Origin of the sequence: Blastococcus colisei, assembly GCF_006717095.1 — a bacterium.
Classification (GTDB): domain Bacteria; phylum Actinomycetota; class Actinomycetes; order Mycobacteriales; family Geodermatophilaceae; genus Blastococcus_B; species Blastococcus_B colisei.
In genome coordinates, this window is record NZ_VFQE01000001.1 from 1,370,346 (window position 1) to 1,427,306 (window position 56,961).

General features: G+C 72.5%; 51 protein-coding genes (2 of these 51 running past the window's edge). 29 read left to right on the forward strand and 22 right to left on the reverse strand.

Going from position 1 to position 56,961, the window contains the following annotated elements; all coding sequences use genetic code 11:
• On the reverse strand, positions 1-637 hold the 5' portion of the coding sequence (locus tag FHU33_RS06550; protein ID WP_142024611.1) for an ATP-dependent helicase. It extends 3,956 nt beyond the left edge of the window; 637 of the gene's 4,593 nt are visible here — the first part of the coding sequence; the start codon lies at positions 635-637; its stop codon lies beyond the left edge, outside the window.
• Positions 638-737: 100 nt separating this feature from the next.
• Here FHU33_RS06550 and FHU33_RS06555 point away from each other — a divergent pair, with 100 nt between their 5' ends.
• The 4 genes from FHU33_RS06555 (at position 738) to FHU33_RS06570 (ending at position 4,237) form a co-directional block, all read left to right on the forward strand.
• Entirely contained in the window at positions 738-2,018 is a 1,281-nt protein-coding gene (locus tag FHU33_RS06555) for an MFS transporter (RefSeq protein WP_142024612.1), read from the forward strand.
• 152 nt (positions 2,019-2,170) lie between these two features.
• Positions 2,171-2,365, forward strand: coding sequence for a DUF3046 domain-containing protein (locus FHU33_RS06560; RefSeq protein ID WP_142024613.1), 195 nt, complete (start codon positions 2,171-2,173; stop codon positions 2,363-2,365).
• A 175-nt stretch (positions 2,366-2,540) separates the two neighbouring features.
• Entirely contained in the window at positions 2,541-3,575 is a 1,035-nt protein-coding gene (gene recA / locus FHU33_RS06565; RefSeq protein WP_211355022.1) for a recombinase RecA, read from the forward strand.
• 8 nt (positions 3,576-3,583) lie between these two features.
• Positions 3,584-4,237, forward strand: coding sequence for a regulatory protein RecX (locus tag FHU33_RS06570; protein WP_211355023.1), 654 nt, complete (start codon positions 3,584-3,586; stop codon positions 4,235-4,237).
• An 18-nt stretch (positions 4,238-4,255) separates the two neighbouring features.
• Here the strand turns inward: FHU33_RS06570 and ctaD are convergent, their stop codons facing one another.
• The 6 genes from ctaD to FHU33_RS06600 all read right to left on the reverse strand — a co-directional run bounded on the left by ctaD (position 4,256) and on the right by FHU33_RS06600 (position 10,352).
• Positions 4,256-6,016, reverse strand: a complete 1,761-nt coding sequence (gene ctaD / locus FHU33_RS06575) for an aa3-type cytochrome oxidase subunit I (protein WP_142024614.1) — start codon at positions 6,014-6,016, stop codon at positions 4,256-4,258.
• Between the two features lie 262 nt (positions 6,017-6,278).
• Positions 6,279-6,839: a hypothetical protein gene (locus tag FHU33_RS06580; RefSeq protein WP_142024615.1), complete on the reverse strand. Its 561-nt coding sequence runs from the start codon at positions 6,837-6,839 to the stop codon at positions 6,279-6,281.
• A 197-nt stretch (positions 6,840-7,036) separates the two neighbouring features.
• Complete coding sequence (locus FHU33_RS06585) at positions 7,037-7,936, reverse strand: amino acid ABC transporter permease (protein ID WP_142024616.1); 900 nt, start codon at positions 7,934-7,936, stop codon at positions 7,037-7,039.
• Positions 7,933-8,583, reverse strand: coding sequence for an amino acid ABC transporter permease (locus FHU33_RS06590; protein ID WP_142024617.1), 651 nt, complete (start codon positions 8,581-8,583; stop codon positions 7,933-7,935). The genes FHU33_RS06585 and FHU33_RS06590 overlap by 4 nt, the downstream gene beginning before the upstream one ends.
• Before the next feature lie 91 nt (positions 8,584-8,674).
• Positions 8,675-9,562: a glutamate ABC transporter substrate-binding protein gene (locus FHU33_RS06595; RefSeq protein WP_142024618.1), complete on the reverse strand. Its 888-nt coding sequence runs from the start codon at positions 9,560-9,562 to the stop codon at positions 8,675-8,677.
• Positions 9,563-9,596: 34 nt separating this feature from the next.
• On the reverse strand, positions 9,597-10,352 hold the full coding sequence (locus FHU33_RS06600; RefSeq protein ID WP_246063349.1) for an amino acid ABC transporter ATP-binding protein: 756 nt from the start codon (positions 10,350-10,352) through the stop codon (positions 9,597-9,599).
• A gap of 134 nt (positions 10,353-10,486) precedes the next feature.
• Between FHU33_RS06600 and miaB the strand changes: the two genes are divergently transcribed.
• A complete protein-coding gene (miaB, locus tag FHU33_RS06605; RefSeq protein ID WP_142024620.1) occupies positions 10,487-11,941 on the forward strand; it encodes a tRNA (N6-isopentenyl adenosine(37)-C2)-methylthiotransferase MiaB in 1,455 nt (484 codons plus the stop codon).
• 69 nt (positions 11,942-12,010) lie between these two features.
• On the opposite strand, the gene FHU33_RS06610 is transcribed toward miaB, so the two are convergent.
• Entirely contained in the window at positions 12,011-13,690 is a 1,680-nt protein-coding gene (locus tag FHU33_RS06610) for a DUF349 domain-containing protein (RefSeq protein ID WP_246063351.1), read from the reverse strand.
• 41 nt (positions 13,691-13,731) lie between these two features.
• Here FHU33_RS06610 and FHU33_RS06615 point away from each other — a divergent pair, with 41 nt between their 5' ends.
• The 3 genes from FHU33_RS06615 (at position 13,732) to dapF (ending at position 16,480) form a co-directional block, all read left to right on the forward strand.
• Complete coding sequence (locus FHU33_RS06615) at positions 13,732-14,457, forward strand: class III extradiol ring-cleavage dioxygenase family protein (RefSeq protein WP_142024621.1); 726 nt, start codon at positions 13,732-13,734, stop codon at positions 14,455-14,457.
• A 227-nt stretch (positions 14,458-14,684) separates the two neighbouring features.
• Positions 14,685-15,605 (forward strand): tRNA (adenosine(37)-N6)-dimethylallyltransferase MiaA, encoded by a 921-nt coding sequence (gene miaA, locus FHU33_RS06620; protein ID WP_142024622.1) that lies wholly within the window; start codon positions 14,685-14,687, stop codon positions 15,603-15,605.
• Positions 15,602-16,480: a diaminopimelate epimerase gene (gene dapF / locus FHU33_RS06625; RefSeq protein WP_246063354.1), complete on the forward strand. Its 879-nt coding sequence runs from the start codon at positions 15,602-15,604 to the stop codon at positions 16,478-16,480. The genes miaA and dapF overlap by 4 nt, the downstream gene beginning before the upstream one ends.
• 6 nt (positions 16,481-16,486) lie before the next feature.
• On the opposite strand, the gene FHU33_RS06630 is transcribed toward dapF, so the two are convergent.
• Entirely contained in the window at positions 16,487-16,693 is a 207-nt protein-coding gene (locus tag FHU33_RS06630; RefSeq protein WP_142024623.1) for a hypothetical protein, read from the reverse strand.
• A 137-nt stretch (positions 16,694-16,830) separates the two neighbouring features.
• On the opposite strand from FHU33_RS06630, the gene hflX reads away from it, so the two are divergent.
• The 3 genes from hflX (at position 16,831) to FHU33_RS06645 (ending at position 20,112) form a co-directional block, all read left to right on the forward strand.
• A complete protein-coding gene (gene hflX, locus FHU33_RS06635; protein WP_142024624.1) occupies positions 16,831-18,291 on the forward strand; it encodes a GTPase HflX in 1,461 nt (486 codons plus the stop codon).
• A gap of 77 nt (positions 18,292-18,368) precedes the next feature.
• Positions 18,369-19,088: a phosphatase PAP2 family protein gene (locus FHU33_RS06640; protein ID WP_246063356.1), complete on the forward strand. Its 720-nt coding sequence runs from the start codon at positions 18,369-18,371 to the stop codon at positions 19,086-19,088.
• A complete protein-coding gene (locus FHU33_RS06645; RefSeq protein WP_142024625.1) occupies positions 19,063-20,112 on the forward strand; it encodes a hypothetical protein in 1,050 nt (349 codons plus the stop codon). Before FHU33_RS06640 ends, FHU33_RS06645 begins: the two co-directional genes overlap by 26 nt.
• A gap of 69 nt (positions 20,113-20,181) precedes the next feature.
• Here the strand turns inward: FHU33_RS06645 and lexA are convergent, their stop codons facing one another.
• Entirely contained in the window at positions 20,182-20,940 is a 759-nt protein-coding gene (lexA, locus tag FHU33_RS06650; RefSeq protein WP_142024626.1) for a transcriptional repressor LexA, read from the reverse strand.
• A 514-nt stretch (positions 20,941-21,454) separates the two neighbouring features.
• On the opposite strand from lexA, the gene FHU33_RS24850 reads away from it, so the two are divergent.
• From FHU33_RS24850 to FHU33_RS06675, 5 genes are all read left to right on the forward strand, one after another.
• The gene (locus FHU33_RS24850; RefSeq protein ID WP_170182340.1) at positions 21,455-21,730 is read left to right on the forward strand and encodes a LysM peptidoglycan-binding domain-containing protein; all 276 of its coding nucleotides are present in this window, start codon (positions 21,455-21,457) and stop codon (positions 21,728-21,730) included.
• Between the two features lie 206 nt (positions 21,731-21,936).
• Positions 21,937-22,845: a hypothetical protein gene (locus FHU33_RS06660; RefSeq protein ID WP_142024628.1), complete on the forward strand. Its 909-nt coding sequence runs from the start codon at positions 21,937-21,939 to the stop codon at positions 22,843-22,845.
• A gap of 548 nt (positions 22,846-23,393) precedes the next feature.
• Positions 23,394-23,894 carry a transcriptional regulator NrdR gene (gene nrdR, locus FHU33_RS06665; RefSeq protein WP_142024629.1) on the forward strand — a complete coding sequence of 167 codons (501 nt, stop codon included), beginning with the start codon at positions 23,394-23,396 and terminating at the stop codon, positions 23,892-23,894.
• A gap of 152 nt (positions 23,895-24,046) precedes the next feature.
• Positions 24,047-26,929 (forward strand): vitamin B12-dependent ribonucleotide reductase, encoded by a 2,883-nt coding sequence (locus FHU33_RS06670; RefSeq protein ID WP_142024630.1) that lies wholly within the window; start codon positions 24,047-24,049, stop codon positions 26,927-26,929.
• A 378-nt stretch (positions 26,930-27,307) separates the two neighbouring features.
• A complete protein-coding gene (locus FHU33_RS06675; RefSeq protein WP_142024631.1) occupies positions 27,308-27,886 on the forward strand; it encodes an MBL fold metallo-hydrolase in 579 nt (192 codons plus the stop codon).
• Positions 27,887-28,112: 226 nt separating this feature from the next.
• On the opposite strand, the gene FHU33_RS06680 is transcribed toward FHU33_RS06675, so the two are convergent.
• Complete coding sequence (locus tag FHU33_RS06680) at positions 28,113-31,328, reverse strand: AfsR/SARP family transcriptional regulator (protein ID WP_142024632.1); 3,216 nt, start codon at positions 31,326-31,328, stop codon at positions 28,113-28,115.
• A gap of 157 nt (positions 31,329-31,485) precedes the next feature.
• Here FHU33_RS06680 and FHU33_RS06685 point away from each other — a divergent pair, with 157 nt between their 5' ends.
• The 3 genes from FHU33_RS06685 to FHU33_RS06695 are packed head-to-tail and all read left to right on the forward strand — an operon-like array spanning position 31,486 to position 36,027.
• On the forward strand, positions 31,486-33,456 hold the full coding sequence (locus tag FHU33_RS06685; protein WP_281281622.1) for a multicopper oxidase domain-containing protein: 1,971 nt from the start codon (positions 31,486-31,488) through the stop codon (positions 33,454-33,456).
• The gene (locus FHU33_RS06690) at positions 33,453-34,571 is read left to right on the forward strand and encodes a flavin-containing monooxygenase (protein ID WP_142024634.1); all 1,119 of its coding nucleotides are present in this window, start codon (positions 33,453-33,455) and stop codon (positions 34,569-34,571) included. Before FHU33_RS06685 ends, FHU33_RS06690 begins: the two co-directional genes overlap by 4 nt.
• 25 nt (positions 34,572-34,596) lie before the next feature.
• A complete protein-coding gene (locus tag FHU33_RS06695) occupies positions 34,597-36,027 on the forward strand; it encodes a DJ-1/PfpI family protein (protein ID WP_142024635.1) in 1,431 nt (476 codons plus the stop codon).
• 91 nt (positions 36,028-36,118) lie between these two features.
• Here FHU33_RS06695 and FHU33_RS06700 read toward each other — a convergent pair whose 3' ends face one another.
• On the reverse strand, positions 36,119-36,898 hold the full coding sequence (locus FHU33_RS06700; protein WP_142024636.1) for a DUF3159 domain-containing protein: 780 nt from the start codon (positions 36,896-36,898) through the stop codon (positions 36,119-36,121).
• 363 nt (positions 36,899-37,261) lie between these two features.
• On the opposite strand from FHU33_RS06700, the gene FHU33_RS06705 reads away from it, so the two are divergent.
• Positions 37,262-38,608 carry an MFS transporter gene (locus FHU33_RS06705; protein WP_170182341.1) on the forward strand — a complete coding sequence of 449 codons (1,347 nt, stop codon included), beginning with the start codon at positions 37,262-37,264 and terminating at the stop codon, positions 38,606-38,608.
• A 39-nt stretch (positions 38,609-38,647) separates the two neighbouring features.
• Here FHU33_RS06705 and FHU33_RS06710 read toward each other — a convergent pair whose 3' ends face one another.
• Both FHU33_RS06710 and FHU33_RS06715 read right to left on the reverse strand, forming a co-directional pair.
• Positions 38,648-39,148 carry a hypothetical protein gene (locus FHU33_RS06710; RefSeq protein ID WP_211355024.1) on the reverse strand — a complete coding sequence of 167 codons (501 nt, stop codon included), beginning with the start codon at positions 39,146-39,148 and terminating at the stop codon, positions 38,648-38,650.
• Between the two features lie 44 nt (positions 39,149-39,192).
• Complete coding sequence (locus FHU33_RS06715) at positions 39,193-39,423, reverse strand: hypothetical protein (protein WP_142024639.1); 231 nt, start codon at positions 39,421-39,423, stop codon at positions 39,193-39,195.
• A gap of 113 nt (positions 39,424-39,536) precedes the next feature.
• On the opposite strand from FHU33_RS06715, the gene FHU33_RS06720 reads away from it, so the two are divergent.
• Entirely contained in the window at positions 39,537-40,121 is a 585-nt protein-coding gene (locus FHU33_RS06720; protein WP_142024640.1) for a TetR/AcrR family transcriptional regulator, read from the forward strand.
• 227 nt (positions 40,122-40,348) lie between these two features.
• Positions 40,349-41,068 (forward strand): SemiSWEET transporter, encoded by a 720-nt coding sequence (locus FHU33_RS06725; protein ID WP_142024641.1) that lies wholly within the window; start codon positions 40,349-40,351, stop codon positions 41,066-41,068.
• 10 nt (positions 41,069-41,078) lie between these two features.
• Here the strand turns inward: FHU33_RS06725 and FHU33_RS06730 are convergent, their stop codons facing one another.
• The 4 genes from FHU33_RS06730 to FHU33_RS06745 form a co-directional block, all read right to left on the reverse strand.
• Positions 41,079-44,000, reverse strand: coding sequence for a wax ester/triacylglycerol synthase family O-acyltransferase (locus FHU33_RS06730; protein WP_142024642.1), 2,922 nt, complete (start codon positions 43,998-44,000; stop codon positions 41,079-41,081).
• The gene (locus tag FHU33_RS06735) at positions 43,997-46,255 is read right to left on the reverse strand and encodes a glycerol-3-phosphate 1-O-acyltransferase (RefSeq protein ID WP_211355025.1); all 2,259 of its coding nucleotides are present in this window, start codon (positions 46,253-46,255) and stop codon (positions 43,997-43,999) included. Before FHU33_RS06735 ends, FHU33_RS06730 begins: the two co-directional genes overlap by 4 nt.
• A gap of 217 nt (positions 46,256-46,472) precedes the next feature.
• Positions 46,473-48,575 (reverse strand): M14 family zinc carboxypeptidase, encoded by a 2,103-nt coding sequence (locus FHU33_RS06740; protein ID WP_142024644.1) that lies wholly within the window; start codon positions 48,573-48,575, stop codon positions 46,473-46,475.
• Between the two features lie 86 nt (positions 48,576-48,661).
• Positions 48,662-50,089 carry a serine hydrolase domain-containing protein gene (locus tag FHU33_RS06745; protein ID WP_246063358.1) on the reverse strand — a complete coding sequence of 476 codons (1,428 nt, stop codon included), beginning with the start codon at positions 50,087-50,089 and terminating at the stop codon, positions 48,662-48,664.
• Positions 50,090-50,152: 63 nt separating this feature from the next.
• On the opposite strand from FHU33_RS06745, the gene FHU33_RS06750 reads away from it, so the two are divergent.
• The 3 genes from FHU33_RS06750 to FHU33_RS06755 are packed head-to-tail and all read left to right on the forward strand — an operon-like array spanning position 50,153 to position 51,346.
• Complete coding sequence (locus tag FHU33_RS06750; protein WP_142024645.1) at positions 50,153-50,764, forward strand: hypothetical protein; 612 nt, start codon at positions 50,153-50,155, stop codon at positions 50,762-50,764.
• A 10-nt stretch (positions 50,765-50,774) separates the two neighbouring features.
• Positions 50,775-50,942: a hypothetical protein gene (locus tag FHU33_RS24855; RefSeq protein ID WP_170182342.1), complete on the forward strand. Its 168-nt coding sequence runs from the start codon at positions 50,775-50,777 to the stop codon at positions 50,940-50,942.
• Positions 50,943-50,959: 17 nt separating this feature from the next.
• Positions 50,960-51,346: a DUF1801 domain-containing protein gene (locus FHU33_RS06755; protein ID WP_142024646.1), complete on the forward strand. Its 387-nt coding sequence runs from the start codon at positions 50,960-50,962 to the stop codon at positions 51,344-51,346.
• Between the two features lie 339 nt (positions 51,347-51,685).
• Here FHU33_RS06755 and FHU33_RS24860 read toward each other — a convergent pair whose 3' ends face one another.
• The 3 genes from FHU33_RS24860 to FHU33_RS24870 all read right to left on the reverse strand — a co-directional run bounded on the left by FHU33_RS24860 (position 51,686) and on the right by FHU33_RS24870 (position 52,879).
• Positions 51,686-51,859, reverse strand: a complete 174-nt coding sequence (locus FHU33_RS24860; protein ID WP_170182343.1) for a hypothetical protein — start codon at positions 51,857-51,859, stop codon at positions 51,686-51,688.
• A 141-nt stretch (positions 51,860-52,000) separates the two neighbouring features.
• Positions 52,001-52,285 carry a hypothetical protein gene (locus FHU33_RS24865; RefSeq protein ID WP_170182344.1) on the reverse strand — a complete coding sequence of 95 codons (285 nt, stop codon included), beginning with the start codon at positions 52,283-52,285 and terminating at the stop codon, positions 52,001-52,003.
• An 87-nt stretch (positions 52,286-52,372) separates the two neighbouring features.
• Positions 52,373-52,879, reverse strand: a complete 507-nt coding sequence (locus FHU33_RS24870) for a hypothetical protein (RefSeq protein WP_170182345.1) — start codon at positions 52,877-52,879, stop codon at positions 52,373-52,375.
• A 21-nt stretch (positions 52,880-52,900) separates the two neighbouring features.
• On the opposite strand from FHU33_RS24870, the gene FHU33_RS06775 reads away from it, so the two are divergent.
• Both FHU33_RS06775 and mgrA read left to right on the forward strand, forming a co-directional pair.
• Positions 52,901-53,845 carry a hypothetical protein gene (locus FHU33_RS06775; RefSeq protein WP_142024649.1) on the forward strand — a complete coding sequence of 315 codons (945 nt, stop codon included), beginning with the start codon at positions 52,901-52,903 and terminating at the stop codon, positions 53,843-53,845.
• Positions 53,846-53,890: 45 nt separating this feature from the next.
• Entirely contained in the window at positions 53,891-54,922 is a 1,032-nt protein-coding gene (mgrA, locus tag FHU33_RS06780; protein WP_142024650.1) for an L-glyceraldehyde 3-phosphate reductase, read from the forward strand.
• A 10-nt stretch (positions 54,923-54,932) separates the two neighbouring features.
• Here mgrA and FHU33_RS06785 read toward each other — a convergent pair whose 3' ends face one another.
• Positions 54,933-55,112 carry a PspC domain-containing protein gene (locus tag FHU33_RS06785; protein ID WP_142024651.1) on the reverse strand — a complete coding sequence of 60 codons (180 nt, stop codon included), beginning with the start codon at positions 55,110-55,112 and terminating at the stop codon, positions 54,933-54,935.
• Positions 55,113-55,242: 130 nt separating this feature from the next.
• Here FHU33_RS06785 and FHU33_RS06790 point away from each other — a divergent pair, with 130 nt between their 5' ends.
• Together FHU33_RS06790 and FHU33_RS06795 are read left to right on the forward strand one after the other, a co-directional pair.
• On the forward strand, positions 55,243-56,496 hold the full coding sequence (locus FHU33_RS06790; RefSeq protein ID WP_211355026.1) for a lipase family alpha/beta hydrolase: 1,254 nt from the start codon (positions 55,243-55,245) through the stop codon (positions 56,494-56,496).
• A gap of 275 nt (positions 56,497-56,771) precedes the next feature.
• Positions 56,772-56,961 carry the 5' portion of a DUF4177 domain-containing protein gene (locus FHU33_RS06795; protein ID WP_142024652.1) on the forward strand. Its footprint extends 20 nt past the window's final position, so only the first 190 of its 210 coding nucleotides appear in the window; the start codon lies at positions 56,772-56,774; its stop codon lies beyond the right edge, outside the window.

The window sequence follows — 56,961 nt, forward strand, 5'->3', positions numbered from 1 at the left end:
TCGCGACCTCCTCGATCGGACGCACCGTGGCCGACAGCCCGATCCGCTGCGCGGGCCGCTCGAGCAGCTCGTCGAGCCGGTCGAGGGAGACGGCGAGGTGGGCGCCGCGCTTGGTGTCGGCCACGGCGTGCACCTCGTCGAGGATCACCGTCTCGATCCCCCGGAGCGCTTCGCGCGCGGAGCTGGTGAGCAGCAGGAAGAGCGATTCGGGGGTGGTGATGAGGATGTCGGTGGGCCGGCGGGTGAACGCCCGGCGCTCGTCGGCCGGGGTGTCACCGGAGCGGATGCCCACGCGGATCTCCGGGCGCTCCAGGCCCAGCCGGGCCGAGGCCTGGCCGATGCCGGCCAGGGGTGCGCGGAGGTTGCGTTCGACGTCGACGGCCAGCGCCTTGAGCGGCGACACGTAGAGGACCCGGCAGCGCAGCTGCTCCTCGGCCGGAGGGGGCACGGCGGCCAGCCGGTCGAGCGACCAGAGGAACGCCGCCAGCGTCTTGCCCGAACCGGTGGGAGCCACGACCAGGGCGTGGTCGCCGCTGCTGATCGCCTGCCACGCGCCCTCCTGGGCGGCGGTGGGCCGGACGAAGGCGCCGGTGAACCAGGCCCGGGTGGCCTCCGAGAACCGGTCGAGTGCGGACACGGTGCCAGTGTCCCCGGGAGGTACGACAATCCGCCGGTCCGGGACGGGCGGTCGGAGCCGGAACCCCCGTCCGTGGCAGCCGGTCGGGCAGACTGCGCCCGTGTCGCAGAGTCTCCCCGCCGCATCCAGGAACGCACTCCCCGACGTCGACCCGGTCGCCGTCCAGCGCCGGACCGTCGGCGTGCTCAGCGGCGGAGTGGCGCTCGCGGGCCTCGGCGTGACCGTGGGCATCACCGTCGGCGGTCTGCTCGCCCGGGACGTCGCGGGCACCGACACCGCCGCCGGCCTGGGGCAGACGGCGGGCGTGCTGGGAGCGGCTGTGATCGCCGTCCCGCTGGCCCGGATGAGCGACCGCGCCGGCCGCCGGGCGGGCCTGGCCGCGGGGTACGCCGTCGCCGTCGTCGGCTCGGTGGTCGCCGTGGTGGCGGCCGCGATCGACTCCCTGCCGCTGCTGTTGGCCGGGTTGTTCGCCTTCGGTGCGGCCACCGCCTGCGGTCTCCAGGCCCGCTACGCCGCGGCCGACCTCTCGGCGCCCGCGCGCCGGGGGCGGGACCTGTCGCTCGTGGTGTGGGCGACCACCGTGGGCTCGGTGCTCGGCCCGAACCTCGCCGGACCCGGTGCGGACCTCGGACGGGCGCTCGGGCTGCCGGCTCTCGGGGGAGCCTTCGTCGTGGCGGCCGTGGCGTTCGCCCTCGTCGCAGCCGGCCTGCTCGTCCTCCTGCGTCCCGATCCGCTGCTGCTCGCCCGGCGGCTCGGGGGCGGGGGCACCGGCGCGCGGCCCCGGACGGCGACCGGGGCGGCGATGCGCGCGGTCTGGGCCTCGCCGGAGGGCCGTCTGGGGCTCACCGCCGTGGTCGTGGCCCACTCGGTGATGGTCGGCGTCATGGTGATGACGCCGGTGCACATGGGGCACGCGGGCGGCTCCGAGGGCGCGACGCTGCGGGTGATCGGCCTCGTCATCAGCGTGCACGTCGCCGGCATGTACCTCTTCTCCCCACTGGTGGGCGCCCTGGCCGACCGGGCCGGCCGGCGGGCCACCGTCGCCGTGGGCGGGGCCCTGCTGCTCCTCGCGGCGGCCCTGGCCGGGACGGCGGCGCCGGGCGCGGCCCTCCAGCTGGGCGCGGGGCTGCTGCTCCTCGGTGTGGGCTGGTCCTGTGGCCTGATCGCCGGCTCGACGCTGGTCACGGAGTCAGTCGGCGCGGACGTGCGGCCCACGGCGCAGGGCGGGACGGATCTGCTGATGGGGCTCGGGGCGGCACTGGCCGGGGTCGTCGGGGGTCCGCTCCTCGCGCTGGGCGGTTTCGGGCTCGTGTCCGGGGTGTCCGCGGCGCTGGTGCTGCCGCTCCTCGTGGTGTGGATGACCGGTCAGCGGTCCCGGTAGTTCTTGATCATCAGGATGATCGCCACGATCATGGCCAGGATGATGCCGAGCTCGAGGACGGCGTCCCATGCCGTCGACCCGGTGCCGGGGAACATGCCACGAGCCTAGGCCGGGCGGCACACGATCACCGGAGCTCGGGTTAGCGTCGGGGTGTGCGCCTGCAGGAGTTCTGGTCCCGTCTGGAGAATCAGTTCGGGGCGATGCGCGCCCAGAGCGTGGCGCGGGACCACGTGTTCGCCGTCCTCGGCGGACGCACCGCCGTGGACGCGATCGACGCCGGCCTGTCGGTGCGCAAGGTGTGGTTGGCCATCTGCGAGGAGTACGAGGTGCCGGTCAAGGAGCGCTGACGCTCCGGCTCGGGATCGGCGGCGTGTCGGCCTGGCGATCGAACACTTGTTCGTCCTACAGTGACGTCCACAGGCAGACCAGCTCTCCACAGATCCGCCGGCGCCCCGGAATTGTCGGACCCCCGTCCTAGCGTCGATCCCGACAACTTCCCCAGAACTTTCGAAGGTGGCCATCATGGCAACGCTCGACCGCGACAAGGCCCTCGACATGGCCCTCGCCCAGATCGACAAGCAGTTCGGTAAGGGCTCGGTCATGCGCCTGGGCGACAGCCCCGAGGTGGCCATGAAGGTCATCCCGACCGGCTCGATCGCCCTCGACATCGCGCTGGGCATCGGCGGTCTGCCGCGTGGCCGCGTCGTCGAGGTCTACGGCCCGGAGTCCTCCGGTAAGACGACGGTCGCGCTGCACGCGGTCGCCAACGCCCAGGCCGCCGGCGGCATCGCGGCCTTCGTCGACGCCGAGCACGCGCTGGACCCGGAGTACGCCCGTGCGATCGGTGTCGACACCGACGCGCTGCTGGTCAGCCAGCCCGACACCGGTGAGCAGGCGCTCGAGATCGCCGACATGCTGATCCGCTCCGGCGCGCTCGACATCATCGTCATCGACTCCGTGGCCGCTCTGGTGCCCCGCGCCGAGATCGAGGGCGAGATGGGCGACAGCCACGTGGGCCTCCAGGCCCGGCTGATGAGCCAGGCGCTGCGCAAGATCACCGGCGCCCTGAGCAACTCCGGGACGACGGCGATCTTCATCAACCAGCTGCGCGAGAAGGTCGGCGTGGTCTACGGCTCGCCCGAGGTCACGACGGGTGGTCGTGCGCTGAAGTTCTACTCGTCCGTCCGGCTCGACGTCCGTCGCATCGAGACGCTGAAGCAGGGCACCGACGCGGTCGGCAGCCGCACGCGCGTCAAGGTCGTCAAGAACAAGGTCGCCGCTCCGTTCAAGCAGGCGGAGCTCGACATCCTCTGGGGCCAGGGCTTCAGCCGAGAGGGCGGGCTCATCGACGTGGGTGTCGAGCAGGGCATGGTGAAGAAGTCCGGTGCTTGGTACACGTACGAGGGCGACCAGCTCGGTCAGGGCAAGGAGAACGCCCGCAACTTCCTGAAGGACAACCCCGACCTCGCCGACGAGATCGAGAAGCGGATCAAGGAGAAGCTGGAGATCGGACCCACGCTCGACGGGCCCGTCGACGCCGCGCCCGCCGACTTCTGAGCCGGCCGGTGTCCGGCTTCCCGTCCACCCGCCGCCGCGGCCCGGGCACCCGCCCGGGTGCGCGTCGGTCGGACAGCGCCGGGCACGACGATCCCCTGAACCCGGACGTCGCCCCGGGAACGCCGGACGACGAGATGGGCGATCCCGAGTCGGTGGCCCGGGGCATCTGCCTGCGAGCGCTGACCGGGGCGCCGAAGACGCGGCAGCAGTTGGCCGACCTGCTCGCTCAGCGCGGAGTACCCGAGGACGCCGCCGAGATGGTGCTCGACAGGTTCACCGAGGTCGGCCTGATCGACGACGCGGCCTTCGCCCGGGCCTGGGTGAGCTCCCGGCAGGCTGGCCGGGGCCTTGCCCGCCGGGCGCTGAGCGCAGAGCTGCGCGCCAAGGGCGTCGAGCCGGAGGTGGCCGCCGAGGCGGTCGGCGAGGTGGACGACGAGGACGAACGCACCGCTGCCCGCCGCCTCGTGGAGCGGCGCGCGGCAGCCATGCGCCGGCTCGACCGCGCCACCGCCACCCGTCGGCTGATGGGCATGCTGGCCCGCAAGGGCTACAGCGGCGGTATGGCAGCAGCAGTCGTGCGGGAGGTGCTCGACTGCATCGGCAGCGACGATGGGGCCGACGGTGAGTTCGACGACCTCGACGTGGACAGCCTGCTGCCCTGATCGTCGGCCTCGGCCGGCTCAGGTCGGGTCGGGGTCCCTCGGGCCCTGGCGTGCGCCCGTGTCCGCGCCGGTTACCGCGTGGTCGACGTAGGGCTCGTGCTTGCGGCCGGCGTGCGCCTCTGCCTGCAGCCGGTCGATGAGGTGCGGGTAGTGGGCCTCGAACGCCGGCCGTTCCGACCGGATCTTCGGCATCTCGACGAAGTTGTGCCGCGGCGGCGGGGACGACGTCGCCCACTCCAGCGAGTTGCCGGCACCCCACGGGTCGTCGCGGACGGCCAGCTGGCCGTACTTCCACGAGCGCCGGATGTTGTAGAGGAACGGGATGATCGAGGCGCCCAGCACGAAGGCGAAAATCGTGGAGATCACGTTCAGCGTGGTGAACAGATCCGTCGGCAGGTAGTCGACGTACCGGCGCGGCATGCCCTCGTTCCCCAGCCAGTGCTGGATGAGGAACGTTCCGTGGAAGCCGATGAACGTCATCCAGAACTGCAGCTTGCCCAGCCGCTCGTCGAGCATCCGGCCGCACATCTTCGGGAACCAGAACGCGATGCCGGCGTTGGCCGCGAACACCACCGTGCCGAACACGACGTAGTGGAAGTGCGCCACCACGAAGTAGGAATCGGTCACGTGCCAGTCCAGCGGTGGACTGGCCAGCAGCACGCCGGTCAGCCCGCCGAGCAGGAAGGTGACCATGAAGCCGATCGACCACAGCATCGGCGTCTCGAAAGTGAGCTGGCCACGCCACATCGTGCCGATCCAGTTGAAGAACTTCAGGCCGGTCGGCACGGCGATCAGGTAGGTGAGGAAGGCGAAGAAGGGCAGCAGCACCGCCCCGGTGGCGTACATGTGGTGCGCCCAGACAGCCAGCGACAGGAAGCCGATGGCCATCGTCGCGCCGATCATGCCCTTGTAGCCGAACAGCGGCTTGCGACTGAACACCGGGATGATCTCGGTGACGATGCCGAAGAACGGCAGCGCGATGATGTAGACCTCGGGGTGACCGAAGAACCAGAACAGGTGCTGCCACAGCATCGGCCCGCCCATCTCATCCGAGTAGATGAGGGACCCCAGGTTCCGGTCGGAGAGCAGTCCGAACAGCGCCGCGGTGAGGATCGGGAAGGCCAGCAGGACCAGCATGCTGGTGACCAGCGTGTTCCAGACGAAGATCGGCATCCGGAACATCGTCATGCCTGGGGCGCGCAGGCAGACGATCGTGGTGATGAAGTTGACGCCGCCCAGGATCGTGCCCAGACCGCTGACCGCCAGCCCGCCGATCCAGAGGTTCCCGCCGGGCCCCGGGGAGTGCGCCACGTTCGACAGCGGCGTGTAGGCGGTCCATCCGAAGTCAGCGGGCCCGCCGGGCGTGAGGAACCCTGACACCGCGATCAGGCTGCCGAAGAGGAACAACCAGAACGAGAAGGCGTTCAGCCGCGGGAACGCGACATCGGGAGCGCCGATCTGCAGCGGCATGATCAGGTTGCCGAACGCGAAGAACAGCGGCGTCGCGAACATCAACAGCATCAGCGTGCCGTGCATGGTGAACAGCTGGTTGTACTGCTCCGGCGACAGGAACTGCAGCTCCGGCTGGGCGAGCTCCGCGCGGATCAGCATGGCCATCAGGCCGGCGAGGATGAAGAACCCGAACGACGCTGTCAGGTACATCAGGCCGATCGTCTTGTGATCGGTGGTGCGCAGGATGCTCGACAGTCGGGAGCCCCTGGCAGGCGTGTGCTCGGGGCTGGGCCGGCTGATGATCGGCTGCGGCGCGATGGCGGTCATGCCGCGCCCTGCCCGCCGGTCGCGCGGCCGACGGCTCCCCGTCGCAGAACTGCCGTGCTGAGGGACATCAGCGGCTCCCCGGTCTTCTGCGCTGGGCGCAAGCCTGCGGTTCGCGACGTCGCTCGCCGAAACGGTGGCGACACCGTCATCGTGGCGCATCCGGGGGCAGAGGGAAACCCGAGCGGCGACGATTCCGGCCCGGCCGAGGGCCGACCGCGGGGACCCGCTCGGGCCGCTCAGGAAACGCGCCGTACGACGTCCGTCAGGCGGCGCGGACCCAGGCGCTCAGATCGATGGCCAGGCCGTCCGGGGCGTCGGGATCGGTCACGAGCCAGGCGTCGTCCCGCCGCTGTCCGGCTGCGAGCCACCGGCGGATCTGGCGGTCGAAGCCGTGCCGGGAGGGCGCACCGGGCAGCCCGGCGGTACCGAGAAAGGTGACGTCGACCTCCCGGTCGTCGGCGTAGCGCAGGACCAGGCGGCAGCGGGCGCGGCGGTGACGGGCCGGGGGCACCGCCTCGCGCACGACCGCCGACACGGCACCGGCGGTCTCCGCGAAGTCGGCCGCGGCCGCGCGGAGGCGGGCCACGAACTGCTGGGCGAGGTCGAGTTCGCGGGGCTCAGGGACCGCTGGACGTCGATCCTCGGGGCCGCCGTCGAGCGCCGTCCCGTCTGTCCCGGGCTCCGGGGCGCCGGTCTCGTCACGTGGGACCTCGTCGGCCGGCTGGTCCACCTCGGCCGCCCCGACGGTCCGCTGCTCGCCGGTCGACAGATCGACGACGAAGCGTTCGGTCGGGGTGTCGGACTCGGGCTGCTCCCCGCTCACGGTACGGGGAGCTCCCGTGGTCGACTCGGCACTCGTCCGGGGAACGGGCGGGAGGGTGCGCCGTCCGGCGGCGTGCATCGTCTCCATGGTGGGGATCAGTCTCGCCGGGAACTCCCGGGCGTGTCGCACGCGGCGCGCCGCGGGTGGGGCCTGTGGGTCACCTGAGAAGGATGGCGTGTTCGTCGCCCGACGAATGGTCAGGCGCCACCACCGACAGGGACGTTCGCGCCCGCGTCGGTCACCTCCGCCACCCTGGCGGAGGCTCTCGCCTGGCGGCGCTGGATGTACTGCGCCAGCCGGCCCAGCAGGTAGTTGATCGTGATGTACATCAAGGCGATCACGATGAAGGTCTGGATGGGGTTGTCCAGGTTCCGCCGGATGCTCTCGCCCTGGCTGAGCAGCTCGTCGTAGTTGGCGATGAAGGTGACCAGCGAGGTGTCCTTCAGGACGACGATGAGCTGGCTGATGATCGCCGGCAGCATCACCCGGAACGCCTGCGGCAGCAGCACGATGCGCATCGTCTGGCCGTTCGTGAGCCCGGTGGCCAGCGCGGCCTCGCGCTGCCCCTTCGGCAGGGAGGCGACGCCGGCCCGCACGACCTCGGCGAAGATCACCATGTTGTAGGCGGTCAGGCCGATGACCAGGCCCCAGAGCTCCTGCCCTCCCGGGAGTTCCCGCAGGTCGACACCGACGTCCGGGAGCACGCGCACGCCGAAGTACACGAGCACCACGACCGGGAGTCCGCGGAAGAGCTCGACCAGGCCGATCAGCGGGATGCGGCCGGCCCGGCCCGCGGAGAGCCGGGCCACCGCGATGAGCGTGCCGAGCACGACCGACAGGAGCATGGCGATCGCCGCGGCGCGCAGGGTGTTGACCACGCCCTCGCCGAGCAGTCGCCACACGGCGTCGAAGGCTTCGTTGCTCGGGTCGATCAGCGGTCCCCACTTCTCCATGGAGAACTGGTTCCGCTCGATGAGCCGGTCGATGACGACGTAGGCCAGTCCGGCGAGGACGAGCACGGCGATGACCGTGCCGATCGCCGTCCGCCGGCGGGCCCGGGGGCCCTGCGCGTCGTAGAGCACCGTCTGCTGGCTCATCGCGCGATCGCCACCTTGCGCTCGAGGACCTGCAGGACCGCTCCGGCGGGCAGCGTGATCATGAGGTAGAAGACGGCGACGCCGACGAACACGGGCAGCGTCTCCAGTCCCCGGGCACTGTTCAGCGTCGCGCCGGTGCTCCAGAGGTCACCGCCGACACCGAACGCGCCGACCACGGCCGAGTTCTTGAACATGGCGATGAGAACGCTGCCGAGCGGCGGCACGACCGTGCGCAGCGCCTGCGGCAGGACGACGAAGCGCAGTCCCTGGGTGAAGTTGAGCCCGATCGAGCGCGCCGCCTCGGCCTGGCCCGCCGAGACGGAGTTGATGCCCGAGCGCACCGCCTCGCAGACGAACGCCGACGTGTAGAGCACCAGCCCCAGCACGCCGAAGAAGAAGAAGCTGTTGTTGATCCCGATCTCGGGCAACCCGAACGCGCAGAAGAACAGGACGACCGTCAGCGGGGTGTTGCGGAAGGTTGTCACCCAGAAGGTGCCGAACCACTGCAGCGGCGGCACCGGGGAGACCCGGCATCCGGCGATCAGCACGCCCAAGGGCAGGGAGCCGACGAGCGCCCACAGGCAGATGCTCAACGACGTCAGGTACCCGTCCCAGAACAGGTCCAGGTTCTCGAAGACCGGACTCACGTGCGCTCCCTCCCTCCTCCGCTGGCGCGGTCATCTCGGATACGTCCCGCGGCCGGCCGGTGACCGGCCGGCCGCGGGGGTCACGCGATGATCAGGCGCACTCGTCGAACTCGGGCAGCTCCGGGGTCTCGGTGCCCTCCACCTGGCCCGCGGTGGACTCCCAGGCCTCCACGTAGGCCTCCTCGTTCTCGCGCAGCGTCTCGTGGATGAACTCGCAGAACTCGGTCTCGCCCTGCTGGATCCCGATGCCGTACGGCTCCTCCGTGAACTGCTCGCCGACGAGCTTGAACTGGCCGTCGGACTCGGAGACGAAGCCGAGCAGGATCACGTTGTCGGTGGTCACCGCGTCGACCTGGCCGTTGCCCAGGGCGTCGGCGCACTGCGAGTACTCGTCGAAGAGCACCAGCTGGTCAGGGCTGGCCAGGTACTCGCGGATGTTCTCCGACGGCGTCGAGCCGGTGACGGTGCAGACGGTCGCGTCCGGGTTCTCCATGAAGGACTCCGGCCCGGTGATGGTGTCGTTGTCGGCGGCCACCATGATCTGCTGGCCGGCCTGGTAGTACGGCCCCGCGAAGTCGATCCGCTCGGCGCGCTCGTCGTTCATCGTGTAGGTGGCGACGACCATGTCCACCTCGTCGCCTTCCAGCACCTCCTCGCGGACCGCGGACGGTGTCTCGACGTACTCGATGTCCTCCGGTGAGAGGCCGAGGGCGCCGGCGATGATCTTGGCGACCTCGACGTCGAAGCCCTCCACCTCGCCCTCGAGGTTTTCCAGACCGAAGCCGGGCTGGTCGAACTTCGTGCCGAGGCGGAGCGTGCCCGCCTCGGCGATCTCGGCCATCGGCGTCCCCTCCTCGAACTCGGGGGCCTCGGCGACGGGGGGCTCCGCGGCGGTGTCCTCGTCGCCGCCGCCGCAGGCGGCGGCGGTCAGGGCGACGACGGACAGGGTGGCTACCAGGGCGGTGCGCCGGAGATGCATGGGTGGGTCCTCTCGCTTGACGGTCTCGTGTGGATCAGTGGGTGAGGATCTTGGACAGGAAGTCCTTGGCCCGATCCGAGGTCGGGTTGGTGAAGAAGGTCTCGGGCTCGGCGGACTCGACGATCCGGCCGCCGTCCATGAACACGACCCGGTTGGCCGCCTTCCGGGCGAAGCCCATCTCGTGGGTGACGACGACCATGGTCATGCCGTCCCGGGCGAGGCCCACCATGACGTCGAGGACCTCGTTGATCATTTCCGGGTCCAGCGCGGAGGTGGGCTCGTCGAAGAGCATCACCTTCGGGTCCATGGCCAGCGCCCGGGCGATGGCGACGCGCTGCTGCTGTCCGCCGGAGAGCTGGGCGGGGTACTTGTCTGCCTGGTTGCCGACGCCGACCCGGTCGAGCAGTTCCTTCGCCCGCTTCTCGGCGTCGGCCGCGGACTTCTTGCGGACCTTGACCGGGCCCAGCGTGACGTTCTCGAGCACGGTCTTGTGCGCGAAGAGGTTGAAGCTCTGGAACACCATGCCGACGTCGGCGCGCAGGCCGGCCAGCGCCTTGCCCTCCTCGGGCAGCTTCTGGCTGTCGATGGTGATCTCGCCCTGCTGGATCGATTCCAGACGGTTGATCGCGCGGCACAGCGTCGACTTGCCCGACCCTGAGGGGCCGATGACGACGACGACCTCGCCGCGGGCGATCTCCAGGTCGATGTCCTGCAGGACGTGCAGGTCGCCGAACCACTTGTTGACGCCGGAGAGGCGGACGAGCGGTTCTCCGTTCGGACGGCTGGTCACCTCAGCGACCCTAGGGGGCATGTGACACGGTGCGTGACCGGGGCGATCACGAAGGCGTAACGAAGCGGGCGGGATTCGTCCGGAAGCGTGACTCGCCGTAGCCGGAGGTGGGGCGCCGTACCCTCGCTGCTGTCATGAGCAGCGCAACCGAGGCCCCCGCTCCGCGTACCTACCGGGTGCGCACCTACGGGTGCCAGATGAACGTCCACGACTCCGAGCGGCTGTCGGGCCTCCTGGAAGAGGCCGGCTACACCGCCGCCGCCGAGGGAGCCGACGCCGACGTCGTCGTCCTCAACACCTGCGCGGTGCGGGAGAACGCGGACAACCGCCTCTACGGCAACCTCGGCCATCTCCGGCCGGTGAAGGACGCCCGTCCCGGCATGCAGATCGCCGTCGGCGGCTGCCTGGCGCAGAAGGACCGCGGCGAGATCGTGCGCCGCGCCCCCTGGGTGGACGTCGTCTTCGGCACACACAACGTCGGGTCGCTGCCGGCGCTGCTGGACCGGGCCCGGCACAACGCCGAGGCGCAGGTGGAGATCGTCGAGTCGCTCGAGGTGTTCCCGTCGACGCTGCCGGCGAAGCGGGACTCCGCCTACTCCGGCTGGGTGTCGATCAGCGTCGGCTGCAACAACACCTGCACGTTCTGCATCGTCCCGTCGCTGCGCGGTTCGGAGAAGGACCGCCGTCCGGGCGAGATCCTCGCCGAGGTGCAGGCGCTGGTGGACCAGGGCGTGCTCGAGGTGACGCTGCTCGGCCAGAACGTGAACGCCTACGGCGTCGAGTTCCGCGACCGGGGTGCGTTCGCCGACCTGCTGCGGGCGACCGGCCGGATCGAGGGGCTCGAGCGGGTGCGGTTCACCAGCCCGCACCCGCGCGAGTTCACCGACGACGTCATCGCCGCGATGGCCGAGACGCCGGTGGTCTGCCACCAGTTGCACATGCCGCTGCAGTCGGGTTCCGACGACGTGCTGCGCCGGATGCGCCGCGGCTACCGCCAGGAGCGCTACCTCGGGATCATCGACCGGGTCCGCGCCGCGATGCCCGACGCCGCGATCACCACCGACATCATCGTGGGCTTCCCCGGCGAGACCGAGGAGGACTTCCAGCAGACCCTCGATGTCGTCCGTCGGGCCCGGTTCGCCAGCGCCTTCACCTTCCAGTACTCCAAGCGGCCGGGGACGCCCGCGGCGGAGATGGACGGGCAGCTGGCCAAGGCGGTCGTCCAGGAGCGGTACCTCCGCCTGACCGCGCTGCAGGAGGAGATCAGCTGGTCGGAGAACCGGGCGCAGATCGGCCGCCGCGTCGAGCTGCTGGTCGCCGCGGGGGAGGGCAGCAAGGACGCCGCCACCGGCCGGCTGTCCGGCCGGGCCCGGGACGGGCGGCTGATCCACTTCACGGCGGCCGACGGCGTCCGTCCCGGCGACGTCGTCGAGACGGTCGTGACCGACGCGAAGCCGCACTTCCTGGTCGCCGACGGCCCGCTGCTGTCGCACCGGCGCACCCGGGCGGGCGACGCGAGCGAGGCGGGCCTCCGGCCGAGGACGCCGGGCGTGGCGCTCGGCATGCCGCGGATCGGCGCCCCCACCTGACGCTTAGGAAGCTCTACCTGCGTCCCGGGCGCCCTGGACGCAGGTGAAGCTTCCTGTGCCGTCGCGGCCTCAGCGGCGGGACGCGGACTTCTCGGCCTCGGCCAGCCACTCGCGGCGGGTCGCCAGGTTCGCCCGGGCCTCCTGGATCCGCCGCTCGTCACCCGCGGTCTCGGCCTTGGCCAGCTGCTCCTCGGCCTTGGTGACCGCCGCGCGCATCGACGTGACCATCGGGTTCTCCGGCGCCGTCCGGACGCGGGTGGAGTCCGCGGCTCCGCGGACCTTCTGCTCGACGGCCTGCATGCGGTCCTCGAGCTGCCGCATCACGCCGCGGGGCACGTGCCCGATGGCGTCGTAGCGCTCCTGGAGCTTGCGCAGCGCGTTCTGCGCACCCTTGAGATCGCCGGAGGGATCGAGCTTCTCGGCCTGGGCGAGGAGCTCCTCCTTCTGCTGCTGGTTGGCCACCTCCTCGCTGGTGCGCTTCTTGTCCGACTCGGCGCGGGCGGCGAAGAAGACGTCCTGGGCGGCGCGGAACTCCTTCCAGAGGTCGTCGTCGCCCTCCCGGCCGGTGCGCGGGACGGCCTTCCAGCGGTCCATGAGCGAGCGCATCGCCGCGCTGGTCGGGCCCCAATCGGTCGAGGTGGCGAGCTTCTGCGCCTCCTTGATCAGCTCCTGCTTGGCGGCGCGGGACTCGCCGCGCTGGGCGTCGAGCGAGGCGAAGTGCGCGCCGCGGCGCCGCCCGAAGGCGTCCCGGGCCGCGGCGAAGCGGGTCCACAGGGCCTCGTCGGTCTTGCGGTCGATCCCGCGGATCGTCTTCCACTCCTCGACGATGGCCTTCAGCCGGTCGCCGGCCGCCTTCCACGACGTCGACTCGGCGGCGATCTGCTCGGCCTCCGCGGCGAGCGTCTCCTTGCGGGCGACCTGCGCCGCGCGGGCGGCGGCCTTCTCGGCCCGGTACTCGGCAGCCGCGGAGTCGGCGGTGTCCACCATGGCCCGCGCCCGGGCGGCGAGACCGTCGAGATCACCGACGGCCGCGGCGGCCGGGATCGTCTCGGCGAGTCCCTGCGCCTTGCCGCGGATCTCCGACGGGTTGCCGGTGTGCGCCTTCAGGCGCGCCTCGAGCAGGGTCACCTCGGTGGCGAGGTCGTCGTAGCGGCGCCCGTAGTGGGCCAGCCCCTCGGCGGGCTCGCCGGCCTGCCACGAACCGACGGCGCGCTCGCCCTCGGCCGTGCGCACGTAGACCGTGCCCTCCTCGTCGACGCGGCCCCACTGCGTGGGGTCACTGGCGGGAACGGCGGGCACCTCGACGGCCGGCTCGGGAGCGGCCGCTGCGGGTGCGGGCTGGGGCATCGGGCGCGGCACCGGGCGGGGGGCCATGGGGCGCGGCTTCGGGGGCGCCGGAACCGGTGCGTCCGCGGTCGGGTCGGCGACCGAGGCGTCGCCGGGCGCCGGCGCCTCCGGGGTGCCGGCCTGCGGGGTGACCGCCTCCGAGGTGGATGTGCTCGGCACCGATGCCTCCGGCGCCGGCGCCTGCGCCGGAGGGGTCTCGGCCGGCATGGCATCGGCCGTCGGCTCGGTGCCCGACTCCTCGGTGCCCGACGCCTCGGGGGTGGCTGCCTCCGCGGCCGGATCCGGCGTCTCGGCGCCGGCCATCGGGTCGTTCACCGCCTCCGCGCCGACCGTCTCCGGGTTCTCCGCAATCGGCGAAGAGTCCTGCTGCGCCCCGTTACCGGGGTTGTCCGTGCTCGACACGTCCGGCAGTGTCCCACGTCGCATCCGGGAGACTGACCGGCGTGAGTGCCGTTTCCCCAGGGCCGCCCCCGCCGGGCACGCGTGCCTCCGTCGCCGTGGCCTTCTGCCCCGCGCCGCCGCTCCTGCTGCCCGCCGTCGAGGGCCGGGCGGACGCCGGCACGAGGGCGCTGAGGAACGCGTGCGCTGCCGCCGTGACCGAGCTGCTGGCGGTGCGGCCAGAGGTCGTCGTCGTGGTGGGGGAGGGAGCTGCCCCGCGCGAGCGCCTCGGGGCCGGCGACGTCGGCACCCTCCGCGGCGTCGGGCTGGATCTGGAGATCCCGTTCCAGGGACGCGTCCGGCCGGGGGGTCGCCGGGTGCCGCTGGCGCACACGCTGGGGGCGTGGCTGCTCGAGGAGGCCGGCTTCGCCGGCACACGGGTCGGCGTCGCCCCGGCCGACCTCGGGCAGCTCGTCCGTGACCTGCCCACCCCGCTGGGAGTCCTGGCCATGGGAGATGGCTCGGCGCGGCGCAACGTCAAGGCCCCGGGCTACCTCGACGACGCCGCCGGGCCGTTCGACGCCGACGTCGCCCGGTCGCTGGCAGCCGGGAACGCCGCGGCCCTCGCCGCCCTCGACCCCGACGCGGGGGAGCGACTGCTGGCCGCCGGTGTGCCGGTGTGGCGCGCGGTCGGCGCCGCCCTCGACGGCCGGTCGATCGCCGCGCAGCTCCACCACGACGCGGCGCCGTTCGGGGTCGGCTACCTCGTCGCCTCGTGGGTGGCGGCGTGACCGAGCTTGCGAGGTCACGCAGGGGCAGGGCACCGTCGGGCACGGGGACGACGAGCGCCTGCGAGGGGGGCTCGTGACCGAGCTTGCGAGGTCACGCAGGGGCAGGGCACCGTCGGGCACGGGGCCGACGAGCGCCTGCGAGGAGGGCACGTGACCGAGCTTGCGAGGTCACGCAGGGGCAGGGCACCGTCGGGCACGGGGCCGACGAGCGCCAGCCAGGGGGGCTCGTGACCATCCCGCCGGTGGTGGCGATCGTCGGCCCGACGGCGACCGGGAAGACGGCGCTCGCCGTGGCGCTGGCCCACCGCCTCGGCGGCGAGGTGGTCAACGCCGACTCCATGCAGCTCTACCGCGGCATGGACATCGGGACCGCCAAACCCGACCTCGCGGAACGGGACGGCGTCGTGCACCACCTGCTCGACCTCTGGCACGTCCGCCAGGCCGCATCCGTGGCGGAGTACCGCGACCTCGCCCGGGCCGAGATCGACCGCCTTCGCGCTACGGGCACCGTGCCCCTGCTGGTCGGCGGCTCCGGTCTCTATCTCCGCGCCGTCCTGGACGAGCTCGACTTCCCCGGCACGGACCCGGAGCTGCGGGCCCGGCTCGAGGCGGAACTGGCGACAGTGGGACCTGCCGCGCTGCACGAGCGGCTGGCGGGGCTGGACCCGGCAGCGGCGGCCGCGGTGCTGTCCAGCAACGGACGACGGATCGTCCGGGCTCTCGAGGTCATCGAGCTCACCGGAAGACCCTTCCGCGCGCAGTTGCCCGAGCCCCGCCCGTACTACCCGGCCGTCGTCATCGGCCTGGACCGGGAGCCTGCCGAGCTCGACCAGCGGGTCGCGGCGCGGGTGGACCGGATGTGGGCGGCGGGCTTCGTCGACGAGGTGGCGCGGCTGAACCAGGACGGCCTGCGGGACGGTCCCACCGCCTCCCGGGCGCTGGGCTACGCCCAGGTGCTGGCCCAGTTCGACGGTGAGCTGAGTCCCGAGGCGGCGCGCGAGCGCACGGTCTCCACGACGCGGCGGTTCGTGCGCCGGCAGCGGTCCTGGTTCCGTCGTGACGCAACGATCAGCTGGTTCGATGCCGCGCGGCCGGACCTGGTCGACGCCGTCTCCGCGGTGATCACCGCCCGTACGATCGAGCCGTGACTTCCCGAACCGCTCCCCGCGTGCTCGTCGGGCACGGCACGGAGAACGACTTCGTCGTCCTACCCGATCCCGACGGCGGCCTGTGGCCGGAGGACCGGCTGGACGGCGGCCTCGTCCGACGGCTGTGCGACCGGAGGGGCGGGCTCGGTGGCGACGGCGCGCTGCGGTTGGTGCGCAGCGTGCACGTGCCGGACGCCGCAGCGGTGCTGGGCGGCCACCTGGAGAGCTGCGAGTGGTTCATGGACCACCGCAACGCCGACGGGTCGACCGCCGAGATGTGCGGCAACGGGATCCGGCTGTTCCTGCACGCGCTGGTCAGCGAGGGTCTGCTGGACCGGGCCACCTGCGAGGCCGGCGTCCTGGTGGGCACGCGCGGTGGTCCTCGCCGGGTCGGCGCGACGGCCGACGGGAACTACTGGGTGGACATGGGGCCGGCCCGCGAGTTCGGCGCCGGGAAGGCCGTCGTCGGGGGTGTGACGTTCGCCGGGCTCGCCGTCTCGATGGGCAACCCGCACCTGGCCTGCCTCACCGACGTCGACGTCGACGCGCTGGACCTCACCAGGACGCCGGAGTTCGACGCGGCGCTGTTCCCGGACGGTGTCAACGTGGAGCTGGTCAACGTGCTGGAGCCCGGAGCGCACGTCCGGCTGCGGGTCGTCGAGCGCGGGGTGGGGGAAACCCGGTCCTGCGGCACCGGCGCCTGCGCCGCGGGCTACGCCGCGCTCACCGCTGCGGGACGGACCGAGGGGACGGTCCTCGTCGACGTCCCCGGGGGCCGCCTGTCGGTGCAGGTGACCCCCGGGACGACCGTGCTCACCGGACCCGCGGTGCTGGTCGCCGCCGGCGAGCTGTGCCCGGAGTGGCTGGCCGGCTGAGGCGCGTCAGGCCCGCTCGTCGTCCTCGGTCGGCGACTCGGGCATCAACCCTTGACCTTCGACACCCGGACTGTCCTGCGGCTTCCCCTGACCGCTGTCCTGGTCAGGGCCGCCACCGAACAGGTTCCGCGGCGGATCCAGGCCCTTCGGGTCGCGGCCGGGGTCGTCGAGTTCGCTGTCGGCGCCCAGACTGCTCGATCCGCTCTCGCTCATCGCTACCTCCTCGGTGCCCGGGATGTCCCTCCCGCCCTACCCGCGACCGGACGGGATGCATGCGGAGTCGCGCGGTGTTGTACCCGGCGATGACAAGTCAGGTGCCTGTTTCCGCCCCCCGTGCCACGCTGGAGCCGATGACGACCGCTCCCGATGTCCCGTTCGACGACACCACCGGCCTCGACGCACGGCCTGCGCCCGCCGGGCAGTGGGGCGAGCCCGACGACACGACCGGCTCCTACGCCCTCGAGGCCCGCGGGGCGCTGCGCCGCGTCGCCGGGCTGTCCACCGAGCTCGCCGACGTCACCGAGGTCGAGTACCGGCAGCTGCGCCTCGAGCGCGTCGTGCTGGTCGGGGTGTGGACCGAGGGCACCCAGGCCGACGCCGACCGGTCCCTGGCAGAACTCGCCGCACTGGCCGAGACCGCCGGTTCGCAGGTGCTGGAGGCGGTGAGCCAGCGCCGCGACAAGCCGGACGCCGCCACTTACGTGGGCTCCGGCAAGGCGAACGAGATTCGCGACATCGTGGCCGCGACCGGCGCCGACACCGTGATCTGCGACGGGGAGCTGACTCCTGGGCAGCTCAACCAGCTGGAGAAGATCCTCAAGGTCAAGGTGGTCGACCGGACCGCGCTGATCCTGGACATCTTCGCCCAGCACGCGAGCAGCCGGGAGGGCAAGGCCCAGGTCGAGCTGGCCCAGATGCAGTACATGCTGCCGCGCCTGCGCGGCTGGGGTGAGTCGCTGTCCCGGCAGGCCGGTGGCCGGGTCGCCGGGGGTGGCGGCATCGGCACCCGCGGTCCGGGTGAGACCAAGATCGAGACCGACCGGCGACGCATCCGCGCGCGGGTGAGCAAGCTGCGCCGGGAGATCGCCGGCATGGCGACCGCGCGGGCCACCCAGCGGTCCAGCCGGGACCGGAACGCGACGCCCAGCGTGGCCATCGCCGGGTACACGAACGCGGGCAAGTCGAGCCTGCTGAACGCGCTCACCGGCGCCGGGGTGCTGGTGGAGAACGCGCTGTTCGCCACCCTGGACCCCACGGTGCGCCGCGCGCAATCCCCGGACGGCCGGGAGTACACGCTGACCGACACCGTCGGATTCGTCCGGCACCTGCCGCACCAGCTGGTCGACGCCTTCCGCTCCACGCTGGAGGAGGTCGCTGCCGCCGACCTGCTCCTGCACGTCGTGGACGGCTCCGACCCGGATCCACTGGGCCAGATCGACGCCGTGCGCGTGGTCCTCGGCGAGATCGACGCAGCGGCGGTGCCGGAGGTCATCGTCGTCAACAAGGTCGACGCCATGACCGAGGACGACGTCCTGACCCTTCGCCGGGCCCTGCCCGGCGCGGTCTGGGTGTCGGCCCGCACCGGTGCCGGTATCGACGGCCTGCGCGATCTGATCGCCGCCCGGCTGCCGCACCCGGACGTCGACATCGAGGTCCTCGTGCCCTACGACCGCGGCGATCTGGTCGCCCGGGTCCACCGCGACGGCGAGGTGCTCAGCGAGCGGCACGAGGACGCCGGTACCCGACTGAGCGCGCGGGTGGACGGCGGACTCGCCGCGATGCTCGAGCAGTTCGCCGTCCCGGTCGCCTGACCGCATCGTCCGACCCTGTCGGGGTGGAACCGCCTCGTCCGGATCACGGGGAGGTCACGGGCCGGTACCGTGACGGCGTGACGAGCGGCGTGGTGCGGGACGTCGGCGTGCCCGAGCGGACCCGTGTCGTCTCGATCGGCCGGCCGCCGTGGTGGGTCATGCTGCTCGCGCTGGTCGTCGGGAGCGTGGTTACGGCCGACCTGCTCGCCGGCGGCGTCCTCGAGCGGATCGACCTGCGGGTGTCGGAGATCATCGGTGGCTGGGGTCTGCGGGACTCGGCCGCCTACCCCGTGATCTGGGCCGTCACCCAGCTCGGCGGACGCGCCACGATCCTTATCGTGCTGGCGATCCTGGTGGGCTACCTGGCCTGGCGGCGGCACACCTGGATCCCGCTGTTCCGCGTCCTGCTCGCCCTCGGCACCCTCACCGTCGGCGTCTACGCCCTCAAGTTCGGCACCGGCCGCACGGCGCCCGGGCATCCCGACGAGCTCTTCTTCCACGTCGACGGGGTCTCCTTCCCGTCGGGGCACGTGGCCAACGCCGTGATCATGTGGGGTGTGGCGCGGTGGCTGGCCGTGGAGTGCGGACTGCCGGCCAGGGTGCAGCGCGCGTTCTGGTGGCTGAGCGTGGCCGGCCCCGTCGCGACCGGCGTCTCGATGGTGTCGCTGGACTTCCACTGGATCACCGACGCCGTCGTCGGGGGTGCCGTGGGCATCCTGCTGTTGGGCGTGGTTCACAGACTCGATGCAATCGTTCTGTCACGCTGGGTACGTGCCCGAGGCCGGCAGACCGCGTAGCGGCGTGCGGGGGCGGCTGCTGGCGGCCGGGGGAGTCCTCGGTGCCGGCGTCGTCCTCGGCTGTGCCGTGCCCGCGTCGGCCGAGGACGTCGCCGCGGCGCCGGCCACCCAGTGCCAGATCACCGACCCCCGGCTGGCGGAGATCTCCGGGCTGGTCGCCGTCGGCGACGGGTATCTCGCCATGAACGACGGCGGCGAGCAACTGGCCGTTCACATGCTCGACGCCGCGTGCCAGGTGATCGACTCCCACACCGCCGCGGTCGACCCCTACGACCCCGAAGACATGGCGGTCGCCGCGGACGGCAGCGTGTGGCTGGCCGACACGGGCGACAACAACACCACGCGGACGACGGTGGCGCTGCTGGCTCTCCGCCCGGACGGGACGACGGGTGTCTTCCGGCTCACCTACCCCGACGGGCCCCACGATGCCGAGGCCCTCCTCCTCGCGCCGGACGGAACCCCGTACGTGGTGACCAAGGAGGTGCTCGGCGCCAGCGGGGTGTACAGCACCCCCGCGTCGGCGCTCGTGGACGGCGGCACCGTGGCGCTCGCGAAGGTGGCCGGCGTGAACATGACGCTCACCGGGACCGCCGGTGGACCCGTGGGGCGGGCCGGCCAACTGCTGGTCACCGGCGGTGCGGTGTCCGCCGATGGCCGGCGTCTGGCGCTGCGCACCTACACCGACGCCTACGTCTGGCCGTTGACCGGCAGCGACGTCGTCGGCGCCCTGTCCGCGGAACCGGCGATCATCCCGCTGCCGGACTCTCCCCAGGGCGAGGCGATCACGTTCGCGGCGGACGGCCAGAGCCTGCTCGTCGCCAGCGAGGGGCTGCCCAGCGACCTCACCCGCGTCCCGCTGGCGCCTGCGATCGTCGAGGCCACCCAGCCGGCCCCCGACGGTGTCGTTCCCAGCTTCAGCGACCTGACCCGGTCGGGACTGTCCCCCTGGACGTCGGCTCTCATCGCCGCCTCCGTGGCCACGGTGGCCGTCTGGCTCGGCGGCAAGCTGCGCCGCCGACCCTGAGGTTCGCGGCACGGCGTCGTGGCCCCGTCCCTCGGCTCGCCGTCGGACGGGGAGGGACGGGGTCCGCTGTCAGACTCGGCGCAGGACGCTCACGACCCGGCCGAGGACGGTCGCGTCGTCGCCCGGGATGGGCTCGTACGCCGGGTTGTGCGGCAGCAGCCAGACGTGGCCGTCGCGTCGCTTGTAGGTCTTGACCGTGGCCTCGCCGTCGATCATCGCGGCGACGATCTCGCCGTTCTCCGCCGTCGGCTGCTGCCGCACCACGACCCAGTCGCCGTCGCAGATGGCGGCCTCGACCATCGAGTCGCCGACCACCTTCAGCATGAAGAGCGTTCCCTCGCCGACGAGCTCGCGGGGGAGGGGGAAGACGTCCTCGACCGCCTGCTCGGCGAGCACCGGGCCACCGGCGGCGATGCGGCCGACCAACGGGACGTAGGTCGGCGCCGAGAGCTGGGTGTCGTCGCCCTGACCGACCTCGGCGGGTGCCGGGACGGTGTGCGGCGAGTCGCCGGGAAGCCGGACGTCCAGGGCGCGGGGGCGATTGGGGTCGCGCCGCAGCCAGCCCTTCTTCTGCAGCACCGAGAGCTGGTGGGCGACCGACGAGGCCGACGACAGACCGACCGCCTCGCCGATCTCGCGCACCGAGGGCGGGTAGCCGCGCCGTTCGATCGAGTCGCGGATGACCTCCAGCACGCGGCGCTGGCGCTGGGTCAGGCCGTCGCCGTCGGCACCCCGGTCGGGGAACGATCGGACCGCCGCCGTCCCGGTCGTGGCGCCGGTGTCCGCCGACGCCTTGCGGCCGCCTGAGCTCCCGCTCTTCTCCGCCACGTCGCCTCCTCGTCCGCCGCTCGCGCAGCGCCTGTGTCCGTGGGACGACGGTAGCGCTTTTCCGGGCTCGGATCAAACACATGTTCGAAGTCGCCGGCCGCGTCCGGTGGCTTTCGTCGGACCTGTGCGGTAGACATCGCACAGGCGTTCGAATCGAACAAGCGTTCGAACGCTGGACGAGCCGGGAAACAGAGGAGGACGGGTCATGGGGAGCGTCGCACAAGCCGTACTGGAGTTCGACGAGGAGATCCTGGCGCCGTGGCGGCCGCGATTGGTGGTGGCCGGTGACGCCGGCGATGCCGCCGCGACGCGCGCCCCGCTGGCCCGACCGTCGCGCCGGAACCCGTCGAGGGTCGGCGTGTGCCGCCCTCCCGTCGCGCCTGGCACCCCTGCGCGCCGGACCGCCGGGCCGCGTCCCATCGGTCGGGCTCCCGCGCCCACCGCTGGTGCACCTCGCCGGCCCTCGGCCGGTCGGCGCCCTGCTGCGACGAGTGCCTCGGCGGCCGGTCTGCGGTTGACCCGCCGCGCCCGGCGGCTCGCCGTCGTGATGGCACTGGCCGCGGGCGTAGCGGTGGGATCCTGGGTGGGTCCGCTCCTCGGGGGTGACTCCGGCGGCCTGCGCCTGGCGGGGGAGACCAGTGTCGTGGTGCAGCCGGGCGACACGCTGTGGTCCATCGCTTCTTCGCTGGACGGCTCCGGGGACGTCCGCGCCCTGGTCGACGAGATCCAGACGCTGAACCACCTGCAGGGCGCCGACCTCGTCCCTGGTCAGACCCTGCTCCTCCCGTGAGCGGAGCGCCGCGCAGTCGGAGGTTGTCGCGCTGGGTCCGAGCGCTCGACCAGCGGGAAGCGCACGGAACGGCCGCGACGACGCCCGGGCCCCTGCCCGCCGTGCTCGCCACGGCAATAGGTCCACAACGTCGAGGCGCGACTTCGTCAACCCTCAGTGCGGGCGCCTTCACGCTCAGTGGTCGGTTTACCGCTTACGGTCGTCGCGTGTCAGGCGCCATGGAGAACCGAGCAGCTGTGTTCACCGATCAACCCCAAGCCGTCGAGGTCTACCAGGCAGGGACCTGGTGGGCAGGCGAGCTGCTCGGCTGGCGGCACGACGCCAACGGTTCCTGCCAGGTGTGGGTGCGCGTCGTCCTCGGCGGTGTCGAGGAGACCGCGTGGACCGACCTGGCATCGCTGCGCCTGCCCGAACGGCACCTCGCCGTCGCCGCCGGGCCGACCGGGCCCCCCGCCGCTGCTCCGGGCGCGCAGGAGATGTCCGTCGCACGCCACCCCTCGGGCCGCCGGGCCCGATCGACGGATGCCGACGGCGCCGCCACCGCCGGGCTGGCGATGGTGCGCGACCTGTCCGTCGTCCCCGAACCCCCGTCGACCGGCGGTCGTCGGACCGCTGAGGAGACGGCACAGTTCGCGTCCGTGGGGCGCCGACGCGCCCCTGAGGTCGCGGAGCCGCCGGCGACCGGGCGTCGCCGCGCCCCGGAGACGGCGGAGTCGCCGTCGGCCGGACGGCGGCGCGCTCCGGAGACCGGCGAGTCACTGGACATCGGCCGGCGTCGCGCGCCGGAGGGTGCTCCGGCTCGGCCCGCCGCTCCCGCGCTCCCTGGTCGCCATCGTGCATCCGGCGAGCTCGGTCGGCACCGGACGGCCGACACCGGCATGCTCGCGGCGGTGCCCCAGGAGGCCTCGTCGAGTACCACCCGTGTCTCTCCGGGCCCGGTCGACGGGGGTCCGTCGCGGCCGCGTCCGGCTGTCCGGCCGGAGAGGGGCGCGACGCGTACGGGTTGGACGGCTCCTGAGGGGCTCGAACCCGAGCTGCTGACCCGGCCGATGCGCATGAGCGACCACGTGCCCCACGCCCGCCGTCCTCGCGTCGACGGGTCCGTCGGCGGCTGAGGCCGTGTCGGCGAGGCCGTCCCCGATCCGACCGGTCGGGCGTGCGGGGCGCCTCTCGGCTCGGTCCAGCGCGCCGCCTCGACCCGGTCGCCGGCGTCCGCCGGCGACCGATGCCGTCCGGGAGGGTGCTGCCGGTGGCCTGCGCGGGGAGCGGTGGTCCTCGCGCCCTCTGCGAGGTCGGTGGCCGAACGCCGGGTCGGGCGCGGTCGCACCTGCGTCGGCGGCCGTGCGCCACGGTTGCGGTGCGGCCCGGCCGGAGTGTCGACAGGCGGCTGCTCGGCGCGCCCTGCCGGCGTGTCGTGTGACTCGTGGGGAGCGATGTCTGCCCTGGTGACCGCAGGGTCAGGACGGAACACGCCGAGGAACCGATCACTTGCACATCTTGTGTGGCCGGGCCTAGGGTTCCCCTACATCTAGTAGTTACAGAGTTGTAAGCCTGTCCACAGGCTGCTCCCCAGGTTCTCCCCGGGGCGTCCACCGGATGTCCCCAGGAAGGTCCACAGGAGCCGTCTCCCGGCGGGCCACATCTCGGAAGGAGGTTTCCTGCGATGCGCTGCCCGTTCTGCCACAACGCCGACAGCCGGGTCATCGACTCGCGGGAGGCCGACGAGGGGGCGACGACGCGTCGTCGCCGCTCCTGCCCGAAGTGCGGACGCCGGTTCACCACGGTCGAGGAGGCCGTGCTCGCCGTCGTCAAGCGCAGCGGGGTGAGCGAGCCGTTCAACCGGTCCAAGGTCGTCGCCGGTGTCCGCCGCGCCTGCCAGGGGCGGCCGGTGGACGAGGACCAGCTGCAGAAGCTGGCCCAGCAGGTCGAGGACGCCATCCGCGCCACCGGTGCCGCGGAGGTCCCCAGCAACGAGGTCGGGCTGGCCATCCTCCGGCCCCTCCGTGAGCTCGACGAGGTCGCCTACCTGCGCTTCGCGAGCGTCTACCGCTCTTTCACCTCGGTGGCCGACTTCGAGAAGGAGATCGCCGAGCTCAAGGCCCGGCAGTCGCAGGCCGCCGAACCGTCCGGATCCGTCCCCTCGGGCTCCCTCGCGGACGCCTGAGAACTGTCAGTACCGCCCGCTAGACACGAGTTCGACGCACACCACCTGCACAGCACGATCGCGGCTCTTCCCCAGCCCTCCGATCCACCCATCGCGCAGCACAGCACCGCGCACACGACACAGCGAATGACGATCAGGGAGAGCTCCACACCATGACCGAGACCGACGACCGCTTGGCCGGCTCCCGTACGCGACGCACGGCCAAGGCGCCGAGCCGGGGCAAGGGTCTGAAGATCAAGCGCGTCTTCACCACCGCCGGTGTGCACCCCTGCGACGAGGTGACCTGGGAGCGCCGCGACGTCGTCATGACCAACTGGCGTGACGGCTCGATCAACTTCGAGCAGCGCGGCGTGGAGTTCCCCGCCGAGTGGAGCATCAACGCCACCAACATCGTCACCACCAAGTACTTCCGTGGCGCCGTCGGCCAGCCCCAGCGGGAGAGCAGCCTGCGTCAGCTCATCGACCGGGTCGTGCTCACCTACGGCGCCGCCGGTCGCGAGCACGGCTACTTCGCCAGCGAGGGCGACGCCGAGATCTTCGAGCACGAGCTGACCTGGATGCTGCTGCACCAGGTGTTCAGCTTCAACTCCCCGGTGTGGTTCAACGTCGGCACCAGCGCGCCGCAGCAGGTCAGCGCCTGCTTCATCCTCGCGGTCGACGACGAGATGGACTCGATCCTGAACTGGTACCGCGAGGAGGGCCTGATCTTCAAGGGCGGCTCCGGTGCCGGCCTCAACCTCTCCCGCATCCGCTCCTCGAAGGAGCTGCTCTCCTCCGGCGGCACCGCCTCCGGCCCCGTCAGCTTCATGCGCGGCGCCGACGCGTCAGCCGGCACCATCAAGTCCGGTGGCGCCACCCGTCGCGCGGCGAAGATGGTCGTCCTCGACATCGACCACCCCGACATCGAGGAGTTCATCGAGACCAAGGCGCGCGAGGAGAACAAGATCCGCGCGCTGCGGGACGCCGGCTACGACATGGACCTCGGTGGCAAGGACATCACCAGCGTCCAGTACCAGAACGCCAACAACTCCGTGCGCGTCTCCGACGAGTTCATGCGCGCGGTGGAGGAGGGCACCGATTTCGGTCTGCGCGCCCGCATGGACGGCTCGGTCATCGAGACCGTCGACGCCAAGGCCCTCTTCCGCAAGGTCACCCAGGCCGCCTGGGAGTGCGCCGACCCGGGCATCCAGTACGACGACACGATCAACGACTGGCACACCAACCCCGAGACCGGCCGGATCAACGCATCCAACCCGTGTTCGGAGTACATGAGCCTGGACAACAGCTCGTGCAACCTGGCGTCGCTGAACCTTCTGAAGTTCCTCAAGAGCGACGGCACGTTCGACTCCAAGAACTTCGTGAAGTCCGTCGAGCTGGTCATCACGGCGATGGACATCTCGATCTGCTTCGCCGACTTCCCGACCGACCCGATCGGCGAGACCACCCGTGCCTACCGTCAGCTGGGCATCGGCTACGCCAACCTGGGCGCGCTGCTCATGGCGACCGGTCACGCCTACGACTCCCGTGGAGGCCAGAGCCTCGCGGCGGCCATCACCTCGCTGATGACCGGCACCGCCTACCGCCGCTCGGCCGAGCTCGCCGGCATCGTCGGCGCCTACGACGGGTTCGCCCGCAACGCCGACGCCCACGCCCGGGTCATGCGCAAGCACGCCGCGGCCAACGACGCCATCCGCCCGGTCGGCGCCGACGACGCCGACGTCCTCAAGGCCGCCACGCAGCAGTGGCAGGAGTGCCTGGAGATCGGCGCCGACAACGGCTGGCGCAACGCTCAGGCTTCGGTGCTGGCCCCCACCGGCACCATCGGCTTCATGATGGACTGCGACACGACCGGCATCGAGCCGGACTTCTCGCTGGTCAAGTTCAAGAAGCTGGTCGGCGGCGGCTCCATGCAGATCGTCAACCAGACGGTGCCGAGGGCCCTGAAGAGCCTGGGCTACCAGGAGGAGCAGATCGAGGCGATCGTCGAGTACATCGCCGAGCACGGCCACGTGGTCAACGCCCCGACCCTGCGTCCGGAGCACTACGAGGTGTTCGACTGCGCGATGGGCGAGCGGGCCATCTCCCCGATGGGCCACGTCCGCATGATGGCCGCGGTGCAGCCGTTCATCTCCGGCGCGATCAGCAAGACGGTCAACATGCCCGAGTCGGCCACCATCGAGGACGTCGAGAAGATCTACTTCGAGGGCTGGAGGCTCGGCCTCAAGGCGCTGGCGATCTACCGCGACAACTGCAAGGTCGGCCAGCCGCTCTCCGGTGGCAAGGGCAAGAACGACGGCACCAAGGACGAGGTTGCCGCCGAGGCCACCGCTCCGGCGGCCCTGTCGCACCCGGTCCGCAAGCGGCTGCCGAAGAAGCGCACCAGTGTCACCACGTCCTTCAGCGTCGCCGGCGCCGAGGGCTACATGACCGCGGGCATGTACGAGGACGGCAGCCTCGGCGAGGTCTTCCTCAAGCTCGGCAAGCAGGGCTCGACTCTTGCCGGTGTGATGGACGCCTTCTCCATCTCGCTGTCCATCGCGCTGCAGCACGGTGTGCCGCTGGAGACCTACATCCAGAAGTTCACCAACATGCGCTTCGAGCCCGCCGGAATGACTGACGACCCGGACATCCGGATCGCCCAGTCGGTGATGGACTACATCTTCCGTCGCCTGGCGCTCGACCACCTGCCCGTCGAGAAGCGGGCCGGTCTCGGCATCTTCACCGCCGAGGAGCGGGCCGCGCAGGTCTCCGGCTACGGCACCTCCGCCTCGACCTCCACGGTCACCGAGGAGGAAGAGGTCGACCTGGAGCAGCTGCGCAACTCCGCGCCGATCGAGACCGCCAAGGTCGAGGAGAAGGTGACCCCGGAGGGCCCGAAGTCGGTCAAGGAGGCGCACTCCTCGGCCGAGCTCCTCGAACTGGTCACCGGAACGGCCACCGACGCGCCGCTGTGCATGACCTGCGGCACGAAGATGCGCCCGGCCGGCAGCTGCTACGTCTGCGAGGGCTGCGGCTCCACCAGCGGCTGCAGCTGATCGATCGCCAGCTAGTCCGAACGACCGGCGCCCCGGTCCTGCCTCGTGCGGGACCGGGGCGTCGGCCGTCTGGCCTGCCCGGACTGTCCCGGAGGCCCGACCGCAATTCGCGTCATCGGGCTGCCGCAGGGCCCGACGTTCGACGCTGCCGACCACCGAGAGGTGGCCCTGGGTCGTTGCATGCATGAGCCCTGGCCGCAGCCCCGCTGCGAGCGCCTCGAGTGTCGGCGTCCCCTCGGCCGATACGAGCCGCGCACCCCGCCCGGATGCGCCTCGCGGCGATTGCCGAGAGTCCCATGCCCGCGGGCTGACGCATCCGGAGGCAAAGGGGCACGCCCGGGACCGCGCGGTCGCCTGCCCTGTTGTTACGTTCCGCCCATGCCGGAACTCTCACGCACCGCCCGCCTGGACGTCCTGGTCGAGGGGTACGTGCGCATGCCGCACGTCGCGGGAACGGTGAGCCTCGTCCGCGACGCCGACCGGGTCGTCGTCGTCGATCCGGGCATGGTGGCCGACCGCGACCTCATCGTCGGCCCGCTGCGGGAACTCGGCGTCCGACCCGAGGACGTGACCGACGTCGTCGTCAGCCACCACCACCTCGACCACACCGTCAACATCGCGCTCTTCCCACCGGTCCCGGTGCACGACTTCCAGTCCGTCATCGAGGGCGACACCTTCACCCGCCGGGCCGCCGACGGCGTCCAGCTCACGCCGAGCATCCGGCTGCTGGCCACCCCGGGGCACACGCCGCAGGACATCACCACGCTCGTCGGTACCGCCGACGACGTCGTGGCTCTGACCCACCTGTGGTGGATGGCGGAAGGCCCGGAGGAAGACCCCTACTCGACCGACCGGGAACAGCTGCGACAGCAGCGGGAACGTGTCCTCGACGTCGCCACCCTGGTCGTCCCGGGGCACGGCGCGCCCTTCCGCCCGGGTTCATCGACCCCCCGCTGATCGGGCTGCCTGCGACGCACCCCCGCGTCGGCGGGCCAGTGCGACCACGTCATCGAGGCCGGCTCGCATGTCGGAAACCAGCCCGGCCCGTCCGTGACCGCGGCGTCCACGTCGATCCCGATGCAGCCACATGTCCCGGGGACACGCTGAACTCCCGCCTCGAGGGGCCGGCCGGGCTCCAGCTGACCGTCGTCGGTCCGGCGGAGATTCCGCGTAGCGCCGGCCGTCAGCAGGTGGCCGGCAGGTGCTCGAGGTTTCGGACGACGGTGTGCGGCGAAGAAGCGCCGGAGCGGAAGGCGGTCTCGAAAGCGTCGTCCCCCATCAGACTGCGCGCGGCGTGCTCCGCCCGGTCGACGTCGACCAGTTCCAGCTTGCTCGGGGGACGATGCCGCCTCTGCCGCCACCACGTGGCAGCACCGAGCAGGCCCGCCGCGTCCACGCCCTCTCCCCGCGCCGCTGCGACGCAGGCCAGCCCTTCGAGGGCGGCGGCCCGGCCCGGAGCGGCCTGCCACGCCCGGCGGTGGAAACTCTCCGCGGTGCCCAGATCTCCGCCGAGCTCGGCCAGATGGCCGAGGCCGACCAGCGCCGTCGCCGTCCAGTCCGGTTCGCTCTGCCCCGCCAGCAGCTGCTGAGCACGGCCCAGCTGGATCCGGGCGAGCTCCAGGTCGCCCAGCTCGCGGGCGAGCAGACCGTCACCCACCGCCGCCCGCGCGTTGCCCTCGGTGCCGAGTTCCTGGCCGACCTGGTGCGATTCCGCGAAGGACCGCGCAGCGCCCTCGGCATCGCCGAGCAGGAGCCGCACGTGTCCGACCCCGGCGAGGGCGTACTGGATCGTGTTGACCGGGCCGCCCACCGCGCGTCCGCTGGTCAGTGCCCCCTCGTACATGGCGAGGGCATCCTCCAGGGAACCGGCCCGGTGCAGCGCCATGCCGAGATGGAACTGGATCGCCGAGACACCCCACTGGTCCCCGAGCGCGCGGAAGGTGGCCAGCGCCCGGTTCCCGGTCGCCACGGCCTCGGTCATCGCGCCCCCGGCTGCGAGCAGTTCCATCTCCACGAACCGCACGAGCGCCGCGCACCAGGCGTCCTCCGCCCGGGAGAACTCCTGGTCGGCGTCGGCGAGCAGGGCGAAGGCCGGTGCCGGGTCGTCGCTGCCGATGCCCTCCACGGCCAGCAGGGTCGTGGACAGCGCGGCGCGGAAGTCGTCGCCCAGCTCCGCGAAGAGAATGCGGCTCTCGGCGGCCGCGGCGGCACACTCGGCGGCCGGGTGCACGATGCAGGCACCGGTACGGCCTGCGACGGCCAGGGCCTGGAGCGCTCGTGCCCGTGCCGCTGCGGAACCGCCCGGCGCGGCGGCGAGCATGGCGGCGACCCTGCTGCCGCCGTCGGGCCGGCTGGCGAAGTACCAGTACCAGCCCAGGGCCCCGACCAGCCGGAGGCCGACGTCCGGCTCGACGTCGGCGTGGGCGGTGCACCAGGCGAGGGCGGCCTCGATGTCGTCGCGCTCCAGTGCCAGCCGGGGGAGCCACCGGGACTGGCCGTCCCCGCGCAGCTCCCGCTCCGCCCGCTCGGCGAGATCGGTGAGGTACCCGACGTGGGCTCGTCCGATCCGGTCGGCGTCCCCGCCCTCGGACAGGCGATGGCGGGCGTACTCGCGAATCGTCTCCAGCAGGTGGTACCGCGGGCCGGCGTCGCGGTCGACGACGACCAGCGACCGGTCGACGAGTCGCGCCAGCGTGTCCACCACGGCGTTCGGGGGCAGGTCGTCCCCGGCGATGGCGCGCACCGCGTCGATGGTCCAGGTGCCGCGGAAGATCGACAGCCGGCTCAGCAGGACACGCTCGGGATCGGTCAGGAGGTCGTAGCTCCAGTCCACTGTCGCCCGGAGAGTGCGCTGCCGCGCCTCTGCGGTTCTCGGCCCGCTCGTCAGCACTGCGAAGCGGTCCTCCATGCGGTCAGCGAGCTGGCTCACCGGCAGGGAAGCCACGCGGGCGGCGGCCAGCTCGATCGCCAGTGGGATGCCGTCGAGGTGCCGGCAGATCTCCGCGACGGCGCCGGCGTTGTCGTGGTCGAGGTGGAAGTCAGGGAGCACGTTCTGTGCCCGGTCGACGAAGAGCCGTACGGCCGTGCTGGCGGCCACCTCCCCGGCGACGGGATCCGGAGGCGGGACGGGCAGCGGATCGACGGCGTACTGCACCTCACCGCGGGCGGCCAGGGGTTCGCGGCTGGTCGCCAGGATCCGCAGCTGTGGGCAGGACTCGAGCAGGTGCTCGGCCAGCACGGCGCAGGCGTCCACGAGATGTTCGCAGTTGTCGAGGACCACGAGGACGGCGCGGTCGCGGAGGTGACCGATCAGCTGCTCCTCGGCCGTCGTCGTGGGGGCTTCCCGCACGTCCAGGGCGGTGAGAACGGCGTCCGGCACCTGCACCGGGTCCACCACGCCGGCGAGCCTGGCGACGCCGATGCCGTCGGGGAAGCCGCCGGCGACCGTGCGGGCGACCTCGAGAGCGAGGCTGGTCTTCCCGACCCCGCCGGGGCCGATGACGGTGATCAGCCGGTGCCGGTGCAGCAGCCCCGCGACACGCTGCAGGTCCTCGTTCCGGCCGAGGAACGATGTCAGGCGCAGGGGGAGGCGACGAACCGCGGACGGCGGCGGCGGGGCCTGCCGGGGAGCGGGCACCCGCTCGGGAGCCCCCAGATCCGGGCGTTGCTGGAGGATCGCCTGCTGCAGGCTCCGCAGTTCGGCGCCCGGCTCCAGTCCCAGGTCGGCAGCCAGCGCATCGCGCGCTCGCTGGTAGGCGGCGAGGGCTTCGGCCTGGCGTCCGGCCCGGTACAGGGCGAGCATCAGCCGGGAGTGCAGCCGCTCCCGCAGCGGGTGTGCAGCCGTGAGCGCTTCCAGGTCCGCGATGACGTCGCCATGGCGCCCGGCGGCGAGCCCGAGATCGATCACCTCCTCCCGTGCCGCGAGCTGCAGTTCGGTCAACCGGGCGGCATCCGGCTCCGCCCAGGGGGCCGAGCCGAACTCCGCGAACGGGGCGCCGCGCCAGAGCGACAGGGCCTCCCGGTACAGGTCGCCGGCTCGCGCCGGGTCGTCGTCCGCCACCGAGCGGGCGGTCGTGATCAGACCGGAGAAGCGGATCGCGTCGACGGCGGAGGGATCGACCTCGAGGACGTATCCCGGGCGACGGGTGGCGATCAGCCCGGCAGGGAGGCCCAGCCCGGCGAACGCCCGGCGCAGCTTGGAGACCCGCACCTGCAGGGCGTTGTCCGGATTCCCGGGCAGGTCCTCGCCCCAGAGTGCGTCGATCAGCGCGGAGGCGGCCACGACCCGTCCCGCGGAGAGTGCCAGCAGGGTCAGGAGCTCGCGTTCACCGGCAGCAGGGACGGGGTGGGGGACGCCGTCGGTGAGCACCTCGACAGGGCCCAGGACACGGATCTCCATGACGGGCCTCCCGGGAGATCGTCGGGACCGTGCGGCGAGATTGTGGCCGCTTCCCGGACGGCAGACAACGCGTTCGCCTCCCGACAGCGTCCGGACAGGGTCCGGACAGCCGGACGGACGACGGTTCTCGTCGTAGCAACGCGGCGGAGGGGACACGGTGATCACGTTCCACGTACCGGCGATGAGCTCGCGTTCCAGCGTCCGGGCGATCAGTGCCCGGGTCTGCGACGTGGCCGGTGTCCGCACCCTCGAGGCGGATCTCGTCACCAGAACCGTCCGGGTGACCGGTCCCGCCGAGCCCGCCCGGATACGGGCCGCGCTCGCCGCCGCCGGATACGCCGCCGACCCGTGCGTCCCCGCCGGGTCGTCCATCCGAGAACCACGGACAGGGGGCACTCCCATGAGCACGCAGATCAGCAGCGCAGGAACTCCGACGGGACATGTCCACGCAGCGCACGATGCCGGATACCTGTCCGGCACCTTCCCGACCGATCCCACCGGACTGCCCGAGGCCACCCCGCCGGCCGTCGTGGAGTTGCCGGACGGCGCATCCCTGGAGCTGCGGATGGCCCCGGTCGCCAAGCGCCTGGCCGGGACGACGGTCCGCATGCTGGCCTACAACGGCTCGGTGCCCGGACCCACCATCACGGTGCGCCAGGGCGGTCGGCTGACCGTGCGCGCGACGAACGACACCGACTCCGACACCACCGTCCACTGGCACGGCCTGCGCCTCGAGAACAAGTACGACGGAGTTCCGCACGACACGCAGCAGCCGATCCCGCCGGGGGCGAGCTTCACGTACCGCCTGGATTTCCGCGACCCCGGTGTGTACTGGTACCACCCGCACATCCGGGAGGACTACACGCAGGAGATGGGCCTCTACGGCAACATCCTCGTGCTCCCGGCCGAGCCCGACTACTGGCCGCCCGTGCACCGCGACGTCGTCCTCACCATCGACGACGTTCTGATCGAGGACGGTGCCATCGCCCCGTTCCGCCGCTCCGAGGTCACCCACGCGGCCATGGGGCGGTTCGGCAACGTGTTCCTCGTCGGTGGAGAGACCGACCACGCCATGACCGCCAGGGTCGGAGAGGTGGTGCGGCTCTGGCTGACGAACACCGCCAACGTCCGGGTCTTCGACCTCCACCTGCCGGGTGCGCGGATGAAGCTGGTCGGCGGGGACAGCGGGCGGGTGGAGCGCGAGGAGTTCATCTCCCACCTGCTGATCGCGCCCTCCGAGCGGGCGATCGTGGATGTGCTGTTCGAGGAACCGGGGCACTACACGGTCGAGCACCGGACGCCGGATCGCAGCTATCCGCTCTCCAGGATCACCGTGATCCCCGAGACCGCGGAGCCCTCGCTCCGCGGCTCCTTCGGCACCCTCCGTTCCGCCCCCGAGCTCGACGCGGAGCGCCGGCAGCTCGACCACTGGCTCGCCGCTCCGCCGGACAGGATCCTGGCCGCGGTCGCCGAGATGGACGACCCCTCCGGACCGGCCCCCGGGTGGCCGGTGACGTACGCCTGCCCCATGCACCCCGAGGTGGTCAGCGACGAGCCCGGCCGCTGCCCGAAGTGCGGGATGAAGCTGCTGGCTGCGTCACCGGACGGCGCGGCCGGCCACCACGACATGGGCCACGACATGTCGACGATGGATCACCACGAGGCGCCCGCCGTGCACGACCACGGTCACGGTCAGGGTCTCGGCACCGGTGACGGCATCGAGTGGGAAGACGACATGGTGGAGGTCAACCGGCTGACCACGCCGGCGACCATGCGCTGGCAGCTGCTGGACCGGACCGCCGGCACAGACCGGCCCCCGGTCGGCTGGAGCTTCACCACCGGTGACCGCGTCAAGATCCGGCTGGTCAACGAGATGGACTCCGACCACCCGATGCACCACCCGTTCCACCTGCACGGCGCCGGCCGCTTCCTGGTGCTCTCCCGCGACGGCGTTCCGGAGCCGAACCTGGTCTGGAAGGACACGGTGCTGCTCCGTACCGGCCAGACCGTCGACATCCTGTTCGACGTGACCAACCCGGGGATCTGGATGGCCCACTGCCACATCCCCGAGCACATGGCCAGCGGCATGATGTTCACCTTCACGGTCGCCGAGGGGGCAGGGGCATGACCGCCCGGGAGCCGGTCGGCACCGCTGCCGAGGGCACGCGCGCCCGGCCCTACGACGTGGTCGTGGTCGGCGGCGGCCAGGCCGGCCTGGCCGCCGCCTGGCACCTGCGGCGACGTGGGCTGCGGTACGTGGTGCTGGAGGGCGCCGCGCAGCTCGGCAGCTCATGGCGCGCTCGCTGGCATTCCTTGCGGCTGTTCACCCCGGCGGAGTACGACGCCCTGCCGGGCATGCCGTTTCCCGCGCCGGCCGGCAGCTATCCCGGAAGGGAGGCGGTCGCCGAGTACCTGCGCAGTTATGCCGAGGCCAACGACCTGGACGTCGAGCTGAACGCCCGTGTCATCGCCCTCGGTCGGACCGGCGCCGGGTTCGAGCTCAGGACGGCCGAGCGGACGATCCATGCCGGCCAGGTCGTGGTGGCCACCGGCCCCTTCCAGGTCCCGTTCACGCCCTCGGCCGCCGACGAACTGGACGACTCGGTGGCCCAGATCCACAGCGCCGGGTACCGCGACCCCTGGTCGTTGGCAGATGGGCTGGTGCTCGTGGTGGGCGGCGGCAACTCGGGCTTCCAGATCGCCGAGGAGCTGGCCGGCTCCCGGCAGGTGGACCTGTCCGTCGGCGCCGGGTACCCGATGCTGCCCCAGCGACTGCTCGGGAGGGACCTCTTCTGGTGGCTCACCCGGACCGGCCTGATCCGCGTGCCGGCCGGCTCCCGGCTCGGCCGCCGCATGCAGGCGCGCGGGGAGTTCGTGATCGGGACCGGCCGGCGACGGCTGGAGGCCGCCGGCGTCCGGTTCCGGCCGAGGCTGGTGCAGGCCGCCGGGCGGACCGCACGGTTCGCCGACGGCAGCACTCTGGACGTCGGCGTCGTCGTCTGGGCGACCGGCTACCGGTCGGACCACTCGTGGATCGACGTCCCCGGGGTGCTGCACGACGGCCTGGTCGTGCACCGCCGCGGCGTCACCGAGGTGCCCGGCCTGTACTTCCTCGGCCTGCCCTGGCAGCACACCCGCGGCTCGGCGCTCCTCGGCTTCGTCGGCGAGGACGCCGCCCACGTGGCGGAGGCCGCCCGCCTGCTCGCCGCTGACCTCGGCACCCCGTTGTCGACGCCGGCCTGACCCGCACGGAGAGGACGACGGACCCATGGCCGGCCACGAGAAGCAGCTCATCGCGTTCCCGGTCCATCCGGGCGTGACCCCGCTGGACGTGGTCGGGCCGCTCACCGTTCTGCGGAACCTCAGCGGAACCCCGTACCGGACGGTCGTCGTCGGGGAGCGCATCGCGCCGACCGAGACCGACACCCGGATGCGGGTGGTCCCGGCCGCGACCTTCGCCGAGGTGCCGCGTCCCTACGCCGTCGTCGTGCCGGGCGGGGGAGCGGCCACCCTGTCGGCGATGGAGGACGAGGCGTTGCTCGGCTACGTGCGGTCCACGGCCGGGACTGCAGAGCTGGTCGGATCGACCGGCGCGGGCGCGCTCGTCCTCGCCGCGGCCGGCGTCCTCGAAGGACGGCGGGCAGCCGTCCACTGGGCCTACGCCGACCTGCTGGAGAGCCGGGGAGTGACTTACGCCCCGGAGCGCTGGGTGGCGGACGGCCGGTTCCTGACGGCGGCCGGCGGGTCGGCCGGGATCGACATGATGCTGGCGCTCCTCGCCCGGCTGAAGAGCAGGTCCGCGGCCACGCTGGCCCAGCTGTTCATGGAGTACGACCCCGAACCCCCGTTCGGCCCGAGCGACCGGAGCGGCGACGGTGAGCTCGCCCGGCTGCTCAGGACGTCACCCGCCGCCGACCGCCGCCGACCGGCGCGAGCAGAGGAGCTGATCCGCATGCCGGCTGCGACCGGGGGCGAGCGGACCATCGCCGTCGTGCTGTACCCAGGCCTGACGCTGCTGGACCTCGTCGGCCCGCTGCAGGTCCTGACCGAGCTCGAGCGGTTCGCGCCGCAGTACCGCACCGTGGTCGTGGCCGCCCGCATCGAGCCCATGGCCACCGATGTGGGGGCCGAGGTGGTCCCCGACCAAACCTTCGCGCAGGTCCCGCACCCGTACGCGATCGTCGTCCCCGGCGGCAGGGGCGGCACGATCCGGTCCATGAGCGACCCGGAGGTCCGGGGGTACGTGCGTGCGGCGGCAGCGTCGGCGGCGATCGTCGGATCGGTGTGCACCGGCTCGCTGATCCTCGCGTCCGTGGGCCTGCTGGCAGGGCGACCGGCGACGACCAACTGGTTCTTCTCCGGAGTGCTGAGGCCTTTCGGTGCCCACTACCACCGCAAGCGCTGGGTGGAGCACGGCAACGTGATCATGTCCGCCGGTGTCTCGGCCGGCATCGACATGGCCCTGTACCTGGCCGCCCGGCTCACCGACGAGGCGACCGCGCGGCGCGTCCAGCGGGCGATCGACTACGACCCGCAGCCCCCGTTCGGTGGCATCGACTGGGGTCACGTCCCGCTGCTGCCCCGCGCCATGCGCGGCGCCGTCGGGCTGGCGGCGCCGGTGATCGCGGCCCGGCCCATGTGGGTGTCCCGCGTGGAGCGCCGGTCACGTCGGGACTCGACCCGAGCCGCCGTCCCGTAGGAGCGACGGGCGGTGTCCTCCCCGGGGCGCCGCGCCGCCCACCGCGACCGGGTGTGGCAGGTCGCCGCCACCGGCCGCGGTAGGTGGACCGCTACGCGGCCCCGGTCCCGTCCGTCACCTGGATGCCGCCGCTCGGGGCGGTCGCCGCCCGGATGGCGGCGAGCGTCACGAGTGCGGCGAGGATCGTCAGGGGCCAGCCGAGGACCAGTTTGCCCGCCGCGAGCAGCCCCGGCTGGTCCGCGAGGTACAGCACCGTCTGTCCGCCGGCGCGGACCCCGAAGACCACCGACCAGCCGATCGTGGCGGTCGTCAGGGTGCGGCGCAGGGGGGTGGTCCAGGCCCCCGGACCTCGGCGGTCCACGAGGAGTCCGTACGCGATGCCGACCAACGGCCGGCCGATGAGCACGGAGCCCAGGAAGACGATCGCGTACGTCGCGTCGACGTAGATGGCGGGAAGGAAGAAGTCGCGGGCCTCGCCGGCCTGGAGGGCGAACGCGACGGCGATCGCGAGCCCCGCCAGGCCGCCGAGTGCCTGCCGCAGCGGCTGCCGGCGGACCAGCCGCACGGCCACGATGCCGCCCCCGGTGACCGACGCGGCGGCGGACGCCATGGCCAGGGCGGTCGCACGGGGAGCGCTCGCACCCACGACGGCGTTCACGACCGCGAAGACGAGTGGTGGCAGGCCGCCGTCGAGAATGCCGCGACCGCCGCCGAGCACGGCGAGCACGCGGGCGCGGAGCGGATCGTGCGGCGTCGGGTGGTGCGGCGTCGGTTCGGCGACGCCGAACAGGCCGCCGATCGCCGGGATGGTGGAGCGGCGGACGCGCCGGCCTCCCGGCCGGATGCCGGTGCCGCTCTCGGACGAGCACATCGGGATTCCTCTCGGACGGGCCTGGGCCGACGCGGCCGGGGGGCCGTGGCGTCAGACTGCCCAGCAGTGCTGTCCCGGCGCTGTCCGTCCGGCGTCATGACGGGGGGAGACCGCGTCACCCGCGCCAGCGACCCGTTCAGCGCCCGGACAGCGCCGCGACAGCCCCTGCACGCACCCTCTGCATCGATCCGGACCGGTACCGAGCAGAGGAGAGACGTGATGAGTTCCCACGACGCGGCGGTGCGGCCGTCGCCCGACGAGTCGATCGTCGAGCCGCCCGCCGGGGGGCATGCCGCAGGGCCCTCGAGCCGTGCGCACGGTTCGGCATCGCCGGCACCGCCACCTCGGGATCGGACGCGAAGCATGCCGGTGGCGGTGTGGGCGCTGGTCATCGGCGCCTTCGCCATGGGTGCCGACGAGTTCATCGTCGCGGGCGTCGTCCAGGAGATCGCCACGGCCCTGCGCGTGACGATCGGCGACGTCGGCCACTTCGAGAGCGCCTACGCGGTGGGCGTGGCCGTGGGCGCCCCGCTGTTCGCGGCGCTCGGCACCCGGTTCCCGCGCCGCAGCATGCTGCTGGCGACCACCGGCGTCTTCCTGGCCGGCAACCTGCTCTCGGCCCTGGGCCCCTCCTACGGCCTGATCATGTCCGGCCGGGTGGTGTCGGCGATGGCACACGGCGCGTTCCTCGGGATCGCGGCGGTCTACGCCGCCGAGCTCGTCGATCCGGCTCGCAAGGGCCGGGCCGTCGCCACGGTGTTCACCGGCCTCACCGCGTCGACGGTTCTCGGTGCCCCGATCGGTGCGGCCGTCGGGCAGGCGCTGGGCTGGCGGTTCACCTTCTGGACCCTCGTGGCCCTCGGTGGCCTGGCCTTGATCGGTCTGCTGGCGTTCCTGCCACCCACCGCCCGACCCGACGGCTCGGCCTCCCACGGGCACGGAGCGGCCGGGCACACCGGCCCGCCGCACGGCCACCAGGAGCACGGCCACCAGGAGCGCCACCACGAGGCGCGCCACGACCACGCAACCGCTGAGACGGACGGCCTGGACGCGCACGCCCTGGCGCACCTGGGTGGCGGCGGGCACGAGCCGAGCATGCGCGAGCAGCTCGCCGCTCTGCGTCGTCCCGCGGTGTGGGCAGCCCTGCTGACCACGCTGCTCGGCTACGGCGGTGTGTTCACCAGCTACGTCTACATCGCCCCGCAGTTCACCGAGGTGACCGGCTTCTCGACCGGATGGATCACGCCGCTGCTGCTGCTCTTCGGCATCGGACTCTTCGCCGGCAACGACCTCGGTGGCCGCCTCGCGGATCGGCGGCTGATGCCGGCGGTCCTCGGGACCATCGGCGCGCTGGCGGCGGTGCTGTTCGCCATGACCTGGCTGATCGAGCACCCGGTCACCGCGGTGATCGGCACGTTCGTCTTCGGCGCCGCCGCCTTCGCGGTGGTCGCCCCGCTCCAGCTGCGGGTCATGAATGCGGCCGGGCATGCGCGCGACGTGGCCTCGGCGGCGAACATCTGCGCCTTCACCCTCGGCAGCGCGCTGGGCATCTACCTGGGCGGTGCCGCGATCGACGGGGGACTGGGGTTGGCGTCGGTCAACTGGGTCGGCGGGCTCATCAGCACCGCGGGTCTGGTCATCGCGCTCGTCAGCTGGGTACTCATCGATCGCCGGTCGACCCCGGAGCCGCAGCACCAGCACCAGCACTGAAGGACCCGGCCCCGGCCGGCGAGACCGGCCGGCGTTCGCCTACGAGTCGGGCTGGCGTGCCATCAGGGCCGTGGACTGCTCACCCCGGTTGCGCCGCTGTTCCTGCTGCTTGCACCAGCCGTAGCGGGTGAGGCCGCGCGGCTTGTAGATCGAGAGGACCGTGACGAGCAGCAGCACCACCAGACCGCCGACGGAGTGCGGGAGGGTCCCGGGCAGCTCCCGGGGATCGGCACCGGACGCCGCAGCCTCCGCCAGCGCACGGATCGTCTGCGTCTCGAGCACGAGGACGGCCGTGGCGACGAGGGTGAGCAGGAGCTTCACCAGGACCCAGTAATGCCGGAACAGGCCCCACGGGCTGCCCAGTGCGTTGACGATCCCGACGATCACGGAGGCGAGCGCCAGGGGAACGATGGCGTAGAGCACCGTCAGTTCCATCGCCACGTAGGCGGAGCGGACCCGGTCGAGATCTCGGCCGACCACGGCGGTGACGTCGAGGACCAGATACGCGAGGACGGCGCCCAGCCAGCCGACCGAGGTCACGACATGGGTGGTGAGAACCGCTCTGCGCAGGCGTGGCGGCATGGTCACCCGAGGCCAGCGGTCGCCGGTGGGGAACCGGTCGCCGGCAGCCCGACGGCGGGAGCGGGCACGCCGGACATGTGCCGTCCCGGCCCGTGCTCGCCGATCCCGGTGAGCATCAACACGAGGAACAGCGCCACCAGCAGAGCCACGGCGATCGCTGCCACCTTCACCCAGCGCGGCATGCGGGGAGGCTGTTCGCGCTCGGCATCGGGACGAGGCGTGGTGTCCGCCATGTGGCGCTCCTCCGACCGAGCCGGCCCGGATGGCCGACGGGGGAACGTTATCGAGACACCCTGTTCGCGTCGAGACAGGGTGTACCGGCCCCGGCGTGTCGTAGGCTTCCGCGGTGCCGAAGCTGTGGACCGACACGATCGAGGCGCACCGCCAGACGGTGCGCCAGACGATCCTCGACACCACGTGGGCACTCGTCGCCGAGCGCGGACTGCTGTCCGTGACGATGTCGCAGATCGCGGAGAGGACCGGGATCGGCCGGGCGACGCTGTACAAGTACTTCCCCGACGTCGAGGCGATCCTCCTCGCGTGTCACGAGCACCACGTGACCGAGCACCTCGGTCGCCTGGCCGCACTCGCCGACCAGCCCGGCGACGCCGACGAACGGCTGAAGGCGGTGCTGGCGGCGTACGCCCTCATCACCCACCACCGCGCACGCCATGGCGCCGAAGAGCTCGGTGCCCTGCTGCATCGGGGGGCGCACGTCGACCGGGCGCAGCAGCAGATCGTCGACCTGTTCCGCGATCTGCTCATCGACGTGGGGGCGGCCGGCCGGCTCCGGACCGACGTGGCGCCGGAGGAGCTCGCCAACTACTGCCTGCACGCCCTGACCGCAGCCGGCAGTCTGCGGTCGGAAACCGCCGTCCGCCGGCTCGTCGAGGTCACCGTGACCGGCTTGCGTCCGCCAGGGGCCACCTGACCTGAACGGGCGTCGGCCTCCGGCCCGGCGCCGCGGCGATGAGCAAGGTCACAGGTGAATCACGGCGAATGGCCTCCTGTCACAGGGCTGCGCCGCCGATGGCGTACCTGGCCACCCGACGGGGCTCGCGTACGCGCTCATCGAGGAGCGCCCCGAGCCGGTCTGCGGTGCTGCACCCGCCGGTGGCCGCGTCCATCGCCGTCCACCGAACGGAACCTCGCTCCACCATGATCGCCGCTCTCGGCTTCTTCGCGGCCACCCTCAGCATCGCCGTCATCTGGCCCCAGGTCTGGCGCTCATGCCGCCACGGCCGCACCCGCGGACTCTCGCCGACCAGCGCCTGGCTCGGGGTCGCCCTCAACCTGTGCTGGTTGACCTTCGGTGTCCTCATCGGCGAGCCCGCGCAGATCGTGACCCATGCCGTCGTCGGCGCGGGCAACACCGCCGTCCTGGCCGCCCTGCTGAACGCCCGACCGCACCTGCGATCGCGCCGGATGCTGTTGCGCACGGCTGCCGGCGCCGTGGGCCTCGGCGCATCGGCGGCCGGCAGCGCGCTCGCGGTCGTCGTCCTCGGGGCCGACCCGGCCGCCGTCGCCATCATGCTGGGCGCGGTGAGCTCAATCGTCGGTGCCGTCGCCGCACTGCCGCAGCCGGTGAGCCTGCTCCGCGACCGCAGCCAGGACATGTCGGGCCTGTCCCCGGCGCGGTGGCGGCTCGGCGCGGGGTCCTGTGCCTCCTGGACGAGCTACGGCTGGCTGATCGACCAGCCCGCGGTGTGGGGGTCCGCCGGCTTCGGGCTGGGCTGCGCCCTGGTCATGTGCGCGCTCCTGCGGACCCGTCGCACGGCGCAGCCCGCCGCGACTCGAGCCCCGGCGCGCCCTGCGGTCGCCGCAGTCCCCGGATGCCGCATCCCCGTCACCGCTCGGGCAGCGCTCGCCGCGGCCTGACCCGACGAGGTCAGCGGCCGAGCGCCACCACCTCGTCCAGGCCCGCCTGCAGGTCCTCCACCAGCCCGGCCGGGTCGGTGACCGCGGCGGCGTCGACGTTGATGCCGATGCAGCACATGTCCTCGTGCGACAGCAGCGTGATCATCGCCGCGCACCCGGGGAGTGGCCCGAACGGGAACATCCGCACGATGCGCGACCCCGCGATGTAGACCGGGTGCGACACCCCAGGCATGTTCGACACCTGCACGTCGTTCGCGCTGGTCAGCGAACCGGAGAGCGCGCCGATGACGGGCGCCGGCAGCCACCCCAGGATGGGGCCGACCAGGTCGTCGAGGACGCCGGAACCGCTCTCGTTGCGCGCCGACAGGACGAACTCGCGGATCGCCTTGATCCGGGTGGCCGGGTCCGGCTCGGACAGCGAGGCAGGGAAGCGGGCGCCGGTGAACCGGTTGCCGCCCTGCGGGTCGTCCTGCGCGCGCAGGCTGATCGGGATGCCCAGGGTCAGCGTCTCCGCCTGCGCCCCCAGCCGCTCGTGGTACCTCCGGAACCCGCCGACGACGGCGGCCAGGAAGCCGTCGTTGAGCGACCCACCCGCCGCCTTCGACCCGGCCTTGAGGTCGGCGAGCGGCACCTCCGCCACCTCGAAGTGCCAGCCACCGCTGCGCGGGGTGAGCAGCGGCGAGCCGCCCCGCGGTGGTGTGAGCGTGGCGGACGCCGACCGGGCCGCGTCGACGGCCTGGATCGCCGCCTCCCACGGCCGCCGGAGGCTGCCCAGCGCGCCGACACCCCGGCGCAGCACGGCCAGCGGCGCCGATCTCGCCGTCCCGAGGATCTGCTCCTTGAGCACGCCCACGGGTGAGGCGTCGCCCGGGAGCGGGACGGGCGGCTCCGGGCGGGACGGGTCGTGCTCGGCGGTGCGGCTGTGCAGCAGGCTCATCAGCTGGACCGCGCCCAGCCCGTCGGTGGTGCTGTGGTGGGTCTTGACGACGTACCCGGCGCGGCCGTCGGCCAGGCCCTCGACGAGGAGCACCTCCCACAGCGGGCGGTCCCGGTCGAGCGGGGCGGCGGCGAACTCGCCGACGACGTCGAGCAGCTGGCGCATCGACCCGGGCGCGTCGAGGCGGATCCGGTGCAGGTGCTGGTCCAGGTCGAGCCCGGCGACCGTCACCCAGCGCGGCGCACCCACCCCCAGCGCGGGCTCCACCACCCGCTGCCGCATCCGGGGCACCATGCGCGACGCCCACTCGTGCGCGGCTCGAAGCCGTTCCCACTCGGGAGCCGGCTCGAGCAGCTCGAGCAGCGTGACGTTGCTGCGCAGCCGGGGATCGGCGACCTCCGCCCGCCACATCGCCGTCTCCAGCGAGTTCATCTCCGCGGAGATGCCCCAGTCCAGCGGGGAGGCCGGGGGAGCGGCGGCGTCGTCGTCGGCGCCGGCCTCGGTGACGTCGACCGGGCGGTCGCTGCGTCCCGACCAGTTGGCGAGGGTGTCCAGATACTGGCCGCGGACCTCGGCCACCTTCTCGTTCAGGTCCCCGAGCGTCCAGCCCTCCGTCGGGACGGGAGGCAGCACGCGGACCTGCACCGTGCCCGACTGGATGGTGGTCGCGCCCCGCCACATCAGCTCGCCGGCGTTGCGGATGACGATCGGCACGATGGGCACGCCGGCCTGCATGGCGACGTGGAAGGCCCCCTTCTTGAACGGGCCGAGGTTCGGCGTCGCCGACCGTGTTCCCTCCGGGGCGATGACGAGCGAGATCCCCTCCCGCAGCCGCTGCACCGCGGGTTCCAAGGCCTGGCGGGCCTTCGCCGGGTCGCCGCGGTCGATGAACGCGACGTCGGCCAGCCGGAAGGCCAGCCCGAACCCCGGCGTGTTCGCCAGCTCCTTCTTGGCGACGGCGGTGAAGCCGCCGCGCAGCAGCTTGGCCAGCACCAGCACGTCGAGCTGGCTCTGGTGGTTGAACAGATAGACGGCCGGTCGGGTGGCCAGGTGCTCGGCGCCCTGGACGTCGAGCCGGACCCCGGCCAGCGCGCTGCCCAGCTCGCCGCCGAGGGTGATGCCGAGGTCGACGGCCTCCCGCCGGGACCCGTTCAGCGCGCCGAGGGCGACGCCGGCGGCGAACCCGCCGAGCAGCCCGCCGATGCCCGCGGCGGTGCGGGCCAACTCCGCCGGACCGCTGCGGCCGCGCGATCGGAACCGGGCGATCGGCCAGGAGTAGTGGCGGGCGGCCGACGCCAGCCCGCTGCCCGGGTTGAGCGCCCGGGCCCGGCCGACGGTACGCAGGAAGGGCACGTCCTCGTCGCCGTTGGAGTAGGCGAAGCTCCGCGCCAGGTCGATGCCGTGTTCCTCGGCGAAGGCACGCACGGCGGCCGCCTTGCCGGCGCGCCAGAGCAGCGGACCGCCGGGCCGGCCGGTGCAGATGCCGTCCTCGATCTGCACCGGCGAGACGAGGATGTGCTCGACGCCCATGGCGCGCGCGGCGGGCTCGACCTGGAACCGGGTGGCCGACGAGGCCAGGACGACGGTGTGCCCCGCCTGCAGGTGCGCGATCACCAGCCGCCACGCCTCCGGGTAGAGCGAGCCGGCGATGCCCTGGACGAACAGCCGCTCGCCGAGCTCGACCAGCTCGTCCTCGCTGCGTCCGGCCCAGGCCTTCATGCCCGCGACCGTGAACTTCTCGAAGTCCTCCTCGGAGGTGACCCCGCGCAGGCCGGTGAGCAGCAGCTGCCCCAGATCGGCCGGCGTGACGTGCAGCGAGCGCAGGTGGTGCCGCGCGAAGGCGGCCAGCGAGTACCCGTCGATGACCGTGCCGTCGAAGTCGAAGAAGGCGCCCACCCGCGGACCGCGCGGCCCGGCCTCCACGTCGGCGAGCAACTGCTCCTCGCTCCACTCGCCCGCCCGGGCGGTCGTCGCCGGCTCCTGGTCGACGTTCACGGCTCCACTCCCACGCTCTCCCGCCGCGCCGCGGCGTCCAGCTCGTCGATGACCACCACCCGGCAGACGACGTCGCGCACCTGGGCCGCCCACTCCTGCCGCCGGCGGGCCAGCTCCTCGCGCCCCGGGTCGACGAGGTCGAGGTTGCGGGCCAGCTGCAGTGCGGCGGCGAACAGCTCGCGCGACAGCGACTCCGGCCCGTGCAGGCGGCCCTGCAGCAGCATCTGCTGCCCGACCCCGCTGCACTCGGCGAGGACATCGGCCTCCACCACCGGCGTGCGGGGGTCCCGTGCCGCGAGCCGTTCCGCGACCACCAGCTGGGCGTCGACGAACGACCGCAGCACCCGGTGGGCCACCAGCAGCGGCGCCCGGCACAGCACCTCTCGGCCGTCGGCGGTCTCCCAGTCCGGGTCGAGGCGCTCGAGCTCCGCGCCGATCCGCTCCCGGTAGTCGTCCCGCTCGGGGAAGAAGAACTCGAACTTCAGCTGGTCGCGCAGCCTCATCGCCTCGTCCCAGCGGTCGACCGGATCGCCCAGCATGACCAGCTCGGCGATGGCCCGGTCGACGAAGTGGTGGATCGCGCTGTTGCGGTAGAACGCCGCCACGAGGTGCTGGCCGCGCTCGATGGCGTGCACCGGCTCCTCGCCGCCGTCGTAGACGGTGACGACGCCCTGCCCGGCCAGCGTGGTGAGCACCTGCCGAACCCCTCGGAAGGTCCGCAGTCCACCGCCGGAGTGGGGCAGGCCCCGCTCGTCGAGGTAGTCCAGCAGCGGCTCGACCACCCGCCGCACCTGCCCGAGGGTCAGCGCGCGGTCCCGGACGCCAAGCAGGGCCAGGGTGACGAGCGCCGTCGCCGTCGCCGGGGTGACCGAGTTGATCCCCACGGCCACCTGGAACGCGACCTTCTGCAGCGTCAGCCGCCGCGCGTCGGGATCGGTGGGGTCGGCCCCTGCCTCGAGCGCTGCCGCCAGCGACAGCGGCTCGGCGAACGCCACCTGCACGGTGCCCAGCGGGGTGCTCAGCTGCTCGCGGGCGTAGGAAGCCAGCCACGACAAGCCCTCGCCGCGCTTGGCTGCACCGCCCTGCTCGGCCGCCATCAGGGAGACCTCGCGCAGCTGGTCGTAGGTGATCGAGACGGGTACGAGGAGGACGTCGTCCACCCGCCCGCGGTCGACCGCGTCAGCGACGTAGCGCAGCAGGCCGTGCCGTGGCGGGCGCAACTTGCCGGTCCGGGAGCGGCCGCCCTCCATGTACCACTCGAGGTTGAAGCGCTTGGCGAGCAGGAAGGCGAAGTACTCCCGGACGGCGAGCTTGTACACCTGGTCGTCGCCGAAGCTGCGCCGGATGAAGACGATCCCCGCCCGCTTGGCCAGGGGCCCGACCGGCCAGAAGTTCAGGTTGTCACCGCCGAGCACGTGGTTGCGCGGGAAGTCGTGGGCGGCCAGCACGTCGGCGAGCACCAGCGGGTCGACGTAGGAGCGGTGGCTCGGCAGGAAGACCAGCGGGGAGCGGCGGTTGAGCTCCCGCAGCCTCGCCAGCCCCGCGGTGTCGGCCTGCACGTCCCAGGCCCGGGAGTGCAGCGGCCGGAACATCCCGGTGAAGACCTCGACCGCGGCCGGGTCGACCGCCGCCACGAGCCCGTCGAGCGCGGCCGCGCCCCGGTCGTGCAGCTCCTCCTCGGGGCACTCGAGCCGCTCGGTCAGCAAGACGAGCTCACGGCGGAACTCCGGGCTGGCCTGGATGGCCTCGACGACGTGCCGCGGCACCTTCACCCGTTCGCCCACGACGCGGCGCTCGGCCCGGTCGAGGGCCAGCGCCGCCTGCTGGGCGACGAAGTCCGCCAGCGATCCGGTGCCCTCCCAGCGCCTGGCGAGCTCGGTGACCGTGGCCGGCGCGGCCAGCACCACCTGCGCGCGGTCGGGGTCGCGGTGCAGCGCCATCTTCTGCAACGGCCCGGGAGGCCGGCGGCGCAGCGCGGGCATCGCGGCCGACCAGCGCCCCCTGCGCGACCCGGCGTCCTCGTGGCCCACCGGGTGGCGCGGGGCCCACGCGACGCGGACCGCGGTCACCACCGTGTCGGGGTCGGCGTCGGCCAGCGGACCCGCCAGGTCGGCGCCACGCAGGGGCAGGACCGTCGTCGGACGGTCCGACACCTCCTCGGCGAGCGCAGCCTCGACCAGCCGCCGCTCCGTGTCGCTCGACGCGTCGACCAGCACGATCAGGGAGGCGTCGTCGCCCACCTGGAGTGCGGCCACTCCTGCCACCTCTCGTCGGGGAGGGAAACCCTACGGAGAACATGTCTCATCGGCGCCGCGACCGCGACTCGTTCGCTGCTCCTTGCCCCTGCCAGCTCGAGCGGCGACCGCAGCAGTGGACCCGGGGAGCCCAGATCCGTCACGGTTCCGGGCTCTCCGGGCCCACTGCTCGGGTCGGCGGCACGAGGTCAGGGCGCCGCACGGGATGCCGCTCGCTTCAGCGCCTCCCGCAGGCGTTGAGGTGCACCCGCAGCTGCTGACCGCGGTCGATCACCACCGGCACCCGCTCGACCACGCGTCCGTCGCGCTCGCAGGTCAGCGTCCAGTTCTCCACCAGCCCGGGAACGGTCGAGGTCTCGGCGTCGAACAGCGAGGCGGTCAGCGTCCAGGTCGGCGTCACCGAGGCGAAGTTGATCGCCCGCAGCACGTAGGTGCCCTGCTCGGGGGCCTGCAGCAGCACGCGCTCCTTCTCCCCGACGAAGTTGCCGGAGCTGCCCACCTGGGTCAGCGAGCCGTCGGCGCCCTTGCGGTACACCTCGAGGTCCATGTCGTCGGGCGTCGGCCAGTCGAGCACGACCTCGAACAGGTCGGCGTCCTGACCGACGGTGAACTCGTGGTCGGTGGACTGCAACGGCAGTGTCGTCCCCGTCCAGGACTCCTGCGCCACCGGCTCACCGGACACCGTCTCCACCTGCCGGTCCATCACCACCGGGCGGGTCGAGGGGTTGACGTGCCAGGTGTACCGGCCGTCGGGTCCGACGGTCATCGTGGTGTTCAGGGTGTCCTCGATGACGCCGTCCCAGGTCGGGGTGGCGAAGTTCTTCTGCAGCCGCAGGGTGGCGCCGGCGGGCGCCTTCCCGGTGAGCACCGAGTGCGTCGTCGGGTCGACGGCGTTCTCCAGCGCCAGCAGGTACGCCTCGCGGTTGCCCTTGCCGGCGTACTCCCCGGCACCCAGGTACTCGTCGACCACCTCGAGGAAGGGCGGGTGGAACTCGTGGGCGCCGATCTCGAAGGTGTAGCCGAAGCCGCCCGTCGCGTTGTACGACCAGTCCTCCGTCGAGCCGGTGGTGTCGTAGAGCTCCCACGCGTGCTGGCTGGTGTAGCCGTTCTGCGCGGCCATCGCGTCCCCGAGCGCCTTCAGTGCCGCCTCGTCGTACGGGTCGCCCAGCGGCACGCCCTCGCTGGACGGCACCAGGTCGGGGGCGGCACCGTTCGGGCGCAGCACCAGGTTCGAGAAGGTGTGGTTGGTGATCAGCGTGGTGACGTGCCGCCCGCTCACCAGCTCGCGGATGTTCTGCGTCTCCGGCTCGGAGAACGCCGACGCGCCCCGGTAGGTGGGGTCGGCGAACAGGTCCGACGCCCCGGGACCGCCCCAGTAGCCGCCGTAGTTGCGGTTGAGGTCGACGCCGGCGCCGTAGCCGCCGTTGCTCGTGGCGGCGAGGGCACAGCTGCCGTCCGGGGTGTCCTGCCCGTCCACGAGCCGGCAGTTCTTGCGCATGTAGGCGCTGCCGGGCGTGCCGAGGATGGTCGCGGTGCCGCCGCGGTCGGCCTCCCGCAGGTCGATCAGCCCGCCGTCGGTGCGGGACTTGGCGAAGCCGTCGACGTTGACCACCGGCACCACGACCACGCGGGAGCGGTCGACCAGGTCGGTGATCCGCGCGTCGGTGCCGTAGTTGCGCACCAGGTCCACCGCGAACTCCATCGCGTGCTCCCCGGAGGGCCACTCCCGCGCGTGGTGCACGCCGAGCATCAAGAAGGTCGGCAGCCCGCGGTCGGGTCCGGTTACGTCCTTGCCGATCTCCACGCCGTAGATCTGCTTGCCGTCCAGCGACGGGTGTGGCAGTGCGAACCGCTCGACCAGGTCGGGGTGCTGGTCGGCGAGCGCCGCCATGTCGGCGTTGTAGTCCTCCAGCGTGCGGTAGGCGTCCCGGCCCGACGGCAGCGGCGAGGTGGCCGTGGCCGCCGCGTAGGCCGCGTTCGCCTGGTTGTTCTCGGCCTCGCGCGCCAGGAGGTCGGGGATGCGGACGTCGAAGTCCAGACCGGCCCCGGTCAGGGTGGTCACGTCGGCGAGGGTGTGCAGCACCACCTCGACGTAGTCGTGGCCGGCGTGCTCGGTGAGATCGAGGCCGAGGGTCTGCAGCAGCGCCTTGTCGGCGCGCGTGGGCGTGTCGACGGTGACCAGTTGCGGCCGGAACAGGTTCTCCGCGTCGGCGAGGGGCGTGGCGGAGGCGGGCGGCGTGGCGCCGCTGGTGGTCAGGCCGACCAGCACGGCGGTGGTGACGCCGCAGAGGGCGATACGTGAGCGAACGGAGCGGAGCATCGGGTGCCTCTCCTGTCGGACCAGCGGGTCTGGCAACTGCTGACGAGAACGAGCCCGCCGCCGAGAGGTCACGCCCTGGGTGAGAACTACGACGATCCGAGACCGTTCTGCCGCGTCATGGCCGGACGACGGCGGAGGAACTCCTCGACCGGCCGGCTCGTCACCCCGCCGACCCGCAGCGACGCGACCCGCCCGTCGGCGTCCCGCTCGAGCGGGATCAGCTCACCCGCCGGGCCGAAGCCGGGCTGAGCGGCCACCCGCAGCGTCCCGGTGTCCACGACCTCGAGCTCCTCGACGGCGGGCAGCGGATCGGGCAGGGTCGGCCGGACCAGCACGAGCCGCCCGCCCAGCTCGGCGATGTCGAGAACGCCCCACAGGCTGGCGAACCGTCCCGTGAACGAGGCCAGGGGCGGCGCCCCGGCAGGCGGCGGGGGCACCTCGGCTCGCGGCTGGAGGGCGACGTCGATCAACTTGACCAGGCCGACGGCGAGGTCCTCGGCCGGCCCGTCGATCGCGTTGGTCAGCACGCTGACGACGAGCTTCCCGACCGGGTCGATCAGGGTCTGCGTGCTGTGCCCGGGATAGCCACCGCTGTGCCCGACGAGCTGCCGCTCGCCCACGGTCACGAGCGCCATGCCGACCCCGTACCGGCCGACCTCCGTGCCGTACGCCGTCACCACGGACTCCAGGCGCTGCATCAGCCGCTTCGAGTCGTCGGTGAGCAGCCGTTCGTCGCCCAGGAAGTGCGCCGACCCGTAGACGGTGAGCTCCTCGGCGGTCGAGTAGAAGCCGGTGGCCGCAGCCATCGCGCGGGTGTCGACGTGCTCGATCGTCGTCCGGCCGTCCTCGCCGAGGAGCAGCCCGGTGTGCCCGGCCGCGTACTCGTCGGCCCGGGCCGGGTCGTACTCCGCGCCCGTCCGGGTGAGGCCCAGCGGTTCCAGGACGGCGGTGCGCAGGTGCTCGACGTAGGACGTGCCGGTGACCGCCTCGATCGCCAGGCCGACCAGGGCGTAGCCGATGTTGGAGTACTTGAAGTGCTCGTTGCGCCGGTGGACGACGCCGGCGCGCAGGACCTCGGCGATCACGCCGTCCCGGTCGTGGAACGGCTGCCCCAGCTGCCAGAAGTCCGCGTGTGCGCCGTCGCGGACGACACCGGACTGGTGCCCGAGCAGCTCGCGGACCGTCGCCCGCGCGATCGGCGAACCACCCGCCTCGAGCTCGGGCACGTACCGGCCGATCGGGTCGTCCAGCCGCATCCGGCCGGCTTCGACCAGCTGCAGGACGGCGGTCGCGGTGAACGTCTTGGAGTGCGAGGCGATGCGGAACAGGTGCTCGGTGGTCAGCGGCGTGCCCGCGACCGCGTCCGCCACGCCGACCGCCGCGGACAGCACGAGCTCGTCCGCGGATCGGACGGCCACCTGCACACCGGGCAGGCGGCGATGCATCGACTGGGCCTCCATCCACGACCGCAGGTAGCCGGCAGCGGATCGGACGGTGTCGGTGGGGGAGGGCACGGCTCGAGCGTAGGGACCCGCCCGTCCTGGACGCCGCGGCGCCCGACGGGTAAGACCGGCGTCGTGACGTCGTCCCTCAGCGGCCTGGACATGCCCGTGGTGCTGCCCCGCTGGGTCTCCTCCGGCGCGGTCGAGGTCGTGTCGACGGGGAAGAGCAGGGCCGTCGCTGCCGGGCCCGAGTACTGGGACGACATCAGCGTCGGGCCGGCGGGGCACCGGGGCGGGCCGCGGCCGTGGACCGTGCGCACGCTGGCCCGCCGCGGCTGCCGTCCGGGGGTGGACGGCGGCTGGACCGTCGACCCGCTGCTCGACCGTGCGGCGGCCACGGCCGTCGTCGAACTGCTCCTCCAGCGCATTCCCCAGGGGCTGCCGGGGGAGGCGGTCAGGCGGCTGGTGGACGAGGCCGGCGACACCGGCGACAGGGTCGCCAGACGGCTGATGGATCAGCGCACCTGGAGCCGGACCGAGGCCGACGTCGACGGGCATGCCTTCGTGCTGTGGTTCCACCGCCGCCCCGAGGGGTTCGCCGCCGTCGCCGACCTCGGCCTCTCCGTGCTGCTCGTGCACGGGCAGGCCCCACCCGACGTCTGGGTGTTCGCCCTCCTCTGGCCCGAGCAGGCGCGGGCGGTGCTCGACAGGCACCGGCGCGCTGGACAAGGGATCGGTCCTGCGTGACCCTCGCGGCATGACGGAGCAGCGCTGGTCGATCCCGGTCGACGACCTCGTCGCGAGCGCCCAGGTGCCGGTCGCCGAGCAGGTCGAGGTGCAGGCCGAGCCGCAGCCCGCGACCGACTGGTCATCGGGCATGAACCCCTACGGCGACGGCATGTCCGCCGACGCCGACGGCGACTGAGCGCCAGGGCCGACGAGATGCCCGACGAGACCGACGACTGGGCCGCCCTGCTCGCGCAGTGCTCCCCGGAGGTGGCCGCACTCGTGACGGGCGCGGACGAGGTGGTCCGGCGCACCGATCCCGACGTCGTGCGCGTCGTGTGGCCGCACCAGAAGACGGTCGGCTACGGCGTCGGGCCGAAGAAGATGTCGGAGCACTACGCCTATCTGGCCGTCCATCCCCGGCACGTCAACCTGGGCTGCAACTACGGCGCCCACCTCGACGACGGCGGGCTGCTGGAGGGCGACGGCCAGAGCATGCGGAAGACGACCGTGCGTTCGACCGACGACCTCGCCGATCCGCGTCTGGTCCCGCTGCTCCGGGCCGCCCGTCACGAACGGTTGACGGCGCTGGGACGCGGCTGACCGGTCAGGGGCGGGGGTTGATCCGGGTCCAGCCCCGGTCGTACCGGCGCGCTCCCATGCCCGCCCGGCAGCGGCGGCAGACCTCCTGGACGCCCTGCCCTCCCCGACTCCGGCTGCACGCCCCGCCCAGGTCACGTGCGAGAAGCGGCCCAGCCGGGATCTGCTCAGGGACAGCCCGCAGACCGTCTCGTTCCGTCCGCGCGTGCACGCGTGCACGTCACCGGCGGGATACCGGATCCCCTCGTCAGGATCGGTCCAGCGGTCGGTGGTCGCGACGGCCGAGCTGCGCAGTGCCATGTGCGCTCCCGTACTCGCTCGGCGGCACGGACACCGCCCAAGTCACCAGCCGCGCGGGAGGGCCTTGTCATCGCCGCGCCGGTTCCAGCCGAGCGCGGCGGTGGCGACGAAGAAGACCAGCCCGACGACGGCGAGCCAGAACAGCCCCTCCACCACGGCCCCGATCACGGTGATTGCCAGCCAGATCACCAGCAGGAGTCCGAGCAGGCGCAGCATCGAGGCCTCCCAGGTCGGCGTCAGTACCCACCCAGCCTAGGCCGCGTTGCCCGTTCCCAGGCTCATCGCCGTCCCCGAAGCGGACGGGTGAGGGTCCTTAGCCCGTAGAGAGTTCTCCACAGGCTCCCTACCGTCGGCGGTTCACGGTGAGGGCCGGGTGGTCTCCATGTCCAGGGTGTGGGGCAAGCGGATGTCCGCGCCTGCGCTCGCTGCCATGCTGCTCACCGGCTGCGGGTTCCTGGGGGCGAGTCCCCCGGACCCGGCCGCGACAGGCGCCACGGCCGACTCCACGGCCGACTCCACGGCCGACTCCACGGCCGACTCCACGGCCGACTCCACGGCCGACGCCACGGCCGACTCCACGACAGGCACCACGGCCGACACCACGGCCGGGACCACGACGACGTCCAGCCGGACGCGGAACACCCAGGTCTCCGTCCGGGTGCCGCGGCTCCCGGCGGGCAGCGGTAGGGAGGGGGACCTCCTCGACTTCGAGGACTGCGTGTCGATCAGTTACCTGGGCGATGAGCCCATTCCGCCAGGCGTGACGCTCAGGGTGACCGGCGCTTCGTTCGATCCGCCTCTGCTCACGCGGGGTGGATCCGCCTGCTCGGACGACGAGATCCCGTGTCTGGACTCCGATTTCGCCTTCGTCGCGAACCCGGACTCCGCCGGGGACACCTGCTTCATCCCGGTGCAGGGGCAAGGGGAGCGACGACCCGACGAAGGCGACGAGAACGTCATCGACGAGCGTGTCGTTCTCACCCTCGCCGGGGCCGCGGAGTGTGCGCCTGGGGAACAGGCGCTGTGCGACGAGTTCGCTTCGGTCGCCGACGCGGACGGGCAGTCCATCCAGCTGAACATCCGTCTCCTCGAGAGCACCACGGAAACGTCCACGTCGTCGTCCTCGTCCACGTCGTCGTCCTCGTCCTCGTCGTCCTCGTCCTCGTCCTCGTCCTCGTCCTCCTCGTCCTCGTCGTCCTCGTCGTCCTCGTCGTCCTCGCCCTCCGGGCAGAGCATCCCGCCGCCAGGCTGACGGCCATGGCCGACGAGCCCTCCACCTTCGCGCGGCTGGAGCGCGTGGCCAGCTCCGCGGCGTCGGTCGTCGCCCCGCTGAGTGTGATCAGCGCGCTGTTGTTCTACTTCGGGTACGCCTCGTCCCGGGCGCAGTACGAGTACTTCGGCGTCGATGTCGACACGATCGGGCTGAGCACCCAGGACTACGTGATGCGCAGCCCCGGGCCGCTGCTCACCCCGTTGCTCGCTCTTCTGCTCCTGGCTGTCGCCGTCGCCGCACTCAACGAGCTCATCCGGCGTCGTGTGGCGGCCGCTTTCGCCGACGGCAAGGACCCCGCTCCCGCGGTGCGCGACCGTTCCCGCCGGCGGCTGCGGCGCGACCGGCAGCTGGCGCGTGCCGTCGTCGGCGCGGGCTACGCCGTTCTCCTGGCGGGGGTCGCCCTGATCCTTGCCTACGGATCCCTCCTGAACTGGCCGTACTACCCTCTGGTCACCCCGCTGACGTTGGCGCTGGGTGCCGCACTGGTTCTCTACGGACGCCGAATCGATCGGCTGCTCGACCCGCGGGGCGCGGGGCGGCGGCCCATGGCCATGTCGCTCGTCCTGGTGCTGGGCGTCAGCGTCTTCTGGGCCACGGCGACCTTCGCGCAGTGGTCGGGGCGTGGGTCGGCGGAGGAACTGGCGCTCACTATCGACAGGCTCCCGAGCGTCATCCTCGACACCACGGAACCGCTGCACCTGACCGCGCGGAACGTCGCCGAGGAGGTGCTCCCGCCGTCGGAGGGACAGACGTACCGCTACCGCTACCGGAACCTGCGGCTGCTGATCCAGGGGCGCGACCGCCTGTTCCTCGTGCCGGGCGGCCAGTGGTCGGCCGAGCACTCCACCCTGGTCGTGCCCATGGACGGGGACGTCCGACTGCAGTTCCAGTTCCAGAACGACCCACCGTTCGAGGTCGAGCCACCGTGACGGGGCGGACGCGTCACGGTCCCCGGGAGGGGGAACGATGCCGGCATGGCCTATTCCGCATCCCATGACCGCTACGACACGATGACCTACCGCCGGACGGGGAAGAGCGGCCTGGACCTGTCCGCGATCAGCCTCGGCCTGTGGCACAACTTCGGCGACGACATGCCCTTCGACCGGCAGCGGGACATCCTGCGCCGCGCGTTCGACCTCGGCATCACGCACTTCGACCTGGCCAACAACTACGGCCCTCCCTACGGCTCGGCGGAGACCAACTTCGGCCGGCACCTCGCCGACGACTTCGGGCCGTACCGCGACGAGCTGGTCATCTCCACCAAGGCCGGCTACGACATGTGGCCCGGCCCCTACGGCCAGGGCGGCGGCTCGCGGAAGTACCTGACGGCCAGCCTCGACCAGTCGCTGCGGCGGATGCGCCTGGACTACGTCGACATCTTCTACAGCCACCGGCCCGATCCGACGACGCCGCTGGAGGAGACCATGGGGGCGCTGGACAACGCCGTCCGCTCGGGTAAGGCGCTCTACGCCGGCATCTCGTCCTACTCGCCGCAGGACACCGCCAAGGCCGCGGCGATCCTCGCCGACCTGGGGACGCCGCTGCTGATCCACCAGCCGTCGTACTCGATGCTCAACCGCTGGATCGAGACCGAGGGCCTGCTGGACACCCTGGAGCAGGTGGGTGCGGGCTGCATCGCGTTCTCGCCGCTGGCCCAGGGGATGCTCACGGCGAAGTACCTGGACGGCGTCCCGGAGGGCTCCCGGGCGAGCCAGGGCAAGTCGCTGTCGACCGACCTGCTCACCGACGAGGCGCTCGGCCGCATCCGCACGCTCGACGGGATCGCCGACGGGCGTGGGCAGAGCCTCGCCCAGATGGCGCTGGCGTGGGCGCTGCGCGACCCCCGGATGACGACGGTGCTGATCGGCGCCAGCAGCGTCGGGCAGCTGGAGCAGAACGTGGCGGCGTTGGACAACCTGGCGTTCGACGACGACGAGCTCCGGGCCATCGACGAGCACGCCGTCGACACCGGCATCGACCTCTGGCAGGCGCCCCGCACCGCCTGAGGCGGATCGGTCAGGGCGCCTTGGGGACGAGCAGCCAGAGCGCGATGTAGACGATCTCGCCCACGCCGAAGAGGCCGAAGAGCACGAAGCCCACGCGCACGAGCCCGCGCGAGAGGCCGAAGCGGTCGGCCAACGCGGCGCAGACGCCCGCGATGACCTTCCCGGACCGAGGTCTGACCAGTGCTGCCATGGTTCGCCCCTACCCGCGATGCCGGCGGACCAACATGGGGCCCGGTTGCTGATGACCGGGACGCGCGGGATCCTCGGCCCTCGGCACGTGAACCAGGGGGAAGGCTGTGCGGGCGGACGAGATCAGGGACGTGTCCCGGCTGGCGCGACTGACGCTGCGTGGCAGCACGACGCGCATCCACGAGGTGCACCGCGGCATCGCGGGACGGGCGTTCGGAGCGGTCGGCCCGGCCGCGGCGCCGGTCCGGGCCGTCCACGACGCGATCGCCGAGGCGGCCTACGCCTCGGTCGGGGTGGCCCTCGGCGCGGGTGCACGTGTCGCGGGGGAGGCCGCCGCGCTGCGGGCCGACGGCCGAGAGCTCGACGATGCCCGCGCCGGCCGGGTGACGCTCGCGATCCTCAACGGTGCCCACGGGGATCTCGTCCGGCGCGAGGCGCCCGCGCTCGCGCTGGACATGACCGTCCGGGTGGCCGGACGCCCGGTGCCGGCCGAGCCAGAGGCGCTCCGCGACGCCTTCCCCGAGGCGACCGGGCGGCTGGCGGTCTTCCTGCACGGGCTCACCGAAACCGAGATCTCGTGGTGCTACTCGGCCGAGCGGCGCGGGGAGCCCGGGGTTACCTACGGCACGCGGCTGCGCGAGGACCTCGGTCTCACCCCGGTCTACCTGCGCTACAACACCGGGCTGCACATCTCCGACAACGGACGCTCCCTCGACGTCCTGCTGACCGCGCTGGTCGACGCCTGGCCCGTGCCGGTCCAGGACGTCGTCCTCATCGGCCACTCCATGGGCGGGCTGGTCGCCCGCAGCGCCCTGCACCAGGCGCACGGCGGGACGGCGGAGGCGCACGGCTGGACCCACCACGTGCGCGACACCGTCACCCTGGGGTCACCGCACCTGGGTGCCCCGTTGGAACGGGGTGTCCACCGGCTCGCCGCAGGGCTCGCCCGGCTGCCGGAGACCCAGCCGCTGGCCCGGCTGCTGTCGCTGCGCAGTGTCGGCATCAAGGACCTCCGCCACGGCACGCTGGTCGAGGCCGACTGGACCGATCGGGATCTCGACGCCATCGGCCCGGCGCCGCGCACCCACGTGCCGCTGCATGACGGCGCCCGTCACTTCGTCGTCCTGGCGACCCTGAGCCGCAATCCCGCGGGCCGGCTCGCGGACCTCCTCGGCGACCTCCTCGTGCCCCCGCGCAGCGCCACCGGCGACACGGGGGACGACGACCGGCTGACCTTCCCGCCCGATCACGTGCACCGGCTCGGGGGCCTGCACCACTTCGACCTGCTCAACCATCCCCGCGTCTACGAGCAGATCCGCACCTGGCTCGTCGACCGGCCGGAGGGCCCCCGTCCGTCGGCGCCCGGCGAGCGCATGACGTCCTGACCGGACATCCTGTCGCAGATCGCGCGTGACCCGGGGGCACGTTCGGCCGTTGTCTCGTCAGAGACGAGGGATTGTCGTCGGTCCGGCCAAGCCCACGACACGGCCTCCGTGCAGGAGATGTACGACCGGGTGGAGGACGACATCCAGGCCGGGATGGTCCGGCTGGTCGCCCGGCGCACCTCGCCGGTCTTCGGCCGTGACGCTCCGCTCGACGCGAGCCCCCGGCGTTGGCAGGGTGGGCCGCGACGGCCGACGACGACGGACGGAGCGCAGCGATGGCAGCCCGGTACGAGTACAAGGTCGCGGAGATCCGCGAGGGGATGATCGGCGGCAAGATGTCCGGCGACAAGCTGGAGAAGGTGCTCAACGAGCACGCCCGCGGAGGCTGGCAGCTCAAGGCGATCACCGCGGTCGAGGTGAAGGGCCGGATCGGCCCGGGCGGCGTCGAGGGTGTGCTGGTCACCT

Excerpts from the sequence above, each read along its gene's own strand:
- recA (WP_211355022.1), top strand. The coding sequence starts at position 2,541 with ATGGCAACGCTCGACCGCGACAAGGCCCTCGACATGGCCCTCGCCCAG.
- ctaD (WP_142024614.1), bottom strand. The coding sequence starts at position 6,016 with ATGACCGCCATCGCGCCGCAGCCGATCATCAGCCGGCCCAGCCCCGAG.
- FHU33_RS06585 (WP_142024616.1), bottom strand. The coding sequence starts at position 7,936 with ATGAGCCAGCAGACGGTGCTCTACGACGCGCAGGGCCCCCGGGCCCGC.
- FHU33_RS06595 (WP_142024618.1), bottom strand. The coding sequence starts at position 9,562 with ATGCATCTCCGGCGCACCGCCCTGGTAGCCACCCTGTCCGTCGTCGCC.
- miaB (WP_142024620.1), top strand. The coding sequence starts at position 10,487 with ATGAGCAGCGCAACCGAGGCCCCCGCTCCGCGTACCTACCGGGTGCGC.
- FHU33_RS06630 (WP_142024623.1), bottom strand. The coding sequence starts at position 16,693 with ATGAGCGAGAGCGGATCGAGCAGTCTGGGCGCCGACAGCGAACTCGAC.
- hflX (WP_142024624.1), top strand. The coding sequence starts at position 16,831 with ATGACGACCGCTCCCGATGTCCCGTTCGACGACACCACCGGCCTCGAC.
- nrdR (WP_142024629.1), top strand. The coding sequence starts at position 23,394 with ATGCGCTGCCCGTTCTGCCACAACGCCGACAGCCGGGTCATCGACTCG.
- FHU33_RS06670 (WP_142024630.1), top strand. The coding sequence starts at position 24,047 with ATGACCGAGACCGACGACCGCTTGGCCGGCTCCCGTACGCGACGCACG.
- FHU33_RS06675 (WP_142024631.1), top strand. The coding sequence starts at position 27,308 with ATGCCGGAACTCTCACGCACCGCCCGCCTGGACGTCCTGGTCGAGGGG.
- FHU33_RS06680 (WP_142024632.1), bottom strand. The coding sequence starts at position 31,328 with ATGGAGATCCGTGTCCTGGGCCCTGTCGAGGTGCTCACCGACGGCGTC.
- FHU33_RS06690 (WP_142024634.1), top strand. The coding sequence starts at position 33,453 with ATGACCGCCCGGGAGCCGGTCGGCACCGCTGCCGAGGGCACGCGCGCC.
- FHU33_RS06695 (WP_142024635.1), top strand. The coding sequence starts at position 34,597 with ATGGCCGGCCACGAGAAGCAGCTCATCGCGTTCCCGGTCCATCCGGGC.
- FHU33_RS06700 (WP_142024636.1), bottom strand. The coding sequence starts at position 36,898 with ATGTGCTCGTCCGAGAGCGGCACCGGCATCCGGCCGGGAGGCCGGCGC.
- FHU33_RS06705 (WP_170182341.1), top strand. The coding sequence starts at position 37,262 with ATGCCGGTGGCGGTGTGGGCGCTGGTCATCGGCGCCTTCGCCATGGGT.
- FHU33_RS06715 (WP_142024639.1), bottom strand. The coding sequence starts at position 39,423 with ATGGCGGACACCACGCCTCGTCCCGATGCCGAGCGCGAACAGCCTCCC.
- FHU33_RS06725 (WP_142024641.1), top strand. The coding sequence starts at position 40,349 with ATGATCGCCGCTCTCGGCTTCTTCGCGGCCACCCTCAGCATCGCCGTC.
- FHU33_RS06740 (WP_142024644.1), bottom strand. The coding sequence starts at position 48,575 with ATGCTCCGCTCCGTTCGCTCACGTATCGCCCTCTGCGGCGTCACCACC.
- FHU33_RS24855 (WP_170182342.1), top strand. The coding sequence starts at position 50,775 with ATGACGGAGCAGCGCTGGTCGATCCCGGTCGACGACCTCGTCGCGAGC.
- FHU33_RS06755 (WP_142024646.1), top strand. The coding sequence starts at position 50,960 with ATGCCCGACGAGACCGACGACTGGGCCGCCCTGCTCGCGCAGTGCTCC.
- FHU33_RS24860 (WP_170182343.1), bottom strand. The coding sequence starts at position 51,859 with ATGCTGCGCCTGCTCGGACTCCTGCTGGTGATCTGGCTGGCAATCACC.
- FHU33_RS24870 (WP_170182345.1), bottom strand. The coding sequence starts at position 52,879 with ATGCTCTGCCCGGAGGGCGAGGACGACGAGGACGACGAGGACGACGAG.
- FHU33_RS06775 (WP_142024649.1), top strand. The coding sequence starts at position 52,901 with ATGGCCGACGAGCCCTCCACCTTCGCGCGGCTGGAGCGCGTGGCCAGC.
- mgrA (WP_142024650.1), top strand. The coding sequence starts at position 53,891 with ATGGCCTATTCCGCATCCCATGACCGCTACGACACGATGACCTACCGC.
- FHU33_RS06785 (WP_142024651.1), bottom strand. The coding sequence starts at position 55,112 with ATGGCAGCACTGGTCAGACCTCGGTCCGGGAAGGTCATCGCGGGCGTC.